This window comes from Parapedobacter sp. SGR-10, from assembly GCF_011030405.1.
Taxonomy (GTDB): domain Bacteria; phylum Bacteroidota; class Bacteroidia; order Sphingobacteriales; family Sphingobacteriaceae; genus Sphingobacterium.
The window spans coordinates 57,672-115,342 of the sequence record NZ_JAAJTJ010000003.1 but is presented as its reverse complement, the minus strand read 5'-3'; the positions used below and the strand labels follow the sequence as shown (position 1 = coordinate 115,342).

Annotated in this window: 41 protein-coding genes (2 of these 41 cut by a window edge); 3 read left to right on the top strand and 38 right to left on the bottom strand. The window is 44.0% G+C overall.

Going from position 1 to position 57,671, the window contains the following annotated elements:
* From G5B00_RS04525 to nadC, 4 genes are all read right to left on the bottom strand, one after another.
* Nucleotides 1-155, bottom strand: partial view of a four helix bundle protein gene (locus G5B00_RS04525; RefSeq protein ID WP_205966302.1) — the beginning only. 202 nt of this gene lie to the left of the window's left edge; 155 of the gene's 357 nt are visible here — the first part of the coding sequence; the start codon lies at nucleotides 153-155; its stop codon lies off the left edge, out of view.
* Between the two features lie 153 nt (nucleotides 156-308).
* A complete protein-coding gene (locus G5B00_RS04520; RefSeq protein WP_163872066.1) occupies nucleotides 309-1,175 on the bottom strand; it encodes a M48 family metallopeptidase in 867 nt (288 codons plus the stop codon).
* A 136-nt stretch (nucleotides 1,176-1,311) separates the two neighbouring features.
* Entirely contained in the window at nucleotides 1,312-1,962 is a 651-nt protein-coding gene (gene plsY / locus G5B00_RS04515) for a glycerol-3-phosphate 1-O-acyltransferase PlsY (protein ID WP_163872065.1), read from the bottom strand.
* A gap of 12 nt (nucleotides 1,963-1,974) precedes the next feature.
* Complete coding sequence (nadC, locus tag G5B00_RS04510; protein ID WP_163872064.1) at nucleotides 1,975-2,832, bottom strand: carboxylating nicotinate-nucleotide diphosphorylase; 858 nt, start codon at nucleotides 2,830-2,832, stop codon at nucleotides 1,975-1,977.
* Nucleotides 2,833-3,030: 198 nt separating this feature from the next.
* Between nadC and gpmI the strand changes: the two genes are divergently transcribed.
* Both gpmI and G5B00_RS04500 read left to right on the top strand, forming a co-directional pair.
* The gene (gene gpmI, locus G5B00_RS04505) at nucleotides 3,031-4,569 is read left to right on the top strand and encodes a 2,3-bisphosphoglycerate-independent phosphoglycerate mutase (RefSeq protein ID WP_163872063.1); all 1,539 of its coding nucleotides are present in this window, start codon (nucleotides 3,031-3,033) and stop codon (nucleotides 4,567-4,569) included.
* On the top strand, nucleotides 4,553-5,119 hold the full coding sequence (locus G5B00_RS04500) for a hypothetical protein (protein WP_163872062.1): 567 nt from the start codon (nucleotides 4,553-4,555) through the stop codon (nucleotides 5,117-5,119). Before gpmI ends, G5B00_RS04500 begins: the two co-directional genes overlap by 17 nt.
* Nucleotides 5,120-5,205: 86 nt before the next feature.
* Here the strand turns inward: G5B00_RS04500 and G5B00_RS04495 are convergent, their stop codons facing one another.
* The 25 genes from G5B00_RS04495 to G5B00_RS04375 all read right to left on the bottom strand — a co-directional run bounded on the left by G5B00_RS04495 (nucleotide 5,206) and on the right by G5B00_RS04375 (nucleotide 41,525).
* Nucleotides 5,206-7,470, bottom strand: a complete 2,265-nt coding sequence (locus G5B00_RS04495; protein WP_163872061.1) for an aconitate hydratase — start codon at nucleotides 7,468-7,470, stop codon at nucleotides 5,206-5,208.
* Between the two features lie 172 nt (nucleotides 7,471-7,642).
* On the bottom strand, nucleotides 7,643-10,414 hold the full coding sequence (locus G5B00_RS04490; protein ID WP_163872060.1) for a bifunctional aconitate hydratase 2/2-methylisocitrate dehydratase: 2,772 nt from the start codon (nucleotides 10,412-10,414) through the stop codon (nucleotides 7,643-7,645).
* Between the two features lie 182 nt (nucleotides 10,415-10,596).
* Complete coding sequence (locus G5B00_RS04485) at nucleotides 10,597-11,058, bottom strand: RES family NAD+ phosphorylase (protein ID WP_163872059.1); 462 nt, start codon at nucleotides 11,056-11,058, stop codon at nucleotides 10,597-10,599.
* Nucleotides 11,059-11,061: 3 nt separating this feature from the next.
* Nucleotides 11,062-11,568 carry an antitoxin Xre/MbcA/ParS toxin-binding domain-containing protein gene (locus G5B00_RS04480; protein WP_163872058.1) on the bottom strand — a complete coding sequence of 169 codons (507 nt, stop codon included), beginning with the start codon at nucleotides 11,566-11,568 and terminating at the stop codon, nucleotides 11,062-11,064.
* 146 nt (nucleotides 11,569-11,714) lie between these two features.
* Entirely contained in the window at nucleotides 11,715-12,395 is a 681-nt protein-coding gene (gene rpe / locus G5B00_RS04475) for a ribulose-phosphate 3-epimerase (RefSeq protein ID WP_163872057.1), read from the bottom strand.
* Nucleotides 12,396-12,486: 91 nt separating this feature from the next.
* On the bottom strand, nucleotides 12,487-14,076 hold the full coding sequence (locus G5B00_RS04470; protein WP_240894385.1) for a sodium:solute symporter family protein: 1,590 nt from the start codon (nucleotides 14,074-14,076) through the stop codon (nucleotides 12,487-12,489).
* 95 nt (nucleotides 14,077-14,171) lie between these two features.
* Nucleotides 14,172-16,586, bottom strand: a complete 2,415-nt coding sequence (locus G5B00_RS04465; RefSeq protein WP_163872055.1) for an FAD-dependent oxidoreductase — start codon at nucleotides 16,584-16,586, stop codon at nucleotides 14,172-14,174.
* A gap of 136 nt (nucleotides 16,587-16,722) precedes the next feature.
* Nucleotides 16,723-17,889 (bottom strand): aldose epimerase family protein, encoded by a 1,167-nt coding sequence (locus G5B00_RS04460; protein ID WP_163872054.1) that lies wholly within the window; start codon nucleotides 17,887-17,889, stop codon nucleotides 16,723-16,725.
* Between the two features lie 23 nt (nucleotides 17,890-17,912).
* The gene (locus tag G5B00_RS04455; protein ID WP_163872053.1) at nucleotides 17,913-19,412 is read right to left on the bottom strand and encodes a sialate O-acetylesterase; all 1,500 of its coding nucleotides are present in this window, start codon (nucleotides 19,410-19,412) and stop codon (nucleotides 17,913-17,915) included.
* A 65-nt stretch (nucleotides 19,413-19,477) separates the two neighbouring features.
* On the bottom strand, nucleotides 19,478-19,816 hold the full coding sequence (locus tag G5B00_RS04450) for a hypothetical protein (protein ID WP_163872052.1): 339 nt from the start codon (nucleotides 19,814-19,816) through the stop codon (nucleotides 19,478-19,480).
* A 38-nt stretch (nucleotides 19,817-19,854) separates the two neighbouring features.
* Nucleotides 19,855-20,169: a hypothetical protein gene (locus G5B00_RS04445; RefSeq protein ID WP_163872051.1), complete on the bottom strand. Its 315-nt coding sequence runs from the start codon at nucleotides 20,167-20,169 to the stop codon at nucleotides 19,855-19,857.
* A 32-nt stretch (nucleotides 20,170-20,201) separates the two neighbouring features.
* The gene (locus tag G5B00_RS04440) at nucleotides 20,202-21,659 is read right to left on the bottom strand and encodes a sulfatase (protein ID WP_163872050.1); all 1,458 of its coding nucleotides are present in this window, start codon (nucleotides 21,657-21,659) and stop codon (nucleotides 20,202-20,204) included.
* Between the two features lie 50 nt (nucleotides 21,660-21,709).
* Entirely contained in the window at nucleotides 21,710-23,128 is a 1,419-nt protein-coding gene (locus G5B00_RS04435; RefSeq protein WP_163872049.1) for a sulfatase, read from the bottom strand.
* Nucleotides 23,129-23,149: 21 nt separating this feature from the next.
* Nucleotides 23,150-24,400 carry a glycoside hydrolase family 43 protein gene (locus G5B00_RS04430; RefSeq protein ID WP_163872048.1) on the bottom strand — a complete coding sequence of 417 codons (1,251 nt, stop codon included), beginning with the start codon at nucleotides 24,398-24,400 and terminating at the stop codon, nucleotides 23,150-23,152.
* Nucleotides 24,397-24,717, bottom strand: a complete 321-nt coding sequence (locus tag G5B00_RS04425; protein ID WP_163872047.1) for a hypothetical protein — start codon at nucleotides 24,715-24,717, stop codon at nucleotides 24,397-24,399. Before G5B00_RS04425 ends, G5B00_RS04430 begins: the two co-directional genes overlap by 4 nt.
* A 26-nt stretch (nucleotides 24,718-24,743) precedes the next feature.
* Nucleotides 24,744-25,898, bottom strand: coding sequence for a glycoside hydrolase family 43 protein (locus G5B00_RS04420; protein ID WP_163872046.1), 1,155 nt, complete (start codon nucleotides 25,896-25,898; stop codon nucleotides 24,744-24,746).
* Nucleotides 25,899-25,913: 15 nt separating this feature from the next.
* Nucleotides 25,914-27,419: a sulfatase gene (locus G5B00_RS04415; protein ID WP_163872045.1), complete on the bottom strand. Its 1,506-nt coding sequence runs from the start codon at nucleotides 27,417-27,419 to the stop codon at nucleotides 25,914-25,916.
* A gap of 44 nt (nucleotides 27,420-27,463) precedes the next feature.
* Nucleotides 27,464-29,080 (bottom strand): arylsulfatase, encoded by a 1,617-nt coding sequence (locus tag G5B00_RS04410; protein WP_163872044.1) that lies wholly within the window; start codon nucleotides 29,078-29,080, stop codon nucleotides 27,464-27,466.
* A gap of 104 nt (nucleotides 29,081-29,184) precedes the next feature.
* The gene (locus tag G5B00_RS04405) at nucleotides 29,185-30,252 is read right to left on the bottom strand and encodes a family 43 glycosylhydrolase (RefSeq protein WP_163872043.1); all 1,068 of its coding nucleotides are present in this window, start codon (nucleotides 30,250-30,252) and stop codon (nucleotides 29,185-29,187) included.
* Nucleotides 30,253-30,273: 21 nt separating this feature from the next.
* Complete coding sequence (locus G5B00_RS04400; RefSeq protein ID WP_163872042.1) at nucleotides 30,274-31,743, bottom strand: sulfatase; 1,470 nt, start codon at nucleotides 31,741-31,743, stop codon at nucleotides 30,274-30,276.
* On the bottom strand, nucleotides 31,736-33,052 hold the full coding sequence (locus G5B00_RS04395) for a DUF5689 domain-containing protein (RefSeq protein WP_163872041.1): 1,317 nt from the start codon (nucleotides 33,050-33,052) through the stop codon (nucleotides 31,736-31,738). Before G5B00_RS04395 ends, G5B00_RS04400 begins: the two co-directional genes overlap by 8 nt.
* Before the next feature lie 41 nt (nucleotides 33,053-33,093).
* Nucleotides 33,094-34,587, bottom strand: a complete 1,494-nt coding sequence (locus G5B00_RS04390; RefSeq protein ID WP_163872040.1) for a RagB/SusD family nutrient uptake outer membrane protein — start codon at nucleotides 34,585-34,587, stop codon at nucleotides 33,094-33,096.
* A gap of 24 nt (nucleotides 34,588-34,611) precedes the next feature.
* Nucleotides 34,612-37,776 carry a SusC/RagA family TonB-linked outer membrane protein gene (locus G5B00_RS04385; protein ID WP_205966300.1) on the bottom strand — a complete coding sequence of 1,055 codons (3,165 nt, stop codon included), beginning with the start codon at nucleotides 37,774-37,776 and terminating at the stop codon, nucleotides 34,612-34,614.
* A gap of 55 nt (nucleotides 37,777-37,831) precedes the next feature.
* The gene (locus G5B00_RS04380; protein ID WP_163872038.1) at nucleotides 37,832-40,420 is read right to left on the bottom strand and encodes a beta-L-arabinofuranosidase domain-containing protein; all 2,589 of its coding nucleotides are present in this window, start codon (nucleotides 40,418-40,420) and stop codon (nucleotides 37,832-37,834) included.
* An 88-nt stretch (nucleotides 40,421-40,508) separates the two neighbouring features.
* Nucleotides 40,509-41,525 (bottom strand): family 43 glycosylhydrolase, encoded by a 1,017-nt coding sequence (locus G5B00_RS04375; protein ID WP_163872037.1) that lies wholly within the window; start codon nucleotides 41,523-41,525, stop codon nucleotides 40,509-40,511.
* A gap of 310 nt (nucleotides 41,526-41,835) precedes the next feature.
* Between G5B00_RS04375 and G5B00_RS04370 the strand changes: the two genes are divergently transcribed.
* A complete protein-coding gene (locus G5B00_RS04370; RefSeq protein WP_240894384.1) occupies nucleotides 41,836-42,855 on the top strand; it encodes a substrate-binding domain-containing protein in 1,020 nt (339 codons plus the stop codon).
* Between the two features lie 196 nt (nucleotides 42,856-43,051).
* Here the strand turns inward: G5B00_RS04370 and G5B00_RS04365 are convergent, their stop codons facing one another.
* The 9 genes from G5B00_RS04365 to G5B00_RS04325 form a co-directional block, all read right to left on the bottom strand.
* Entirely contained in the window at nucleotides 43,052-44,614 is a 1,563-nt protein-coding gene (locus G5B00_RS04365; RefSeq protein ID WP_240894383.1) for a sulfatase family protein, read from the bottom strand.
* Between the two features lie 89 nt (nucleotides 44,615-44,703).
* Entirely contained in the window at nucleotides 44,704-46,203 is a 1,500-nt protein-coding gene (locus G5B00_RS04360) for a sialate O-acetylesterase (protein WP_163872036.1), read from the bottom strand.
* A gap of 23 nt (nucleotides 46,204-46,226) precedes the next feature.
* Nucleotides 46,227-47,447, bottom strand: coding sequence for a glycoside hydrolase family 27 protein (locus G5B00_RS04355; RefSeq protein WP_163872035.1), 1,221 nt, complete (start codon nucleotides 47,445-47,447; stop codon nucleotides 46,227-46,229).
* Between the two features lie 42 nt (nucleotides 47,448-47,489).
* Nucleotides 47,490-49,802, bottom strand: coding sequence for a right-handed parallel beta-helix repeat-containing protein (locus tag G5B00_RS04350; RefSeq protein ID WP_163872034.1), 2,313 nt, complete (start codon nucleotides 49,800-49,802; stop codon nucleotides 47,490-47,492).
* A 10-nt stretch (nucleotides 49,803-49,812) separates the two neighbouring features.
* Complete coding sequence (locus G5B00_RS04345; protein ID WP_163872033.1) at nucleotides 49,813-52,119, bottom strand: right-handed parallel beta-helix repeat-containing protein; 2,307 nt, start codon at nucleotides 52,117-52,119, stop codon at nucleotides 49,813-49,815.
* Between the two features lie 42 nt (nucleotides 52,120-52,161).
* Nucleotides 52,162-54,081, bottom strand: coding sequence for a sulfatase-like hydrolase/transferase (locus G5B00_RS04340; protein WP_205966299.1), 1,920 nt, complete (start codon nucleotides 54,079-54,081; stop codon nucleotides 52,162-52,164).
* 226 nt (nucleotides 54,082-54,307) lie between these two features.
* Entirely contained in the window at nucleotides 54,308-55,975 is a 1,668-nt protein-coding gene (locus G5B00_RS04335) for a right-handed parallel beta-helix repeat-containing protein (RefSeq protein ID WP_163872032.1), read from the bottom strand.
* Nucleotides 55,972-56,838 carry a DUF4886 domain-containing protein gene (locus tag G5B00_RS04330; protein WP_163872031.1) on the bottom strand — a complete coding sequence of 289 codons (867 nt, stop codon included), beginning with the start codon at nucleotides 56,836-56,838 and terminating at the stop codon, nucleotides 55,972-55,974. The genes G5B00_RS04335 and G5B00_RS04330 overlap by 4 nt, the downstream gene beginning before the upstream one ends.
* Nucleotides 56,839-56,920: 82 nt before the next feature.
* Nucleotides 56,921-57,671: the 3' end of a right-handed parallel beta-helix repeat-containing protein gene (locus tag G5B00_RS04325; protein WP_163872030.1), read on the bottom strand. 893 nt of this gene lie beyond the right edge of the window; 751 of the gene's 1,644 nt are visible here — the last part of the coding sequence; the start codon falls outside the window, past its right edge; its stop codon occupies nucleotides 56,921-56,923.

Here is a 57,671-nt window from a genome sequence, read left to right as displayed (position 1 = left end):
CTACATGCCGCCCTATAATTAGCTCCGATCGAAGTAGAGCTCCGAACAATTTGTTTGGCAATCACCCAAGAAGATGTTTTGTTAGGCAATTCGTCAATAAGAATTATTATTTCCAATCCGATTTTCTTGGTTCGTATTTTAATTTGCTCTTTCATAATCTTTTAGATTTACAAATCACAAGCTACAAATTATAATTACAAAACCCAAAATCGTAAATCCACAATCGCAAATCGTCAATAAAAAAGCCAAAATCAAGCTTATCATACTCAATCTTGGCCTTTGTACTTTTTTACTTCTACTTTTTTACTTTATTTAATATGTATAGTCTTCATGTTCTTGGTCGAAGGTGAAGAACTGCTTCCTGTGTTACCAGTATAATATTTCATTGCCTCAGGAATATACTTCTGCAATTCCGTTATACGTCTGGCATCGCTAGGGTGAGTACTCAAAAATTCCGGAGGTGTGCTTCCATTATCTGCTTTAGCACCAGCCATTCTTTCCCAAAATGTAATTGCTGCGTTCGGATCATATCCTGCCATTGCCATGATGATCAAACCCGCCCGATCTGCTGCAAGTTCATCCTTACGAGAGAAGGACAGCATACCTACAGGAGCTCCGATACCATAGGCCTGGTTGAAAATAGATACCCATTGACTATTCGACATTTGGCTTGCCGCTCCCAACATCTGAGCACCCATTTGCAAGGCCATCTGATTGGAAATCTGTGCCACAGAATGTTCCTCAATAGCATGGGCAATTTCGTGTCCCATGACCGTAGCCAACCCCGCATCCGTACCTGTCAAAGGCAATATCCCTGTATAAACTGCCACCTTACCACCTGGCATACACCAAGCATTCACATCACTACTTTGCACTAGATTAAATTCCCAATTGAAATTATACTGATCCGCGACACCCTTTTGTTGCAGATATTTCATGGTCGCAGCTGCGATATTATTGCCTACACGCTTGACAGCGGTAGCTTCAGCAGTACCTGTGATAACCTTTGTATTGGCGTCACTCAGAAATTCTTTATAAGCCAAAGAAGCCTGATCGTTGATCGTTTGGCTATCCACAAGTTTCAAATACTTCCGCCCTGTGATAGCAGAGGTAGCACAGCCTGCCAACACAGCAGCTACGAGTGCAAAAACTGTATATTTAAAATACTTTTTCATAATTATTAAATCTCTTATTTCTATTTTATTTACCAGAATCCAAAATCCCCAATCGTAAATCATCAATCGTAAATCCACAATTGTAAATCGTAAATCCCCAATCTACATTACTTGTACAATTCTAATGCCTAAAGGTTTAATCCTTACTCTTTTTTTTGAATAAATAAATTTTGGATTCATGCCCCTTGAGCAATCGCTCTATATTCTTTTGATGCGTGATCAATATCAATGTACATATAGCAATTGCATAAAGCATGATGGACGGCACGGAAGTTTTGAATACTAAGGCTAGACTAAGTGGAAATGTAAAACCAGCAGAGATAGAGCTCAATGAAACATAGTGTGTAATCAACAGGCACAAAAGGAATACAGATACACAGCACAAAGCCGCAGGCCAATGTATGGCCAGCACCATACCAAACAGAGTAGCTACCCCTTTTCCTCCTCTAAATCCGGCAAAAACAGGAAATAAATGCCCCAATACGGCAATAACACCCAGAGCCAGCTGAAAGTTTACAAAATGAGGTGAACGCGGATCTCCCACAATGGACGAATCCAGCAAAAAAGGCAGATTGGTCGCTGTCCAACCTTTCAATATATCTATTATCATCACCACAGATCCTGCTTTCTTCCCCAGTACGCGAAAGGTATTGGTCGCACCCGCATTTCCACTTCCATATTCCCGTACATCCACACCATAAAATGCTTGCCCAAACCATACCGCTGTCGGAATGGAGCCAAACAGGTATGCCAATATCACTATGCCTACTAAATAAATAGATATCATCAAACTATATGCTTACACCAACTTTGCTTTCAAACTCAGATCCATGTTGTACACAGAATGCGTCAATGCACCGACCGAAACATAATCTACACCGGCCAATGCATAATCGCGAACCGTTTCCAAATTAATTCCTCCTGATGCTTCCGTCACCATTTTTCCATCAACCAAGGCAACAGCTTTGCGCACATCCTCAGGCGTAAAGTTATCAAACATCACCCGATCCACCCCATCACAGGACAGCAATTCCTTCAATTCTTCGAAATTACGAACCTCTACCTCAATGGGAATAGCCATTCCTTTTTCTTTTTTATAGTGCAGTGCGTTTTGTACAGCTTGAGCTATACCACCGGCATAATCCACATGGTTATCCTTGATCAGTATCATATCGTACAAGCCAAAGCGATGATTTACCCCTCCTCCTATAGAAACTGCCTTTTTCTCCAGAAAACGCAATAGAGGAGTCGTCTTGCGGGTATCCAATACCTGGGTGGACGTTCCGGACAAAGCCTTTACATACAAGGAAGTTTTTGTGGCAATGGCCGACATGCGCTGCATGACATTCAACACCAAACGCTCCGCTTTGAGTATACTATGGATATTTCCTTTCACAAACAGTACAATATCTCCCACAGTAACCTTATTTCCATCGGAAATAAAAACTTGCACATCTAGGTCGGCATCTACAATTTTAAAAATTTCTGCCCCAACATCTACCCCCGCAATGACACCATCCTCTTTGACCAACAACTTTGCTTCACCCAGTTTATCGATTGGCAATGAAGACAACGAGGTATGATCTCCATCTCCAACATCTTCTTTTAGAGACAATTGAACAAAATCTACTAATTTTGTTTTAAAAGCTTCATCCATATTAACCCTCAAAATATTAAGCTAAGATGAAGAAAATTATATTATTCTAAAAGTAGAATATGAAAAAAACATCACTCCGATCCCCAATCGTAAATCTAAAATCACAAATCCAAAATCGTAAATCTCTACAATCTACAACAAAAATATACACCCCGTACCCTACCTTGCATATAAGTAGAAAAACACGTAATTTTGTGTGTGGATAATCTCAATCAAAATAAAGTCGCCCTACTGATCCTGGATGGACTAGGGTATGGTAAAAATGACGAATCAAATGCGGTAATGGCCGCCAAAACGCCTTTCTTGGATCATTTACTCGCCACATATCCAAATTCGAAACTGGAAGCTTCGGGCGAAGCCGTAGGCCTACCCGAAGGGCAAATGGGCAATTCGGAAGTAGGGCACATGAACCTAGGAGCCGGCAGAGTGGTGTACCAAGAATTAGGGCGTATTCATAAAGCCGCACGTGAAGGGCTGTTCGAAACACACCAAGTCATTCAGGATGCATTCAAGTATGCATTGGACCACAATAAAAAGATACATTTTATAGGTCTGCTATCCGACGGTGGAGTGCATGCCCATATCGATCACCTCAAAGCATTATGCGACGCCGCAAAAGTTGCCGGATTGGGAAGTGGGCAAGTGTTTGTCCACGCTTTTTTGGATGGCCGCGACACCGACCCGAATGGCGGCAAACAATATGTCCAGTCTTTGGCCAATCATTTAACCCACTCGGTGGGCACAATAGCATCTGCCGTAGGAAGATATTATGCGATGGACCGGGACAATCGTTGGGAAAGAGTCAAGGTAGCCTATGATCTGCTGACCAAAGGTGTAGGAACACCTTCTGTCGATCTGGTCGAATCCATTCAGCAGTCTTACGACAGCGGTATCACTGACGAATTTCTAAAACCGATCGTAATGGTCGATACCGATGGACAGCCTTTGGCTACCATAGAAGAAGGAGACGTCGTGTTCTGTTTCAATTTCCGTACCGACAGAGGTCGGGAAATTACCATTGCATTGACCCAACAGGATTTCCCCGAGTACGACATGAAAGCACTCGACCTCTACTATGTCACCATGACCTCATACGATGACACATTCAAGAATGTGAAAGTTGTTTTCCAAAAAGACAATCTTTCCAATACATTGGGTGAAGTCCTGGCAGCTCAAGGAAAAAGCCAGACACGTATAGCCGAAACCGAAAAATATCCACATGTCACATTTTTCTTTTCCGGAGGTCGGGAGACTGAATTTGAAAAGGAAGGTCGTATACTGATCCCTTCGCCCAAAGTGGCTACCTACGATCTGCAACCCGAAATGAGCGCACAAGGTATAACTGAAGCCATCTGTAGCGATATGGAGACAAACAAACCGGACTTTATCTGCCTCAATTTTGCCAACCCTGATATGGTCGGACATACCGGCGTATTTGAAGCCGTTGTAAAGGCCGTAGAAACCGTGGATCGGTGCACACAAAAAGTTGTGGAAACAGGTTTGGCAAATGGGTATTCCTTTATCATATTGGCCGATCACGGCAATTCGGAATACATGATCAATGAGGATGGCAGTATCAATACGGCCCACACCACCAACTTGGTTCCTTGTATTTTGATCGACAAAAAATTCAAACACATAAAGGATGGAAAATTGGGCGATGTGGCTCCTACCGTATTGAGCCTACTAGGCTTGAATATTCCTGCCGAAATGACCGGAAATGTATTGGTGGATTAAAAAAATATCTAGACTACAGAGGATAGCAGTAGGAATATTTGTTTCTACTGCATCTTTTTTTGCCTGTACGGCAACAAACCCTATCAAACAGGCACATACCGAAGAAAAGCAATTTGACATACCTGCATTTTTCCAGCAGGAGATCCAACATCTCTCCGAAACTAAAAAAGAAATCAGCAAAACGGTAGCGAAGGATTCTTCTGCGGAAACAAAAAAGATACTTATCCAAGATTGGGAGAAAGAATTATCTGCGTTTTCTTCCATCGATCTCAACAAAACCGCTTACATAGGCCATATCAACAAGGATTCTTCAGATCATCTCGTCAAACTCACGTTAGACGATCCCACAGCCGATATATCGGCTGTTCATATCCGTTACGATGAACACAACAATCCTTCCGGGATCCTTATCTTCAAAAAAATCAACAATCTGCTTTATCAAACGACAGAAAGCCTATCCTACCAAAAGGACAAAGGGTACAAAATCGAGAAACAGCAGGATGTGTGGTTGTTGGGATCCAATCATTACACCATCGAAGGGAAGTTTTAATAAAATCAAACCCATAGGGCTTTTTGCAAACAAGACTGCCTAAAAATCATAGACAGCCTTGTTCTATAGCAATAATCTTTACCTTACTAGGCTTGATTGCGACGAATGATATTCAATGCGCCACCGGCCTTGAACCACTCGATCTGTTGTGCATTGTATGTATGGTTTACCAAGATTTGCTCTTGCGAACCATCGGCATGGTGTAACACCAATGTCAACGGTTTTCCAGGAGCAAACTCAGTCAAACCGATAATATCGATGGTGTCGTCTTCTTGAATCTTATCATAATCATCCTTATCTTCAAACGTCAACGCCAACATACCTTGTTTTTTCAAATTCGTTTCGTGGATACGGGCAAAGGATTTGACCAATACAGCACGTACGCCCAAGTGACGGGGCTCCATTGCCGCATGTTCGCGGGAAGAACCTTCACCATAGTTTTCATCACCGACAACGATAGAGCCAATACCCGCTGCTTTGTAAGCACGTTGCGTAGCCGGTACCGGTCCGTATTCTCCAGTCAATTGATTTTTGACCGAATCCGTTTTGTCGTTGAAAAAATTGACCGCACCGATCAATAGGTTATTGGAAATATTGTCCAAGTGTCCACGGTATTTTAACCAAGGTCCTGCCATCGAAATGTGGTCTGTGGTACATTTACCTTTGGCTTTGATCAATAGTTTCAAACCTGTCAAGTCCGTACCTTCCCAAGCAGCAAAAGGTGCCAACAATTGGAGACGATCCGAAGTAGGTGATACATCTACCGTTACCGAAGAACCGTCTGCGGCCGGAGCTTGGTATCCCGGATCCTCTACATCAAATCCTTTTGCCGGTAATTCGTCACCGGTAGGTGGATCCAATTTTACCTGTTCACCATTCTTGTTGGTCAACGTATCTGTAACGGGGTTGAAGCCCAAATCTCCGGAGATCGCAATAGCGGCTACCATTTCTGGAGAAGTAACAAATGCATACGTATTAGGGTTACCATCAGCACGTTTCGCAAAGTTACGGTTGAACGAGTGTACAATGGTATTTTTCTCTTGTTTGTCCGCTCCGGCACGATCCCACATACCGATACATGGACCACATGCATTGGTAAAGATCGTCGCGTTGAGATCCTCGAAAGTTTTCAGCAAACCGTCACGATCAGCGGTATAGCGTACTTGCTCCGAACCTGGGTTGATACCAAATTCTGCTTTGGTCTCCAATCCCTTCTCTACAGCTTGACGAGCGATAGAAGCCGCACGGGACAAATCTTCATAAGAAGAGTTTGTACACGACCCGATCAATCCCCACTCTACTCGTGTAGGCCAACCGTTTTTCACCGCTTCTTCACGCATACGTGAAATAGGTGTGTACAGATCCGGGGTGAAAGGCCCGTTCAATGACGGCTCCAATTCGGACAGGTTGATCTCAATGACTTGATCAAAATATCTTTCCGGATCAGCATATACTTCTGGATCTGCTGTCAAGTGTGATTTGATCGCATTCGCGGCATCAGCCACTGCTGCACGTCCGGTAGCGCGTAGATAACGTTCCATCGATTCATCGTAGCCAAATGTAGAAGTTGTCGCTCCGATTTCTGCTCCCATGTTACAGATCGTACCTTTACCGGTACAAGACAAAGATTCAGCACCTTCACCAAAATATTCGACAATAGCGCCCGTACCACCTTTTACGGTAAGAATACCCGCTACTTTAAGAATTACATCTTTTGGTGCGGCCCATCCCGACAATCTACCGGTCAATTTAATACCGATCAGTTTGGGGAATTTAAGTTCCCAAGGAAGACCTGCCATCACATCACAGGCATCTGCACCACCGACACCGATAGCCACCATACCCAAGCCTCCCGCATTGACCGTATGTGAGTCCGTACCGATCATCATCCCTCCGGGGAAAGCATAATTTTCCAATACAACCTGGTGGATAATACCCGCACCTGGTCTCCAGAAACCTATACCGTACTTATTTGAAACCGAGCTCAAAAAATTGAACACTTCTGAACTTTCCTGCTTCGCACGGGACAAATCCTGTTCGGCACCATCACGGGCCTGGATCAAGTGGTCACAGTGTACCGTGGAAGGTACAGCAACCTTGGGACGTCCGGCTTGCATGAATTGCAATAAAGCCATTTGTGCCGTTGCGTCCTGCATAGCTACACGGTCTGGTGCAAAATCCACGTAAGATTTACCACGCTCGTAGGCCTCAGTCGCGTTTCCGTCCCAAAGGTGAGCATATAAAATTTTCTCTGAAAGTGTCAGTGGTTTATGCACAACCCGACGAGCAGCAGTTATACGCTCCTCGTATTGCGAATAAACTTTCTTAATCATGTCTAAATCAAATGCCATATCTCTCTAAATAATTCATTTATAAATAAATCAACTTAGCGAAAGTTACGAAAAAATGTGGTAAATATCAAATTGCTTTACAAGAGTACTTAGTATGTTAAGCAACAAAAAAACACCCGAAATTCGTATGAATTTCGGGTGCAGGCATAATGAAGACCGAAACTATTTACAACTAATGAACCAATTGCTTGTTTGACGGTGTAAATTTAGTCAGGTCAATATCGGCTACTGCCGCTTTATATTCTTCGATGGTTGGGATTCTTCCCAAAATTGCGGACAAGACGACAACCGGAGTAGAAGCTAACAAAGATTCACCTTTTTTGCGTTCGGAATCTTCTACTACACGGCCTTGGAAAAGACGGGTTGAAGTAGCCATGACCGTATCCCCTTTCTCCGCTTTTTCCTGATTACCCATACACAGGTTACAGCCCGGACGTTCCAGATACATCATATTTTCGTATTCGGTACGAGCCACAGCTTTCGGAACAGCATCGTTAAACTCAAATCCGGAATATTTTTCCAACAATTCCCAGTCACCTTCTTCCTTTAGTTCGTCGATGATATTGTAAGTCGGCGCAGCCACCACAAGTGGCGCATTAAATTTCACTTCACCTTTCAATGCCTCTAAATTACGGAGCATTTTGGAAACGATTTTCAAATCGCCTTTGTGCACCATGCAAGAACCAACGAATCCAAGATCCACTTTTTTATCACCACCATAGTAGGTCAAATCACGAATCGTATCGTGCGTATAGCGTTTAGAAACATCTTCATTGTTGACATCCGGATCCGCAATCATCGGCTCGTCGATAATATCCAGATCAATGACTACTTCCGCATAGTATTTTGCATTGGCATCTGGTTTCAATGCCGGTATCTCACCCGATTTAATTTCTTCAATACGTTTGTTCGCCTTATTAATCAGACCTTGGAGTACCGCATTTTTGTTGTCCATTCCTTTGTCGATCATGATCTGGATTCTGCTTTTTGCGATTTCCAATGATTCGATCAAGGTATCATCCTCCGAAATACAGATAGAAGCTTTCGCTTTCATTTCTGCGGTCCAGTCGGTAAACGTAAAAGCTTGATCAGCTGGAAGCGTTCCGATGTGAACTTCAATGACCCTGCCTTGAAATACGTTTTCACCACCAAATTGTTGAAGCATTTGAGCTTGAGTCGCGTGAACCACATCACGAAAATCCATATAGTCTTTCATTTTTCCTTTGAAAGTTACTTTCACGGATTCCGGGATCGGCATAGATGCCTCGCCTGTTGCCAAAGCAAGTGCAACCGTACCTGAATCCGCTCCGAAAGCTACCCCTTTGGACATCCGTGTATGTGAGTCACCACCGATGATGATGGCCCATTCGTCCACAGTAATATCATTCAATACCTTGTGGATAACGTCGGTCATTGCATGATATTCGTCTTTCGGGTCACGAGCCGTAATCAAACCGAAATCGTTCATAAACTTCATCAGCTTAGGGATGTTAGCCTGTGCTTTTTTGTCCCAAACCGAAGCCGTGTGACAACCTGATTGGTATGCTCCGTCAACGATGGGTGAAATGACAGTCGCCGCCATGGATTCCAATTCCTGAGCAGTCATCAGACCTGTTGTATCTTGCGAACCAACGATGTTGACTTGTACACGAACATCTGAACCAGCATGCAAGATCTTGCCCATTGGTACACCAACGGCATTTTTGTTGAATATTTTTTCAACGGCTGTCAACCCTTGTCCCTCGATGCTGATTTCCTTTGAAGGAGCAAAAACAGTCGGAGCTTCTATGCCCAAAGTTTTTGCTGCAAATGTCTGGATTTTTTTACCAAACACGATTGCATACGAACCTCCGGCTCTGATAAATTCCATTTTCTGTGGAGTCAAAGACTTGGAAAGATCTATCAGCTCTTGATCGCCATTGTATAATTTTTTGGTTTTCGTATTAATAGTCAATATCGTTCCTGTAGCTACCGAATAAGCTTCTTCCAAGATAGGCTCACCTTTTTCGTTCAAGACGGGTTTGCCATCTGCATCGAGTTTTTTAACCCAGTTTTTCAGGTCTATACCGATACCTCCGGTCACATCCACTGTTGTCTGGAAAATAGGCGAAATACCATTTGTTCCGGCTACAATCGGGGCGATATTCACAAACGGCACATAAGGGCTCGCTTGTTTACCTGTCCAAAGTGCCACATTATTGACACCGGACATCCGCGACGAACCTACACCCATCGTTCCTTTTTCGGCAATCAACATCACGCTTGCATCTGGATATTTGGCCTGTAAAGCTTTGATTTCTACTTGCGCATGAAGCGACATCATACATTTACCATGCAATTCACGGTCAGAACGCGAGTGTGCCTGATTTCCCGGAGAAAGCAAATCCGTAGAGATGTCTCCCTCAGCCGCGATATAAGTCACTACGTTGATTTCTTCCGGCACTTCGGGCAATTCTGTGAAAAATTCTGCTTTTGCGTAGCTTACCAAAATTTCCTTGGCAACAGCATTCCCACTTTCGTAAGCAACTTTCAAACGATCGGTATCGGCATCATAAAGAAAAACTTGTGTTTTCAATACCCTTGCTGCTTCTTCGGCGATAACTGCGTCTTCGCCTAATGCCAGATCAAGCAGCACTTCGATGGAAGGCCCGCCCTTCATGTGTGACAACAGCTCAAATGCAAAAACAGGTGTAATTTCTGGTACAACAAACTGACCAAGAATAATTTCCTTCAAAAATTTAGCCTTCGCGCCTGCAGCAGGAGTCGTTCCCGGCAAGGTGTTGTACACAAAAAATCGAATCGAATCTTCTCGATGTGGATGATTCGAATCTTTAATCTGTTCAATGATTTCACTTAACAATTCTGCTCCATCAATAGGTTTAGGATGAAGACCTTGTCCTTCTCTTTCTTCGATTTCCTGAATGTAATCGTTGTATATACTCATAATGATGTCTTATCAAAGCGAGAGCCGTTTTCCAATACAAATGTCGACAGCTCTATTTGTTAGTATTTTCTCTTGTGTTGATGTCTGTAGAAAAGCAATATTTTTTTCGGCACAAAAGTAAGAAAAAACAACCTTTATATAGAATAGAAACAATCGATTACATAATTTGGAATTGTTCTAAACTAAAACTTAAACAATCTATTGTCAAACGGGAACTTTTCTATGCGCTTAATGCTAATCTTGGCAAAGTCCGGATGATTGGGATTGAGAAGAAGATTATAATCCCCTTGTGTCACAACTGAAGGGATCTTCAAAACACAGAATTTATTCTCAGTGACAAATATATCACCAAAACGTTGGGTGGCTATAGGATGCGGGAATATATTCCAATTGGGGGGCAAATCTTTAACTTCTACTTCTTTTAGAGAAACCCCATTAGGAATCTCAATGGTAATCATCATATAATCTTCGGGAAGTGTCGCCAGCGTAAAATGAACAGCTACTTCTGCCATGGCAAGAGATCGGTTAGCTGCTGTGTAGATCAGTTCAACCCCTATTGAATTCCACCTCGCCCCCTTTAACGCCGCACCCTTACCCGAAAGCGAATTCGCAAACCTCTCTCTTGCTAGCCTAAATACCTCCATGAACTAAACAAGAATACCGTGATTAATTCTTGTCAACTCACCGATAACCAGCTCCTTGCCATAAGAATCTCTTAAAAGCTCTATCGGCAGGAGGTTTCCTAAAGCATAATTCGGGGTATTCAGCCACAGCTTGAACTTGTCCATATCACCAAATACATCGAGCCCTTCTCGGGTCACCTCCGCCATCTCGATTATTTTCTCTGACTGTAACGGCCTAAAATAATGCTTTGGCGCCTGTTTATAGCGCTGTAGGGATTTGGTGGAAATATCAAGAATATTTGCCCAATCATTTTCGGTAAAAGGGGTGTAATCTTGAATCAGATTAAATAGTGAATAAGGAATACCCATACGTATAGCTCTGATGATCAACATTTTGTCGGAAAGAAAATCTTCGTATGTTACTTTCTTTTTGGGGGACTCATAAAGAACCTCCGGCTCCCGAGCCTCGTGAATGAATGAGGAAATCTCTTCATTCAGTTTCTCTTCCAGTTTAAATTTTGACCTTACCATAACCTCAGACATTTGTCCTCTAATTTACGACTTTTTTCCTTGAAAATCATTTTTTTTTAAAACTTTCTTTCACAGACAATAAAAAAGTCCGGTTTTTCAGACCGGACCAATTCGTAATCTTCATGTTTTTATGCTTACAAAAAAAATCAAGCTTTCTGCAAGAAAGGATCGACTTCCTTCAAGGCTTTCACGGTTTCTAAAGGGGTATATGAATTGAAAACAAAAGAACCGGCGACTAACACATCAGCACCTGCTTTTAACAGCTGTCCGGCATTATCCAACGACACCCCTCCATCTATTTCGATCAATAGGCTATCATTGATTCCTGCAGCCAAGCCCCTCAATTCTTCGATCTTACGATATGTTTGTCGTATGAATTTCTGCCCTCCAAAACCGGGATTCACGGACATAAGGCATACCAGATCGATATCTTGGATAATATCTTTGAGCAAGTGTACAGGAGTATGTGGATTTAAGGCCACCCCTGCTTTACAACCGAGTTCTTTGATCGCAGCCAATGTACGATGCAGGTGTGTACAGGCTTCGTAATGCACGGTGATGATTGCTGCGCCATTGTCCTTACAAGTCTGCAGATATCGATCCGGATCGACGATCATCAAATGTACGTCCAACGGTTTTTGCGCATGCTTGGCGATCGCCTGCATCACAGGAAAACCAAAGGAAATGTTAGGCACGAACACACCATCCATAATGTCAATATGAAACCAATCTGCCTGACTTTCATTGACCATACGGATGTCCTTGCCCAAATCGGCAAAATCGGCTGCAAGTATAGACGGAGCTATTAAATGTTTTGAATGCGACATCGCTATATTTATTTTTACATATTATCAATATGCAAAGATAAATATTACTTGGTAGACTTCTGAAGTTTTTGAAACTTCAGAAGTCTACCTCCTACTTTGTAGTTTCTTTGCCCAAAGATCTATAAATCAAAAAAGCTGCCAATCCGATCAGCAATCCTATGACCAATGTAATCCATAATCCCTTTTGGGCCAGTAAAGCCAAGACAATAAAGATAAGCGAGGTAATGGCCATCGTACGAGCCAATACCTTCAAGCCATAGCGATTTTGTACCTCACTACTCTCTTCCTCTGCATTATCTTCTTCCGTTTGGGCCGCTATACGCTGTTGCCCTTCTTTATAGCTCACGTAATCCTGCGCAACCTTTCCTTTGCTTCTGGCCCAGATTTCATAACCTGCCAATAGTACAAAAGGAATAATGGCACCTGCCAACATTTCCTCTGCCCGGCTCAGTGAAATTCCAGTCAACAAAGGATGGAAAAATTTAAAATACACATTGATACCTAATCCCAAAATCGTACACCAAAGTATAGATCTCCCCGTATGAAACTTTGAAAATAAAGCCCATATCGGCGGTCCATACAGCGAACATCCAGTCACAGCACCCACACTCAGTACAATCTCGACTATCCCTCCTGCCGATGGCACCCACAACGCGACCAGGATCGTTATTAGACCAAAGACCACGACCGACGTCTTGGCGATCAGCATCAATTGCTTCGGCTTGGTATTGGGTCGTACAGATTTGTACAAATCATTGGTAAATACAGCTGCCGCAAGATTTAAAGTCGTATTGACTGAACTTGCCGTCGCAAATACCATCCCCCCAAGCATGAGGCCTATCAATCCTTTGGGAAGCACCTCCTTACACATCATCAGATAGGCTCCCTCATTTTCCAAGCCGGAAAGCTCAGGATTGACCAACCGATAGATCATCGGCGGCAACATCCAGATAAAAGGACTGACCAGATAGAGGCCAGCAAATAGATACCCTACCTTGCTCGCTGATCTAGGGCTGTCCACTGTGGTGTAACGCTGCACATAGGCCCAGTTTCCACCGATAAATATACCGTTGTAGATAGCAAACGCCAATAGGAAGAGCCAGGAATATTCTTCATTTACGACATTAAAAAAATCGGGTGGTGCTTTGGCAAACAACTCACCTACACCACCTATCCGGTCGAAGGCCAAAGGTACAACAATAATAACCGCAGCCGTAAGTACAATAAACTGAATGACATCGGTGATCATCACCCCCCACAATCCACCAACTACAGTATAAAGGATAATAAGTACCCCTAAGACCAAGATACAAGCCTCAATGGAAAAACCGGTCGATACGTTGATGATCTTGGCTACAGGGTAAAGAAAAGCTCCTGTGTACATCAATGATATCAACAAAATAAGGTAGCTGTAAAATTTCTGTACCGAAATCCCCAAGCGTTTGGACACAAATTCCGCCGCCGTCAACGAATGGGACTTTTGCCAGGCCGGTGCTATAAACATCCCAACCAAAAGCCCTCCCACACACATGGTCATCTGAATAGCAATAGCTACAAAACCGTGTTGATACGCAATAGATCCCCAAACAACGAATGTACCTGCCGAAAAGAAACTCATAAACAGGGACAGACCACTGATCCGCCAAGGCACCGCACCTCCGGCCGCAAAGTACGACTTCATCGAATTACCTGTTTTCCCAAAGGACAGGCCAGCTGCGATTACGATTCCCGTAAAAGCAAGCATTATAATATAATCTAAAACACCCATTTTTTTGCTTAGCTATAACAACGAACAGAAAATAAAGAGGCTGGCACATGGACCGATGGGCGCTCAACCTTAATAGTCAATGCACTGGTTAAAATGGGCTGCTCCAATACGATTTGATTCAAACTTTGATAATTACCTTTTCGTTCAAATACAATATTCCCTTTATCATCCGATATTGTATAATTTCGGACACAGAAAGGCATGGCATCTTCGGGGTGCCCCATGAGTACACTCTCCATTGGATGGTCATAATCTGTATCAAAAAATAAATCTATTTTTTGAATCTGCTTATTTTCATTCCAACTGATCTTGAGTTGAGGAGCCTGATCTTCCAATGAGGCTACCCAAGCATTCGGCTGGGTTGTAGGACGATAGACACCTGTTTTGACCTGCTCAGCACCAAAAGGCTGCAATGCCGGATCAAGACGTAAGGCTAGGTTATGCCCTTCCGGACGGCGTTGCGGACACCAAAACTCAAATGCTTCCATTCCGATATCTTCGGGAGGAGTTTGCTTTCCATAATTGGACACGGCTTTATTGACCAAATTGAAAACGGTAAGAACACCTGTGACACGGGTGTGCGTACGGTATAGCGATACGGCAGGATTTTTATGGAAAACTACAAAAGCATATGCACGTTCGGGCATCGTCGCCGAAAAGGATATGGCTATCGTGGCCTTCCCCTTTTGGAGTGCAATGGACTTGGTCTCCAACGTGACATCGGGGGTATAGTTGCCCGTCTTGTCGCTAATGCGCAATTCTACCTGCAATTCGGCATCTTCTGCGGCATCTACCTCCACAGTTATATTCGGTACTTTTCCTTCTTTCAAAGGCAACATCTGTGCTACGGCAGTTTCTATCGGAAGTGGAAAATCCGCATTAAACTTATCCAACTCAAAACTGCTGGATGCATGGACTTCGGCATATTGCACCAAATCGGCCTCATCACGCAGTTCCAAACCTGGAATATGTTGTCCGCTTTTCAGCAATTCCTGTTGCAAATCTGTGATAAATCCATCCGTTAATATCTCACGTGGAGTTAAGTAGTACGTAGTGGGTATTGTGTATTGCGTATTGTGTATTGCGTATTGCGTATTGCGTATTGCGTACTGCGTATCGCGTACTGCGGATTGCGAGCCAATCTGTCCACTATCGGTTTCGACGAGTTCCGCTAGACTTGCTCCTTTTTCTTTCGCAATATATGCCGCCATACCGATAGCTTGCCCGATATGTGCAGCAGTCGCCATCACACGTGTGGAGGCGAAAGCAACGTGAGTCGCACTGATAAGTCGCCCACCGATAAATAAATTCTTGATATTCCGACTGTACAAACAGCGATACGGAATCTGATAAACACCTTTGGCATGCCATTGGTTACAGCCAGGCTTCTCGCTGAAGACACCGTCTGCAGGATGCAGGTCTATAGACCAACCTCCGTAGGCTACCGCATCTTCATGTGGGCGTTGCTCGACGATATCTTGCTGACGCAACATGTAATCTCCTTCAAAACGGCGACTTTCCCGTTTTCCGGGAATAGTGCCCACCCACTCCAACGTTAGGTTTTCCGCTTCGGGAAAATTGCCTGAATTCTTGACATAATCCCAAGCACCATAGATCACTTTCCACAGATCCCATTTGATCTGCTCCGTATCATGTATGGTATCCATACGTCCGCCATGCTCCAGCCACCACAGTTGACAACCATGTTCTTTGGCATTGAACTTTTTGAACTTCGGTACCTCTTTGGTGACATCCATCGCAAAGGAAGGTGCGGTATATTTGACCGGCCGGCCGGTATCTTTTGTATAAAAATACATGCTATGTCCGAGCAATTCGCCGTATTCCTCGGTAGGCGCAAATTTTTCCCCGAATTCTTCTTGCCTTTCGGCTCCCATTCGGAATGCTGCTCCGGAGAGAAAACCTACGATACCGTCTCCCGACGCATCACAAAACAAAGGTGCATGCACCACATATTCTGTTGAATTTTGGCTACAGAAACCTTTTACCGAGCCAATCGTATCTTCATCTGTTTTCTGTACCTCGTACACAGCAGTATTCAAGAGCAATTTGATATTCGGTTCCGCCGTCACTTTATCCAATAAGATACTATCGAATATCAACGGGTTTCCTTCTTTATTCTTATAGGTGTTCTCTACCAATATTTCATCTATTACACCTCCCTCCCGACTCCATCGGTTATTGTTGCCCATATGCGAAGTGGCACCTAATATCCATAGTCGTACCTCACTGGAAGAGTTCCCCCCCAGCACAGGTCTGTCCTGCACCAATACTACTTTCACACCTTTGCGTGCAGCCGTAATAGCAGTACACACTCCCGACAGTCCACCACCGATGATGGCCAGTTCTGCGTGATAGGTCTCTGTCTTTAATGTTCTTTTCGCTTCGTGTTCTCTTTTTATCATCACTTAGTTTTATATCTTTTCTCTTCAAACTAGATTGGTCTAGTCTGGTCTATTATTCAAATTAAAGTATAATATTTTTGATAAACAAATTTTCTAAACTATTTTTACCTAAAACATTGTTAACCTTCTCATTACACTATTTCATATTGAGTTGACCCACCGTCGAAAACCGATAAACCGATACCGTTCGGTAAAGTTGCCCCGGCTTCAGTACCGTAGACGGAAATGCCGGTTGGTTGGGTGAATCGGGAAAATGCTGGGGTTCCAGACAAAGCCCTGATCTGAACTCATCCCTTCCGCCATTTTTCAATGTATTTTTACCGGACATAAAATTACCGCTGTAAAATTGAATACCCGGCTCATGACTATATATATCCATCACGATACCTGAAAGATCGCCTATTAATCTGGCAGCATGATGGAGGTAGGAAAATTTATGGTCCGCCAGCACAAAATTATGGTCATAGCCTCTGCCATACGTCAGTTGAGTATTATTTTCAGCAGCAATATCCCGACCGATAGCCTTTAACGTGGTAAAATCAAAAGGCTTGTTTTCTTTCACGGGCTGTATTTCTCCGGTAGGGATCAATGATCTATCGACCGGGGTAAAAGCTTCCGCAAACAGTTGCAGCTGATGTCCTAAAATTGATCCTGACCCCTCCCCATTGAGATTAAAGTAAGCGTGATTGCTCAGATTCATAACGGTTGTCTTATCTGTCGTCGCTTCATAAGAGATCGTTAATTCATTACGATGGGTCAAAGCATAAGAGACATATATCACTCTATTGCCCGGGAAGCCCCCATACTTATCCTGCAACACACATTTGAACTTAATCTTCGTTGCACTTAGTGAATCTACGTCCCAGACCGTACGATGCACCCCATGAGGACCACCATGCGCCGCGTAACGTCCATTCACCGTCGTAAGATTATACGTTTCTCCATTCAAATCAAAGCTGGCATTCGCTATCCTATTGGCATAAGGCCCCACTATAGGGCCAAATAGCGATCCTCCGGATGTATTATAGTCGGCCCCTTTAGGCAATCCCAATACGATGTCCGTGGGACTGCCATTTTTATCCGGAACAGATAATCCCACCAGACGAGCACCATGATTAGAAAGATAGACCGTTATATTGCCGTTATGAAGAGTATAGAGATTCACCTTTTTACCTTCTATCACCGTAGCAAAAGAAGAGGAATCCATCCCTTCTTTCGGAAAGATCGGACGATCCTTCGTCTGTCCCCAGTTTTTTCCTGTGAAACAGAAAAAAATAAAAATCAGAAACCCTATTGTTTTCATACGTTCGTCATCAAAAAACGTTATTATTTTCGTGTCGTTGCATCCTTCAGTTCATCTGTACGAAAAGGCACAGCCGGAAAGCCCTCTTTGTTATAAAAGTTTATTTTAGCAGGATTGCTTTCAAAAGCATATCTGATATACAGGGGCTCTCCAACCTGCTCACTGTATACGACCACCCTATCTCCCCGGAGTTCTGCACTAGCCCTATAAAATTTATCATCTTTGCCTGCCAGCGCAAAACCATAGAGGTTCTTACCACCCCCTTTTGCTTCTAGTCCGCTTCCTATATTGGCAAAATGAAGTTCAATGGTATCCGATCGGATATCTACCTTGACTACGGTAGGACCTTGCGCTATTCGTTTTGTATCACCATAAGTCTGTTTCAATACTTGTGCGGCGATGCGTTTGCCGACGTCCCGCTTATTCGTCGGGTGAATATCTGACGGATCGCCGACATCCTGCGTCACGATAGTATGGACATGTCTCATACGCTGGCTGACTTTAAATTGCGCTTCCTGCACAAACGTCCATGCGGATGATCTCGGCACATCTACTTGTTCCCCATAATTGGGCAGTTGCACAATATAAAAAGGAAGCTGCTCATCTTTCCATGACCTGCGCCACGAACGTACAAGATGATAAAGTTTGGCTTCATAATCGTAGCATTGCGGAATAAACGTGTTTGTCTCTCCCTGATACCACAATACCCCTTTCACCGGATAGAGAAAGAAAGGAGCAATCATACCGTTGTATATCATGGTCGGATAACGATTCTTGATATTGACAAATCCCTTGGGTTCTTTTATTCCCGGATTCGCGGCTAAAAGGCGGTCATTTTCTTCCTGCGTCTTCCGGATGAATTCGGGTGTAATCTTATCTGCTTTACTATGTGCTTCCGGAAAATCCTTTAAAGCTTCTTTACTCATAAAGGGTTCTATCGGCGAGCCACCATAAGCTGAAAGAATGATGCCGACCGGTATTTTCTTTTCTTTATAAATTTCTTTGGCGAAATAGTACGCTACTGCAGAAAACCGCTTCCTCATTTTTTCATCGGATATCATCCATTCGGCTCTTCCTACATCCTTCTGCGGCCAAGGCTGGGTATTTCGATAGACGTGAAACTGCCGGATCAATGGAAAGTTCTCTTTTTCTTCCACGGAATGTTCCTCTTTATTCATCGTAAATACCATGTTGCTTTGTCCGCTGCAAAAGAATACATCTCCAAAATAGATATCTTTTATGGTTATCTTTTCGGTAGCTCCTTTAATAACAATATCATAGGGTCCTCCGGCAGGTTTTGCCCGAAGTGTTACTCGCCAGATACTATCCCTGTTCGTAGTTGTCGTATGCGTAACATCCGCCATAGTCACCGACAGCTTATCTCCCGGCACTGACCACCCCCATAATACAACGGGTTGATCTCGTTGTAAGACAGCGTGATCTGAAAAATACCGAGGTAGCCTCAATTGGGCGTGAGCAAGAGTAGCCAGCAATAGTGATATCGACAAAAAAACAATCTTCATGATACTGTTTTTAAATTTAATAAAACGTAAAAGGGAGATTTTCACCTTTCCCTTTTACGTGAAAGCTATTGTTGCGCTCTCTTCGCCGCATTTTGCTTTTTTACTTCCTGCCTCCATTTCGTAAAACGTTCATTGCCGAGCGCTTCCTTGATTTCATCCAGATATTGTGTATTATTTTTCTTCAGCTCGGCTTTCATATTATCGCCTCCGGCTTTTCGGATTTGCCGCACATTTTTTTGAAACTTTTCAATGGCAGCGATCAATGCTTGCTTTTCATCGTCATTCACCTCTACCACTTCCAATATCGGATTTAACCTGCTCTGAACCATCTTTGATACTTCTTGTCCGGATGCACCCATTGCAAAAAAGACAAACACCAACATTACAAATAGATTTCTCATCATTACCTCCTTTTAAATTTGTTAAATTGTAAATTGTTATATTATTTTTTCTGTTTTACACTATCCCTCCATTTTTCATAGCGTTCATCATCCAGCACATACAATACTTCCGACAGATATCGATGCGAATTTTCTCTTAGCTCCAATGCCATATGCTCCCGCTTTGCTGTGCGAATTTCCTTTGCACTGTCGATAAGTTTTTGGATCGCCACAATAAGTTGCTTTTTTTCATTATCCGTAACCCGCACGGCATTGGTAATTGAATTCAAACGTGTCTGAACTTCCTTCGGAACTTTTTGCCCGAAAGACAGCATTATACAAACAACAAATAGGACTGTGAATAAAGACTTCTTCATATGTATCTTATATATTAATCGTTAGCCTAAAATCAGAATTGATAGGGTATAAGAGGATTTGGTTTGTTGTCCGCCGGCAGTTTTTCAAGATCTTTTTTCCAGTTATCTCCTATATCGCCCTGTGCATTCCGAACAACCTCCATCTGTTTGCGGAAACCTTCTATCAGCTTTTTATACTTAGGTAATCCTGCTAGATTCTTCATCTCATAACGGTCTGCTTTCAAATCGTATAATTCTTCGGCAGGCCTTTGATTGAGTCTATCTACCACAACTTTTGCTTTGGCATCAATCTCCGCTTTCTTTATCCAGCTGGGATATGGCTTCTTACCGGCAGAAGCTGGCATTTCGGGTTCAAGGTTTACTATATATTTGTAACTACTCGTGCGTAACATACGAGAGGGAGACTGATCATAAAACTTATCTCCGTTATGGTTAGCAAATACGCTCTCGCGATGAGATTGATTAGGATCTTTCACGGCAGAATAAAAACTCTGCCCATCTATTCCTTCCGGGACCTTACCCCCTACCATCTCCAACAATGTAGGAATAATGTCGACGTGCGATACAAGAGCATCGGTTTTACTTTTTTTCTTAACATGCCCGGGCCAACTTACAATCAAAGGAACCTGTACACCATAATCATACAACGTCCATTTGCCAAAAGGTAGTTGAGGTCCTTGATCAGCTGTAAACAACACAATCGTATTATCTTCCAATTGATGCCGTTCTAACATCTTCATCGTTTCACCTACATTGTAATCCAACTTCGTAATATCTGTATAATATCTTGCCCGAAGCTGTCTGGTATCTTTTGTGTCTACATGAAAGGGGGGAATATTTACATTCTCGGCTGTATACTCGGGATGCAGTGGCCAGCTCATATGCGTAGAATGATCAGACACAATCAATAGAAATGGCTGAGAAGGATCTCTATCAGCAAACCATTTATCCACTGGTTCCAAGTACAGGTCGGGAAACATTCCCTTTTTTCCCTCCGTGCCAGGCTCTCTTCGATTCGTGCCTGGTATGTATTCGAAAGGAAAAACTTGTCGTGGCCCCACATCCAGTTTACCTGCAATAGCTACTCGATACCCTTCGTTTACGAAATATTGTACAATAGATTTCACTGTATCACGCACAGCTACCCGGTTACTATGTGAGCCATTACGTTGCGGATAAAGTCCTGTAAACAATGCACTTCTAGACGGGGCACAGGTCGTCGCTGTAGAAAATGCCTGATTAAACAAAATCGATTTTTGGCTTAATTTATCAAGATTAGGGGTTTTGACATGTTTATTCCCATATGGCCCTATGTCCATCGTCCCCAGATCATCCGCCAGATACAAAACGATATTAGGTCTGTCCATCTTGCTTTGTGCATAGGACATTCCGTGGAACGAATTATAGCTGGCTAATACAACAATGAACATAAATCTTATAAGGAAAATGCCTTCATTAAACATCTTATCCCAATATTTGAAAATCATCATTTTATCTATTTTTTTATATAGGGTTTGGTGAACTTACCATTTAACACGAATTAGTTTTTCTGAAGATGCGCCTTGCGCAATGCCTCTGCATCGGGTTCTTCTGCATTCACCTCTTTCTTCCATTTCTCAATGAGCTCACTTAATTCCCTTACCTTTTCAGGTTTCTCCAAAGAGAGGTCATATGTCTCTGAAGGATCATTCTTCAAATCATACAATTCATCTTTGTTACCCAGATAATGTTTGATTAATTTATAATCGTCTTGCCTGACGACTGTCGCCATTCTATCCGGCCAGCTACGCGTTTCCGAAGGATAATGCCAATATAGTTCCTTTCTTTCTAAACCGGAATCACCTTTAAGCAATGGCATCAGGTTTTCTCCGTCAACCTGATAATTTTCAATATCTCCTCCGCTTGCTGCAACAAGTGTAGGATAAAAATCAATACTGCTAACCGGTTTCTCTACTTCACCCTTCTTTATATGCTTTGGCCAATGAACAATTAGCGGCACTCTGATTCCCCCTTCGTAAAGCCATGTTTTGTACGATCTCAAGTTTCCGTTATTAGCCACTCTTCCTGCGCCGCCATTATCCGAGGTAAAGATGACAATAGTATTCTCGTCCAAACCTAATTCTTCCAAAGTTTTCATAACCGACCCAACTCCACTATCGATACGTTCCAACATAGCTGCCAGGTACGGATTATCTTTACGATTTGTCTCATGACCGGGATTTCTCTCAAAAATATCACTAGCATTTTTCCCGTTTTTTTTATCATACTTTTGTTTGTACTTGTCAACTAAAGTCGAAGGAGCATCCAATCTCGTGTGTACACTATAATAACTCAAATACAAAAAAAACGGCTTATTCTTATTCCTGCGGATAAAGTCGCAGGCATCACTGCTTTGTCTATCTGTCAGATATTCTCCGGGACTACCTTCTTTATAAGTGTTAATCTTTTCATAGGGAAAAAAATAATCTCCCCCAGCTATATATTCTGTTTCACTCCCGATGACCTCGTGAAAACCATGCGCTTCTGGAGTACCGATAGGGTTGTTAAAATGTGTTTCTAAATGCCACTTTCCGATTATGCCTGTATGATAACCTCTATCTGCTAATGCCTCGTTTAATGTGAGGTACAGATCTGGGTCAAGAAAACGATCCGTTTTCCAACCTACAGTCAAATAATCGGTGATACGCACCCGTGCAGGATATTGTCCTGTCATGATACTAGCTCGGGTGGGGGAACACACAGGGGCTGCCGCATAAGCCTGTGTAAACCTCTTGCCCTTACGCGCGAGATCATCTAAATAAGGTGTTTCATTAAAGTTATTCCCATAACAGCCCAATTCTCCCCATCCAAGATCGTCTGCAAGAATAAATACGATGTTGGGTGAAGTTTGTGCTGTTACCGCCGAAGAACCACCTAATATTAAAAAAATGAAAATGAACCAACGATATATAGTTTTCATGTTTTTTTGCTTATATTATAATTACTCAATCGTCCTTATTTTTAATTTACCATTGTCATCATCTAACCAATAAAACTTAGGTCGTGCGTTTTTATTCGGTGCATGATATGCAATTCGCAGTTGATCGTTTAAATCAGTGAATATCATGGCGTGCCCACCTCCATCGACTTCAGTATTTAAAGGTTTTTCATCCTGTATCCATTTCCCATCCAGCTTTCCGTTTGAAGATCTTGCGACTCCGATAACATATCGAGACGGAGCCTTAGCAAAGCTTGACCACAATAACAGCAACTCTCCGTTTCTTGCACGATATATAAAGGGAGAATCAGTCACATATCCTCTAATTCCGTTATGAGTTATAGTTCCTGCCCAAGGCGCCTCGGAAGCTTTAAACAACAGAATCGGTTCTTCAATTGCCGTTTTTAGGTCAGAAGATAATTTTTGCGCATAGATTCTTCCGCTTCCATCCGGAACAGAGTGAAATGCCTGACAAAACAACAACCACGGCTGATCAGTCTCGTCAACGTATAGAAGACCGTCCAGACAACGCCAGTCTTCAGGAGTTATGGGTTTATTTACCAGAGGTTTATATGGCCCTTCCAACCATTTTGAGACCAAAGCGGAAGTTCCTTTCATACCGGTCTCGGGATTACTAAAGGACGCAAACACGTAATACTTATCTTTATAATAGTAAGTATCTGGTGCCCAAAAATCTTTTGTCCCCCAAAAATCATGCGGAGCCTCAAATGTGGTTTCCACACGTACCCAATTTACTAAATCAGGGCTTTTGTAAAGTCCAATTTTTTGCTTATCATTCAAATGCATATAATAATGCCTCGATTTTTTGTCCACATAGACATATGGATCTCTGGCAAACATATCCTCCACAAAAATAGGATATGCCGCATTGGCTGTACGCTTGACTTCTCTTTCCTTACCTCCTACATTATTGGGGGAATTGTGTTTCTCTCGAAGAGACTTCCTCCAGATATCAAAACGTTCCTTCCCCAGAATATTCTGCACTTCTGATAGATAACGTTTTGAATTCAGCTCTTTTTCTCCATTCTCATTGGGATTATCAGAAGTTCTTAACGTTAGCTCATTTTTTTGAAATTTTTCGATCGCTACAATCAACGCTTCCTTCTCCGTGCCACTTACCTCTACCGCATTAAGAATAGGATTTAATCTCCACTGAACAGTTTTAGATATTTCTTGCCCAGATACAATTATTGCGCAACAAGCAAAAACTATCGCAATAAACAGCTTTTTCATGATTTATTTTTTTTTCTAGTGTCCTGTCTCCATTTATTGAAACGCTCATTTCCCAAAATACGTTTCACTTCTGACAGGTACTGTTTTCCATTTAATTTTCTTTCTTCTTGCTTACTTGGATCGTTTGCAGCTCTGAATTCCATTTCATTTTTTTGAAATTTTTCAATGGCCACGATCAATGCTTTCTTCTCGTCCTCATTGACCTCCACCGATTTGAGAATAGGATTTAGTCTCCATTGAACATTTTTTGATATTTCCTGTCCGAATGTAACCATCACAAAAAAGGCAAACACTATTGTAACGAATAGATTTTTCATAACTTTTCAAATCTGCTTTTAATCATTCATAAACTTTTATTACTTTCTCTCTTTATTACTTGTGGCAAATAAGAAGGGGCTACTTGTTGTATATTGCCATTTCCGTCAAAGTTCAATGGATCCATGACCATCAACGGCCCTTTATGGTATTTGCTGACGCCATGACAAGAAAGCCACAAACGTCCATCCGGCCCCTCAAATACCGCATTATGTCCGACGGCAGTAAATGGGGACAATGGATCTTGGTCACAACGGAATCCACGCTCTTCACAGAGTTTTTGGATAGTCCCACCGTAAATAGGGTTATTATCAGCTTTCTTCCATGGTCCTTTGATACTGCTTGCAGTCGCGTAACCTACCTCATACCCTCGTGTCCAACTTGAGTAGAATAGGTAATAAATTCCGTTTCGTTTGATCACATAGGCCCCCTCTATACCCTGAGAATCCCATTCATGATAGGTTTTGATCTTTTGCTCATTGCGCCCCTGCCGAAATATGGTTTGAATATTGCCATTGCTATCCCGTTCATATTCTACACGCCCCGTACCGATGGCCCGCAATGTATCGGACACCAACCGACCTTGCTCCAGATTCACTTCGGCACTTCCCATCCAAAACGTACCGTCCTCCAACACATTGTGCCAGAAGGCATATACTTTCTTGTCGTCGTCCTCAAATAAGGTCAGATCATTGCCCCGTGCCAAAGGCTCATCTTCGGTAACGACGGTATATGGACCTTCGATATGATCACTTACGGCATACCCTATATGCTGCCAGTCGTATCCTTTATCTGCATTTCGACAATTAAAAGTGACGTAGAATTTTCCGCGTATCTTATGGATTTCAGGCGCCCAAAAGCGACGATAGTACCACTTGGATGCATCTGGACGTTCTACGATATACTTGACAAACTCCCATTCCAGCAGGTTTTTTGACTTATACAGTGGAACTCCATTATTCAAATCTCCATCTTTCTCCTCGTGTTCCCAAAATGGGTGGGCTGTTCCGGTCATGTACCACCACGCTCCTTCTTTGATGATCTGGCAGTCCCTCAGCCCTTTGGGGTCTATACCTATAGAAATAGGATTTTGATAAGTGAAGGTCTGGCAATGGGCACGATACATTATCCCCGCCAGAAAAACCAACATCATACACCATTTAACCATTGTTTTCCACTTCATCTTTTATAAATTAATCTATTGATTTGTTGCCCGCTCTTGCATCCACTTCTTGTACTCCTCTATATTACGGGCTACACGTTCTCTTGCCTTCTCTCCAGGCGTTCTTTCCCATTGGTTTTTCATTTCTAACGTATAAATCTCAAAAGATTCCGGGTCGGGATCATGAGTCTCTTTGGACCAGGTGGTCAATTGATTCCTAAATGCCTGCAACACTTTTCCATAACTGTTGTCTTGGGCGAGATTGACCATCTCATATGGATCGTTCAACAGATCGTACAGCTCTTCTTCGGGTCTCCGTTCGGCAAAGAGCAACGCTTCCTGTACCGGAGCCAATTTGCCCTGGTCGTGCAACTCCCTAAGCCTTTGGATGATCTTCTTGCTGTCCTTATAGTTGCTCGGTTGCAGATGAGGTCTGTCCGGATAGAAATTCCGAATATATTTGTACCTATCCGAACGGACAGAGCGAATACGGTCCGCAGTCTCTCCACAACGGTCACGCGCGCCGTATACATATTCTCTTGGTATATACTCTTTGGAAAAAACATCTTTGCCCTGCATCCATTCCGGTATTTGAATACCAACAGCAGCCAAGGATATAGGTGCCATATCGATATGCTCAATCATATCTTCCCGAACCTTGCCTTGCTCAATTCCCGGCCCCCTAGCTACAAATAAAACCTTTATGCCCTCATCGTACAGAAATTGCTTGCCCCGAGCATGGCTAACCCCATTGTCTCCCATCAGAATGATCAATGTATTGTCCAATTCGCCATCTTCTTTGAGTCTGTCCAAAATTTCCCCTATCTGTTTGTCTGTATATCGAATGCAATCCATATAGTCTGCCCAATCCTGTAGTATGACCGAGTCCTTCGGATAATACGGAGGGATAAGCAGGCTATCTAAGCCTGTACTCGAACCCAATTCATGGATTGCATGTTGTAGCTGCGACCGTTTATCACGGTTTTTTCCACCTAGCAACTGTATTTGTGCAAAAAATGGTTGACCGGGTTTTCTCTTACGCCAATCATTCCCATCATATATACTTTCGTCCCACTCAAAATTATAGTCTGCCTTTCCCAAACCATCGCCTACGATCGGATAATCTCCATTGGTTACATAATATCCATTTTCCCTGAAAATCTGTGGCACCATCTTTACATAATCGGGTAGCTGAATATGGTGCTCTCCCCTACTGCTCACGTGATTATGAGCACCGATAGTGGTCTGGTACATTCCTGTAATCATGGCCGACCGTGCGGGCGAGCAGACCGGTGCAGTGACAAAAGCTTGTCGGAAGATCGTGCCTTCCTTGATCAACCTATCGATATTGGGCGTGCTGATCTTATGCCCGAAGAAGGGTACTTCTGTACCCACGTCATCCATGACGATCCAAAGCACATTAGGCTGTTTACTTTTCTGATCCGGTGATCGATCATTACAGGCATAACCGAACATAACTACACTGACAAGCACAAATCCGATGATAGCCTTATGTACATTCTTCATTTCCTTTATTGTCATTTTCTATTCGCTTTTTATGATATGATTAACATGTTATATTGCTTCTAGTCCCCGGAAGGAACAACAGTACCTCTCTGCATAGTTTGCCATGGCTTAGGGGGAAAGTTATACGGTATCACACCAACTTTTTCTGCCCATATATTGTACTTAGCGACCATACTAGACACGATTTCGGGATTTTCCTGTGCCACATTCTTTGTTTCGGTACGGTCTGTTCGAAGATTATACAATTGCCAAGGTTCTTTCACATTGGACACAATTTTCCATTCACCGTTTAACATTGCGCGATTTCCTTCGTGCTCCCAATAAAGTGGTGTTGAACGGTCCATAGACTTACCTAACATCAAAGGTAAAAAGCTCATACCTTCCATCGGAAGGATATCATTGCCTTTATATTGGGTCGGATATCGTCCATTGGCAATATCGATACACGTAGGCATGATATCAATCACGTGTCCTTGAAACGGCAGTATCTTGCCATAAAGTTGATCGGAAATCCCCTTAGGCCAAGATAAGATAAAAGGAGTTGCAATCCCTCCCTCACTCGTATGGTGTTTGTACAACCAAAATGGTGTGTTATTCAACTCTGCCCATCCTTGACTAACCGAGAGATGTGAATTGACAGCTCCCGGTTGTTCTCCAATATAACGTCCATTGATACCCCCCTCGGCATTACCACCATTGTCCGACATAAACATAATGATCGTATTGTCGTATATTCCACGGGCTTTAAGTCCATTGATGAGATCACCGATACTCTTGTCAATACGGCTGACAACCGCGGCATAGACCGCCATCAGATCATCCTGCCGGATTTTTTCTTCTGGGCTTAACGATTCCCATTTAGGAATAAGTGGATTGATATCGGGCAATGCCCAAGATTTGTCAATGATACCCATCTCAACCTGTCTTTTATACCGCTCTTCGCGCAACGCCTCCCACCCTTTCATAAACTTGCCTCTAAACTTGGCAATATCCTCTTCGGGAGCCTGCAGGGGATAATGTGGAGCATTATGCGCCAGATACAGCAGAAAAGGTTTACCAACATTTTTGGCTTCATCGATAAACTGTAATCCATAGGATGTCCATAGATCAGTCGTGTACCAATCTTTCGGCAATTCGGCATTACGTACTTTTCTACCGTTCAGATACAGTTGTGCCCGGGCATCGCGATAGTAAAAATTGCCTGCAATGGTATTGAACGATCGATCAAACCCCCGCCCCCAGGGTGTGACACCTCCATCACCTTTCTGTCCCACATGCCACTTGCCTGTCATGATCGTAAAATAACCATTTTGCTGCATGGCCTCCCCAATCGTGACACATTTGTCGTTGAGATACCCTTGATAGGCCGGGATATCTTTATAGCGATCAGAAGCCATCCATCCCATCCCGGCTTGATGCGGATAGAGTCCGGTCAATAAGCTTGCCCGGCTTGGGCAACATCGGGCTACATTATAGAAATTTGTAAGACGAAGTCCTTGCTGTGCCAACTCATCAATATGGGGAGTGGGAATTTCTCCGCCAAAACATCCTACATCACTGAAACCCATATCATCCACTAGGATGACGATAATGTTAGGACGTTCTTGTGCCTGCAAGGGTCTTCCCATCCATATACTTCCCAGTATCAACCATACTAAACAAAACCTGATTATCATATTTTATATATTACACTTGTACCTTCTTTGTAAAACACTGTTCTTGATTAAGCAAAAAATGACACATGTGTGCTGCGTATGCTTAAATTTAAATAGATTCACGATCAATCAAACTGTTGTACTTCTTCCTTTCCCGGAAATCGGTAGACAGGATCTTTGGGAACGACCTTGATTTCTCCATTCTCCTGTGAAATCTCCAGCGGTACCAATGTCAATCCTTTTTTGTTGATTGTATAGGCGGCATCTGACAAATCCCTCTTGTCTGCTTGTTCAGCATTCAGCGGAGGGTGGTCTGCCCGATAAAATGCCAATGCCCACCAGCGACCGTCTCTGTCCTTAAAAGGGGCTCCGTTGCCTATATACCGACCGGCAAATTTCCGGGGGCTATAAGGACCCAATATCTTATCGGCCGTAGCATAATAGAGATTGTAGGTTCCTTTTCCTTCGATATCCGTACTCCAGGAAGTTCCAAACAGCACATATTTGCCACCAACTTTGACCATTCTTGTACCTTCAAAGCCCAACTGTTTGCTTTTAGGCCCGATCAGCCTATGGTTGCCATCAAATGCCGAAAAATCCTTTTTTATTCTTCGGATCTGTGTACAGTTTGACAGCAACCAAGGTGTCCCGTCATCATCCACGAAGATGCTGGGATCTACATGAAAACCTATATCCAATCCCAACGGTTCTGTATACGGCCCTTTGATAGCCGGGGATGCCGAAAGCATCAGATTGGCTACACGTACATTCGACGAATGCACGATGACCCAACGGCCATTGACATAATGCGCTTCCGATGACCGGATGTCCGGTGTGATGTTTCTTTTTCCGGCAAAATCCCACAGTTCTTTTACAAAAGCTGATCCTGGAGCATGTTTGATTTCACCAAAGGGTTCCCAGGTTCCCAGATCTTTGCTTCGCCACACTCTTACGGAAGTTTCTTTGGATGTCGAAAGATCCATAGGTACCGTACCGGTCAGGTAATAATAACCGTCAGGGCCAATTTCAACAAAAGGATTAGCAATATCGGTATTCAGCACATGTACAGCCTTGTCATGTTTTTGGAGGTCTGCCACGACATCACCTGCCTGCTGTGCCTGCACATGCGCGAAACTACTCAACACACTTATGACCAACATCATCCATCTTGTCATCTTGTTATATTTATTCATTGTTATCTGCATTTATTTTTTTCAATCAACACTGTACGGCACCAATGGATTCGGGCCTGGCGCGACAGGCAATCTTTTCAGGTCCTCTTTCCAACTGTCTCCCACATCTCCCTGAACCTGCCGAATAGCGTTCATCTTCTTCCGAAAATCTTCCAACACCTGCTTATATTTTGGCAAATGCGCCAAGTTTATCATCTCAAAACGATCGTTTTCAAGATCATACAATTCCTCGGAGGATCTTTCATTCAAGCGATCTACGACCTGTTTGGCATGCGCATCGGTCTTCGCTAACTCTATCCAGCTCTTGCGCAGATCCTTACCCTTAGATGCCGGCTCATTAGGTTCTAAATTTACAATGTACTTATATTTACTCGTACGCAACATCCGCACCGGTGATTTGTCATGATCCTTGTCTCCATTGGAAAGGGCAAAAACCATCTCCCGATGAGACTGTCCTGGATCGCGCAGCACCTTGTAAAAACTCGTACCGTCTATATTAGTGGGAATAGGTGCCCCTATAGCATCCAACAGCGTAGGAACAATATCCACGTGTGACACCAATGCTTTCGTATGGCTACCGGCTTTCACCTGTCCCGGCCAGCGTACGAGGAGTGGCACCTGCACACCATAGTCATACAAAGTCCACTTGCCAAAAGGCAACTGAGGTCCTTGATCGGCCGTAAATAGCATGATTGCTTTGTCCGACAGTTTATGCTTGTCCAGGATCTTCATCATGTCTCCGATATTATCATCCATCTTGGTTATATCTGTATAGTAGCGTGTCAGCAACCTGCGCGTGTCACGGGTGTCCACGTGAAAAGGGTGTATCGCCACCGACTCATTGGTATATGCCGGGTTGAGCGGCCAAGTCATGTGTGTACAATGGTCCGCTACGATCAGCACAAAAGGCTTTTCCCCATCATAGCCTCCCAGCCACTGATCAACAGGCTCAAGATAAAGATCAGAAAACATTCCTTTTTTGCCTTCTGTACCAGGTTCGCGACGATTGGACCCGACAATATACTCGAATGGAAAACTTTCTTGTGGCCCCACATGCAGCTTACCTGCGATGGCCACCCGATAGCCCGCATTGTTGAAATAATGCACCATAGATTGAATCCGGTCACGCACAGCCAAACGGTTTACGTGTGCCCCGTTGCGGTGCGGCAACAAGCCAGTAAATAGGGCGCTGCGCGCCGGGCCACAGGTAGGCGATGTCGCAAAGGCCTGATCGAATAGCATGGATTCTTTTCTAAGCCTGTCCAGATTAGGTGTTTTTACTTTATCGTTGCCATAGGCTGGAATATCCCAGGCCCCGAGGTCGTCTGCTATATACAAAATGATATTGGGACGTCGGACCGATTGACCATAAGAGAGAGAGGTGTACGTACCTAGTACGCACACAACACTCCATATAAACCTAAATAAAAAACCATTTTTCTTCATTATATCCACTGCTTCGAAATATTTAGTTGTACCTGACCTATTCATGTGGTTTGACAAAGACATCGTCCACCATGATCCTTGAAGCCGTACCTATAGGTTTTCTGATTCTGAAACGAACAGGACCTTCTATCGCCAGATTTTCATACTCTGCAAAATACAGTCTTTGCCTTCCGGGATTATCGGGGCTATTTGGTGCCGTCATCGCTTCCAAAACCAAAGCGGCAGGATCGTCCACTGGTAGCGTCACTTGAGTCCAAGTCTGTTCTTGATCCAGCGTATACTTCACGCTACTAGGTTCCAGCAATGTCCAAGTTGCCCCTTCATCCTGTGAATACTCCACATACACTTTCGATCCGTTAGAATCATTATTATTTGTTGTCACTTGACCATAATAGAGAGAGAATCGGGACGCACCGAATAAGAGATCAAAGTCCATAGCAATAATCGATTCTGTCGTCGGTGCAGTCCCTTGCGTGATCAATGCGGCTGCCCCCCGTTTGAGGTGTACTGTTGCACCAGCATTCCGAGCTGCGGACGTCAAGACCCACGAACCGGAGAGAAATGGTGGAGCCACCTCAAACCCTTCCGGGAAATTGGTATAGAATTCAGGGGCCATATATTCACCGTCAATATCGGCCGATGTACGAATGGCCAGATACGGTTCTCCAGTGGCTGTATAAGACAATATCCCTGTAAAATCACCCTCAATAGGAACAGGTTCATTGGCAACGACAGCCGTTTCTCTGGTCTTGACAAGAACAGTATTACTGCCATCACTCAGCGTGACATCCCCGTCTCCAAATACCTGATTGCGCACCACACCGGGCACATCAGCAGAGATCAACCGAACTAATGTATTTTGGTAAATATCCACACCGGAGGCCAAAACACTGAAATCATTTGTTTCAAGGTGGACATGTTGTTCGTTATTCTCGGATATTCTTCCTATTTCCAAAGGGCTGAGGCCGGATATCTGAAAAACACCGTCGATCCGCTCCAATACTTTGCCGTCGATCCTGACGATGACGGAGTCTCCTACCTTGTAGCGGTCAAGATAGCTATCGACAGCCAATGCCAGGCCTCTTAGCCGTCCGTTTGCCTGATTTTGTATGATAATCTTCCCCTCCGGATTATTCCCCTGTCCGGCATTTGAGATCACTATTCCTCCTATGAAGAATTCCCGGTCACCTTCACGCCCGATAGTCACAGGCTCACCCTTGTACATGGCCCTAACCTCCTCTATGGAAGCAAAATGCTGCCCGGGTAGGGTCAATTCGTTTCCCGTTTCACAGGAAATCATCCAGAAAGATGCTGTGACAAAAATCAGGAAAGACAGATAATGTATCTTTTTCATGTTAATCTAATTAAGACAATCATATACTCAATTAATATACGCTAATTATATCCTTCGTTATTAGGTTTCAACAAAGGATTGATATCTATTTCTCTTTGCGGTACCGGGAACAATCTATGGTAAGGTTCAACCTTATAGGGAGAATTGCTTCCAAAATAGTCATTCATGACCTCTACATAGGTATTCGTCCTGACCAGATCAAACCAACGATGTCCCTCAAATGCCAACTCCAAACGACGTTCCAGATAAATAGCTTCTCGGAAAGAGTCTGTATCAGCTATCTTCGCGGGAGTCAACTCGTGGCTACCGACCACATTGATCGGCTCTCCAAAAGCACGTCGGCGGATTTGGTTGACATACTCGATTGCCTCTACAGGAGGTGTACCGGATATTTCGTTTAACGCTTCGGCATACATCAGCAATACGTCCGCATACCGTAACAAAGGCCAGTTGTCATCAGACTGATTCTGCATAGTATGATCCATATAGTGCTTTTTCACATGTCTTGCACTCAGTGTAGCTCCTGACGCATTTTGGTATTGCATTGTTCCGATAGTCGCCTGGTACCTCGGACTTGTCCCTTCTCCCTCGGCTGTAAAAAGGTTGATAATACTTCCTGTAGGTACCAATCGATTGCCCGCCGATATCCCCATGACTTCCTGCAATGCATTAGGATGGGAGATAAAACTCCATCGGCTACCTTCTCCCAAGGTTCCTCCTTCATACTGGATTTCAAATATAGACTCGGCATGGTTGGCGTTTTTAGGATCAAAGATATCCGCATAGTTCGGGAGGAGACTGTATGGTCCGTCTTCGACAACTGTCTTCAATGGATCCACAGCCTTATCAAACTCGTGCTTGGTCAGATATACCTTGCCCAATAATGTCAAAGCCGCCCATTTGGTCGCCCGGCCTATACCATTACCGGTATAGGCTCCCGGCAATTGCACAGAAGCCATTTCCAAATCATGTACTATCACTTCATAAATATCCTCTACTTCATTTCTGATCGACTTACGGGCCTGTTCTTGCGTCAACACCAATGTGTCCAACGGTACCTTGCCAAACATGCGTACCAAATTGAAGTAGCTCAACGCCCTTACGAAACGAGCCTCTCCTTCTACTTGTTTTTTCTTATCCTCATCTACAAATTCGACAAGGGGAGTCGATGCCAATATCTTGTTACTCTGCAATATACTCCTGTACGAATCTCTCCACACTGCTGAAAGTATGCTGTTGTTGGGTATAATCGTAAATTTATCAAGCTGTCCTGAAGCGGTAGCTGCACCGCTTCCGTCCGAAGCATTGTCTCCCGGCAACTCGCCAATAGAGGGATAATTAGGATTATAAAAATTCTGCAAGGTTCCGTACAATCCTACTGCCGCGATTTCGATGTTCTTTTGGGAAGTATAAAAATCTTCACTGTCAATATCCGCGAAGGGTTTTCGGTTAAGAAATTTCTTATCACACGATGCGGCTAAAATTAAACAGGTAATAGCCAAGCCCATTACTGTGGTGATTTTAAATGTTTTCATATCTATTTATATTTTAGCGACTTCTTAAAATGTCAGGTTCAACCCTAATGTGTACACACTTGACAAAGGATAGCGCCCCCAGTCCAATCCCGGTGAAAGCGTCGTATCGGTGTACATGCCCCCTTCAGGATTCCAACCGTTATAGTTGGTAAACATATACAGGTTGTTGACAGACAGGTTAGCGGTTAATTTTTCTGCTTTTATCCTGTTGGCAATCCGAGTAGGTATGTTATAACCTAAGGTTACATTCTGCACATTCAAAAAGGAAGCCTTTTCGACAAAGGAAGAGTTGAACGTAGTACTGCCCAATACAGCCCGGGTTTCCGAGGATAGGCGTGGTACCTTGCCGTCTCCCGGTTCAGCCTCCGATTTCCATCTGTTCTTTAATTTGACATGTCCATTGGTCTGTAGACTGTAAGGGATATTACTGAAGTTCAAGTTGATAATATCTGCACCATAGCTTCCCCTCAACATGATGTTCAGTCTAAGATTCTTGTAGGAAAATCCATTTCTGAAACCAAAGACAAACTTAGGATGTGGGTTACCTACAATAGTACGATCCTCCAGCGTAATCTCGTTATCGGATGCATCTGCATTCTCAAAGATAAACTCTCCCGGTCGGGATCTCGCTACTCCGGAGGAGATACCTGGTAAAGCGTCTACCTGCGCCTGATTTTGGTATATGCCCAATACTTTCAACCCATAAAATAATCCCATCGGATCCCCTACCCGTGTGATGTGTGTATTTTCCAAATAAATAGAACTTCCCCACAAAGGATCTCCCTCAGGACCTAGCGCCAGTACTTTTTGCCTGTTGAAGGTGATATTGAAATCACTGTTCCATTTGAATTTACCGACCAGATTACGTGTATTCAACGTAAACTCCCAACCTTTATTTTCCACCTTACCGATATTTGTCATGACCGTGCTGAATCCCATATTGGTAGGTACTTGCAGATTAAGCAACAGATTTTTGGTTTGTTTATTGTAGTAATCTACGGTCAATGCGATACGACGTTTGAAGAACGCCATATCTACCCCAACATCGATCTGCCTGGTCTGTTCCCAAGTGAGATCGGGATTTCCGGCAGAACTCAATCGTATACCGGAGACAATACTCTCCCCCCCACTACCCAAAACAGCACTAGAAGCACCCATCAATGACATAAACTGGTAGTTGCCAATGGAATTATTTCCGGTCACCCCATAGCTCGTCCGCAATTTGAGATCCGACAACCAATCGATCTTCTTTAAAAACTTTTCATTGGAAGCTCTCCATGCCAATGCCGCAGATGGAAAAACTCCCCATTGATTGGCAAACTTTGAGGAACCGTCTGCCCGGACACTTCCGGTTATAAGATACCTGTTGTCATAATTGTAATTCATACGGGCGATGTAGGAACTTATCGCCCATTCAGTGATGGTAGAATATCCCGACCGTAATACATTTTCGAGATTATTGTCTACCACAATCAGCTCATCTGTCCAGGTTGCCGAAGCATTGGCAGTCACATTGCTATATTGATTCATCTGTTTTTCGTGGACAGCTACTCCAGAAAGCCGATGCTTCCCAAACCGCTGATTATAGGAAAGTTGTGCAGAAGCCTGCCAATTGAAGCTGGCATTTTGCATTGAACCGATGGAGTTGTCCCGCGGTGCCCGGATTCCATAGGCTCCAATCGAACTGGGATTAATCCAATTACGACCCGAAGTCCGAGTAGTGACGCCCCCAGTAAGGGAAAACTGAAAGATCTTGCTGATATCATATAGGACAGATGCATTGGAAATCAAGCTAAAATTCCGTCTCCAATCCTTGATCGAATTAATTTTGGCAACTGGATTTTCCATATTTTGCAAGCCAGCCATCAAATTGATGCCTGTAGAATAACCGTTTTCCCTTGTGGGGTCATAGACATCCAAAATAGGGTTCATCAACAGGGCAGATTGCACAATTCCTCCATAGGCTTCGTGAAACCTACCGGTCACTGGCAAAAAATCCTGATTGGTATAGCTCGGACTCAACCGCATCGAGACCTTTAGCTTCTTATTGACGTTGGCATCCACATTAGCCCTGGCCGAATAACGTTGAAAACCTGTATTTTTAAGAATCCCTTTATTGTCAAGAAATCCTCCTGAAACAAGATATTTCACATTTGTATTGCCTCCCGATACCGAAATTTGGTGATCTTGAAAAAACCCTTTCTGGAAGACTTCGCTCTGCCAATCGGTTCCCTGCCTCCCGCTATTCAAAAAATCCTTAAAGTAACCGGTCTGCGTAGATTCGGGCCTCAAAAAATCGGCATCCAATGGGCTACGGTCGCCTACGCCTCTATCGACCCAAGTATTGTTTCGAGCTTCTATGGCTAGTATCGCAAAATCTTGGGGAGAGAGCATTTCTATGGGGTTAAATATTTGCTGAAATCCTCCCTTTACGTTATAATTGACCCTAGGTCTACCTTCCTTACCGCTTTTGGTTGTGATGATCACCACCCCATTCGAACCCCTAGATCCATAAATCGCCGCAGCAGAAGCATCTTTCAAAATATCTATGGATTCAATATCGGCCGGATTGATAAAGTCCAAGGGGTTCGAATCCGCGTCTATCCCTACCTGTATGATGTTGCCATCGACCACATAAAGAGGTGTATTGCTAGATCCTATCGTGCTGATTCCTCTGATTTGTATATCCAAACCGCCACCAGGTGTACCAGAGGTATTCATCACATTGACACCTGCCGCTTGTCCCATCATCGCTTGGTTGACATCGTTGATAGGCTGGTCTTCAAAATCCCTCGCATTGACCGAGCTGATCGCTCCGGTCAGATCCTGTCTTTCCTGCACACCATATCCCACAACGACAATCTCGTCCAATGCCCTAAGCACATCTTTCATCACAATCTGTACGGGCAGATTGTTCGTGATCCTCACGAGTTGGGTTTCTTTACCCATATAGGACACTTCTATTTGATTCGACTTGCTGCGCAAGCGAAGGGAGAACTCCCCCTTTTCGTTGGTCGAAGTCGAATTTTCGGCTCCCAATTCTGTCACTCGTACACCCGAAAGTGGACGGTTGTCCTCATCCAGAACCACACCGTGAGCTGTCTGTACACTTTGTGCGAAGGCAATGGAACATTGCATACAACACACAAAAATGATCATGCCCACAAGCCTCATTTTAAATAAAAACATTTTTGTTGCATTCATAATATGTCATATATTTAGTTAATTGTTCTTGTAATCACCTCTATCGTTGTATTTCAAGCGTAGAGAAGCCAAAAGGCTCCAAACTCACAGATACCTTCTCCTTGGCATCCAACTGGATTCGCTTTCCATTTGCTTTGATCACATTCACACGACGGGAGGCATTGCCTTTCTCTGCTTTCAAGTCCAGATCCACCACAAATGCCTGCGATTTGTCACTGTTATTGAGCAGCATCACAAAGGTTTTATTCCCATCACTGCTTTCAGCTTGTAAGTATTCGATATATGGATTGTCAATTTGAATTGCTCCCTTTTTCATCAAAAGCTTTACGTCTTCCCCATACAGCTTACCACTTTTGAAACCGTATGTGGCATGTGGTCCCACTTTGGGAGCAATGAATCCTCTTGGAAAGGAAATATTTCCTGCAGCCCGCAGTTCTATCTCCGAAATCAGATAATCCGTAATCCAACCTATCTGCCACCAAGCATGATGGGGAAATTTACCGGGCCCATCGTCCAGACCATTCCAATAGTAAGAAGCTACATCATTGCTTTTGTTGACAAAAGCATCCCTGCCCCACACACCTGCCCGCGCCATATCCAGGTACAGACTGTCCCCTGTCATCTTGAACAGTCGTACAAACATCCCGGCATGACTCGCCAACAATATTGGTCCTTGTACACGGGTGGCCGATCCCATCGTACCTCCATGCTCAAAACTAAGTCCAACCTGACTGATTTCCCACTCTTTCATGATTTTGCCTTTTACATTTCTAGTAGCATTGCTAGGGATAGGATGTGTATAGACAGAAGCGGTATAAATACGGCTGGTACGTATGGCAGCATCCAGATATCGATTGTCGGAGGTGATATCATACAGATCGAGAAGTGCCTGCACACTCTGTCCCGTTGCAAAATCGGGGGCAAAACGAAAGTCTCCGCAAACACCTAGAAAATGACCTTCGTCCGTAGCATTTTTAACAAACCAATCAGCTCCTTTTTTTGCAGCATCGAGGTATTCTTTTTTCCCCAGAATCTTATAAGCGACCAACATACCGTAAAAAGTCGGCCTCAAATCTTTGATATCCAGAAATACCTCTTTGCCAGTTTTATGGTCATAGGCTACGGCCCAACTTCCGTCAGGTTTCTGCCATTTCAACAATCTGTCCGCTCCCATTTCCAAACGTTTTCTCAACTCCTGATCCTGTGGTTCAAACAGCAGCATATTGCCCATATCCAACATCACATAGTAGGTCAACGCAATGGGCTCTGCATAATCACCCCATTCTTCTGTAAAACGCTTACTTTTCCACAGATAATATTGTCCTGATGCCGATCCCTTAAAGAACTCTTGTTGATCTTCCTGTTGTGCAATCTTGAAATTCCGCGCATAGGGCAATCTGTCACGCAATAGGATACTATCTTTTGTGAGGTGTGCCAACATCCACATGGCCCCGTAATCAGAATTTTTCACGGCATCCTTCTGCGAGCCAACCACAGGAGCATTGTATTCCTGTGCACCGATTTGCAATCCCTTATAGGAGTAGGTATGCCATAGGGAAGTACTGTCTTTACGCACATAATCAAACATGCCCCATAACCTATCCGTCAGCGATTTCTTCGTTTCTTTTTTTGAAAGGAAATCGGAAAACCGATATATATCGTATATAGCATGCTTGTACACATCATACCAATCACTTTTCTTTAGCGTATAACGAAAGCTAAACTTTCTTTTTTCACCAGCCTGCATAAAGGAACCTTTTTGCCCCAAAACGGGATGGTATGCTACAGGTGATAGTTGATTTTTTCGAGTAATGAGGGAGAGCCCTAACTTCCAGTCCCAGTGTGTGGAAATACTATCCGCCCAAGGATCGCGACCAGTACCTGGAGAGGGGATGACAGCTAAAGTGATCCCACTTTGGGTATACACCAAAGGAGATAACGTGGTCGCTGTACGCTCTCTGACCACTATTGGTCTATTGGGTATCCCTTGTCCATAAGCAAAACTTAGCACCAAATTGTCATTCAGCTTGCGCCCTTGAAAATGCCCCGGAATCATCCCCCACGCCATTTCCTCTTTGTCAAACGTCGTCAAAACCGGCGTCGTGATCGAATAAAAACCCGATTTTTGGGCTTCAAATTCTATATCGACGAGAATATCATTATGGTATTGCTTGTCCAGTTGCCATGAGGCTTTGACTATACCTTCGTCATTGGTGTGTTCAAATACCAACACATCACCCTGTTTACGTGCCTTGCGTGGAAAAAACTCTGTATCCTTGCCTGCGGTATTCATGGCGACAGGACTGAGACTTTCATGCCATTTATCGTAAATTAGAAAATAGGATTTATCCGGAAAGTTTCGGACGCTTTCATCAAATTGGGAATAGTCGGGTTTCATCGAAACATCCTTATCCGAATACAGTATCATATAGGACGCCGAAGTATTCTGAAGCGAAACGGCCTGTTTTTTATTTTTAACAACCGTCCTCGCTAGCTGAAAACCGCTCGACGTATGTTTCCACTCGAGAAGAAGGCTATCATTTTCCAGTACGAGATTGTTCTGAGCGAACAACGATACCGGAAAATACATGACCATGCAAGAAATCAAAAATGTCAAAAATCCATTCATACGAAATTGTTTTAAAGTTATTTAAGTGAAGTAAGTTATGATCGTGACGCTTGGATCGAACTTCATCACCTTCATAACTTTTATCCCTCTATTTTATATCAAACTTTTGCACTTCATCTTTACCAGGGTACCGATAGGCTTCATCCTTGGCCCGAACGACAACCTGCCCATTTTCTTCATAAACCTCCATAGGTACAAGTGTGAGCCCACCCTTGTTGATGGTATATGCCGAGTTGCTCATGTCTGTTGTCGCAGCCTCCTCCGGCGTCAGCGTGGGATGGTCGGCATTGTAGAAGGCCGTACACCACCAGCGACCTTTCTTGTCCTGAAACAGATTGCCATGCCCCAGATACCTTCCTGCAAATTGCCTTGGGCCATAAGGGCCTGTCACTTGATCGGCCACACAATAGTATAGATTATAAGTACCCCGGCGCATATTGTCCGTACTCCATCCCGTACCAAACATCACGTATTTACTGCCTATCTTGGTTACAAATACACCTTCGTGCCCAAGAATCCGATCCGAGGGACCGATCAGCTTCCGAAAACCGTCAAAGTCTGAAAAATCCGGCTTTAGCTTATGTATCTCCACCGCATCGGTAAGCATCCATTTGGTACCGTCATCGTCCACAAAAATGGTAGGATCACGGTGAAAACCGACATTCAGCCCCATGGGCTCAGTGTATGGTCCTGTCAAGTCTGTTCCTTTTGTGACCAATATATTTGCCATCCGCATATTCGAGGTATTCACAACGACCCATTTCCCATCGATAAAATGTACTTCAGGGGCCCATATCCCCGCATGTGTGTTCCGCTTTGCTGCCGCATCCATCAACTCCCTGCCATATTCCGAATCCTTCGCTTCCCATATCGGGCTCAGCTTTTGCCAGCTTACCAGATCTTTGCTCCGGAAAAACTGCATGCCGGGCAGGCTGTTCGGAAATGTCTTTAAGGGACGTGTACAGGCCAGGTAATAATATCCGTCCGGTGCTAGCGTGACAAACGGATCTCGCATCGTACCACCAAATACCCGAACAGCCTTGTCATGACGTTCGAGAGCCCTTTGGAGATTGGTATCAGATTCTTTTTGAGCTAAAGAAATCATCGGCAACATTGAAAGACAAAGAAGCAACTTAAAAAGAGGTAGTTTACGGTTTAACAACATAACGTTTATACTAATTTTCTATCGGAAACCAAACAAAACAATCTGGTGTAGTCTGGTGTAGTTTATAATTATGAACCAAATGTAGGATATAAAAAATTAAACACCAAACTTTTTTCCAAAAAATATACAATAAGGCCCCTTTGTAACGCTAGAAAAACCTTAAACTTTGGTCTAATCTGTTGTCTTACTTGCTTTAACCAACCAAAGCTATTAGCTTTGTAAGGGTTTTTACACTTAATACATCTCCAAATTGAAAGAAGTAACGGATTCTATTTCTGAAAGTAGCACACAACGGCTAAAATATATGCAACTGGTGGATTATGTCATGGTGCAGATAGAACAAAAGAAACTGGCCATCAATGACAGGTTATCTTCTCTCAACCAATTGACGGCCGATCTTCGTATCAGCAAGAAAACTGCGCTGAAAGGCTTGCAATATCTTTTAGAAAAAGGCATTATCGAATCAGAGTACCGCAAGGGATATTACGTCAAACGCCTAAAACTAGACCAACCTTATCGGGTGTGTTTGATATTGGACAAAATGAATATCCTGCGTGATCGGGTTTATCAAGGTTTTTTGGAAACGATAAACAATCAAGCAGAAGTAGACGTATTTTTTCATCATCATAACTTTAAGGTATTCGAGAAGCTGGTGGAAGAGAACCTGAATAGCTATACCCATTTTGTAGTGACTACTTTCTTCCGCGAAAATCCTGTATCCATCCTGAACAAAATCCCGCCCCATAAACGGATTATCATTGACCGCCATGAACATGGTCTGGAAGGAACATACAGCAGTATCTATCAAGATCATAAATCTGCTCTTGTGGATTCGCTAGTCACCTTGTTACCTCAATTGGAAAAATACAAACGTTTGGTCCTTGTCGCTCCTTTAGAGGCTTTTCACGCCCAAGACCTGATCGATGGATTTGAAGCATTCGCCAAGGAACACAAGAAGAACCATATCATCTTCCACAGTGTGGAGAGGCCTTCATTCAAAAAAGGCGATGCATACATCACGTTTAACCGGTACGACCAAGACGATGCGAATGTTATCAAATTTTGCCGGGAGAAGGACTGGAAACTCGGCGAAGATATTGGCCTGATCTCTTATAACGACACCGCTATAAAAGAGGTGTTGGAAGGAGGCATCACAGTCATCAGTCCTGATTTCTATAAAATGGGTGAAGAAGCTGCAAATGCTATTTTAAATGAAAAAGCTGTCACATTACGTGATCCGGTAAAGGTTGTTATCAGAAAGTCATTGTAAAAACTAAAATCCCGACAAGAACATTGGTATAGCCGACAACATTCATACAGTCCAAATATGTCCCATTTATTCGATCCGCCAGCTGGCGGATCGAATACTAAAAAGACAAATCATTCTTATAACATTAGACCTCTTCGAGGTCTTAAAAACAAGACCATCCCTTATCCCGAATTCACGTTAATTATTAAAGCATCGATTATTTCAACTCCAACTCCCCCACTTCCGTTTGGCTATTTCCCCGCAATTGTTTATAATGTTTTTTCATTTCCTCCAACTTCTCCGGGTTGCTTTCCGCCAAGTTTGTTTGCTCACCGATGTCCTCTTTCAGGTTGTACAACTGATATTTGTCCGAATTACCCAATTCTATGTTCACCTGCTTGTTGACAGCAACTCCTCGGTAGGGAGGAATCATAACCCAATCTCCTTCACGCAACAGTGTCCTTGAATTGGCTTCCAGCACCAACTCATCCCGTCCCTGCTGGCTCTTGCCCAGCAAAACATCCATATAATCACGACTGTCTGTACCTTCGATCTGCTGACCAGTCAGTTTCGCAAACGATGCCAGGAAATCCAATTGGCAGACGACTGCATCTGATACCTGCGGTTGGATTTTTCCTTTCCAGTACACCAGGAAAGGCACACGGAATCCAGCCTCATAAAGACTGTATTTTCCTCCACGCAGCGGTCCTGTAGGGCGATGGTTGCCGACTTTTTCTACAGCATCATCATAATATCCGTCATTCAGCACAGGACCGTTGTCACTTGTAAAGATGATCAGCGTGTTTTCAAGCAAACCTTCTTCTTCCAATGTCTTCAGGAAAGCACCGACACAATAATCGGCCTCCGCGATCACATCTCCACGAGGTCCCATCGAGGTCGCTCCTACAAATCGCGGATGTGGCGTACGGGGCACGTGTGGCTGATGCAAGGCGAAGTATAAAAAGAACGGCGAGGATTTGTGTTCTTTCACAAAGGATTGTGCCCTTGCCAAAAACGTATCTGCCATGTCCTCATCTACCCATTTCGCTTTTTCTCCACCTTTCATGTAGCCGATACGTGGAATACCATTTACAATACTGTTGTTGTGTCCGTGGTGCCATTTCATCCGCAGCAGTTCGGGGTTGTCCTTGCCTGTAGGCTGTCCTTCGAAATTTTTCTCATAACTTACTTCAATGGGATCGTCGGCTTCCAATCCTACCACACGGCCGTTTTCAATATATACGGTAGGCACACGATCCTGTGTAGCGGCCATGATAAACGATTCATCGAATCCGACTTCATTCGGGCCTGGCGAGATATGCTGATTCCAGTCCACATGGCCTGAGCCAAGACCTAAATGCCATTTGCCGACTATTCCCGTACGATATCCGGCCTTCCTAAGCATCTTTGGCAATGTCTGCTGTGCCGTATCGATCAGCAAAGGCGCCGTACCCGGCAAGATTTTGGCATCGCTGTTGCGCCAGGGATATACACCTGTCAGCATGCCAAAACGGCTGGGTGTACAGGTCGAAGATGTGGCATAGCCGTTCGTGAAACGGATACCTTCATTGGCCAATCTGTCCATATGGGGTGTCGATACACCTTCTGCTCCATATGCTCCCACATCACCGTAGCCCAGATCATCCATATTGATGATGACGATATTGGGCAAATCTGACTTGCCCTGGCTTTTTTTTGTTGAATTGCAACTGGCAAAAAATGCTACCAATAGCCCCATACCTATGCTTAATATAGGTTTGTGATACTGTCTTTTGTTCATTGTTTTTTTGTTTTGTGTCATATATTTATTATAGTAATCATACGTATTTCACTGTTCATTGTCAGTTATCCTCTGTCCTCTCTTCTCTCTCAAACCCGCTTGACGGCATCTTTCAACCGATCTGTACGGAAAGGGGCGGCAGGGAATCCTTCTTTATTGTAAAAATTGATTTTCTCCGGATTATTTTCAAAAGCATATCGCACATATACGGGCTTCGCCACATGTTCACTGTACACGATGACCTTATTTCCTTTGATTTCTGCTTTCGCCCGATAAAACTGATTGTCTTCGCCTGCGAGTGCAAAGCCATAGAGTTCCTGAGCTCCGTCCTTTGCCACAAGCCCACTACCGACATATTCAAACGAAAGCTCAAATACATGGCCATTGCGTGTAGCTTTTTTCAGTACAGGGCCTTGTGTTACCTTCCCTTTGTGTCCATACATCAGTTCCAAGGCCTGTGCGGCAAGACGTCTGCCTACATCTCTTTTATTCCTAGGGTGAATGTCTTTCGCCTCGCCGATATCATTCGTAATCGCAGTCCTTACATTGTGCATATTCTGACTCACTTTAAATTGGGCCTCCTGTACCACAGCCCAGGCCGAGGCTTCGGGTTTTTCGACAACTTTGCCATAATTGGCAAGTTGGGCAATGAAGAAGGGCAGATCTTTGTTTTTCCAAGATGCACGCCACGAAGTGATCATGTTACTGAGCATACCTTCGTATTCATAGCATATAGGCACAAAGGCATTGCCTTCTCCTTGATACCATACCACACCTTTGATCGGATAGACAAAAAACGGAGCGACCATATTGTTGTATACCATAGTGGGATAGCGATTATCTATATTGACAAAGCCTTTAGGAGTTTTGACACCCGGATTTTCCCGCAATAAGCGTTCGTTAGCCTTGCGCGTGTTTTCCACAAACTCTGGAGTGATTTTTTCTACCTGGTTTTTTGCTTCGGAAAAATCCATCAATGATGCAGGAGACATGAATGTCTCGATGGTAGAAGCTCCCCAGGAGGCATGAATGATACCTATAGGTATTTTTTCTGATTCGTGGATTTCTTTGGCAAAGTAGTAGGCTACGGCCGAGTGACGGTTGAGGTTTTTGTTGGTCGCGATGATCCACTCGGCTTTGTAAGTGTCCTTTAATGGGGATATGGCGGTCTTCCGAGCGACATGCAGAGAGCGAATCAAGGGATAATCTTGTTTTTCGTCCGATCGGTAGGCTTCCCTTCCCATCAGAAATTGCATGTTGCTCTGTCCGCTACAAAAGAAGACATCACCAAAATAAATGTCATTGATAGCGATCTTTTCCACATCGGCCTCTATAGATATCTTATAGGGACCGCCAGCGGCTCTCGCCGGAAAGGTCACCCTCCAGATACTGTCCCTGCCCGTGGTAGCTTTGTAATGTTTACCGTCCAAGGAGACCGATACCTCTTTGTCCGGGCTAGACCATCCCCAGAATACGATGGGCTGTTCGCGCTGAAGTATCGCATGGTCAGCAAAATAGTGTGGCAACCTCAATTGTGCATGGCACATTAGCGTGGCCATCACGAAAAATATAATACTAAAAATTTTCATTTTTTGTTCTCTTTTTAATCTTATCATGGCTGTACTACTATAAATAGGCTACTCCGAGGAGCTATTGTCCGGGAAAACTTTCCGGAAAATGTCCCTATATGTTTTTGGGTAAACACATCCTGTATGCGGACTTTGCCTGTGATACCTATATCGGATAGGGGAAGTGACACGGTGGCCATCTTTTGCGGATTTCTGTTAAGCAGCAGAAAGGCAGTTTTTCCGTTGTTCAGTTTTTTTGCCCAAATCTCTGTATCGTCCTGTTGTCGGATCCGTGTACCCTGTCCGGTCGGATCCTGGTTGATGGCAATGGCTGTTTTGTTAAGAATAATCTCTTTTTCTGCATCGCTCATATTTCGGGGGTCATTACCCAAAAACAACGGAGAAGACATGATACACCATAGGGCAAAATGTGCTTTTTGCTCTTCAATCGTCAGTCCCTGCTCTCCGGTCACCATCATATCCGGGTCGTTCCAATAGCCGGGACGGGCATGTTCCGCGACTGCATTGTTCTGCTCGGCGATTGTCATGACACTTAGAAAGTTCTTCACAGGTTTCTCGTCTATAAAGTTAGCACCTCCGGTCACTTTAGCGGCGATATCGAGCGTGGTACGAGACATCTGGCTGACCTCCGGATTCCAATCCCTGTACGCGTACGCACTGATGTTGAGGATCATATCCCGGCCACTTTCCTGCATAAGTTTACTCCATTTGCTGTACAGCTCTTTGACAAGGCCTTCGTTCCAGCCTCCTTTCCGAAATTGACATTTGTCCAGCTTGATGAAATCAAGTCCCCAGTCTACAAATTGCCGGACATGTACCTCCTCATGACCATAGCCTCCTACCGGATCTCCTCCACAGTCATGTGTACCGGGTACAGTATGTACACCGATCTTCAACCCCTTGCTGTGTGCATAGTCCGCAAGAGGTTTGATGCCATTCGGAAATTTGACGGGGTGACACAACAGTTCACCATTTGGTCCCAATTTTCTGTCACGCCAACCTCCATCTATGACGACATAGTCGTATCCAGCATCCCGAAGGCCGCTAGATACCATAGCGTCAATTACCTCTCGTATCATTTGTTCGTTGATATCATGCTTACCGAACCAATTCCAGCTATTCCATCCCATAGGTGGTGTAGCAGCCAGATCCTTGAAACGCTGAGACTGCGAAAAAAGTGTCCCTACCGTCAGCCCCTGTAGTAGCAAGAGGACTACTGTTATTTTAATCCATGTTTTATGCATATTATTCTCCGCAACTACTTGTTTTTATATTCCGTCAATAGATTATTTGGGATAAACCTCACCCTTTACATGTTCGGCATTTTCCGTAAAACGAACCAAATGAGCCTTATCGGCATACTTACCGATATTTTGGTACACATTAGCATCTTTTCCTGCTCCAAGGGTTACTCCATCGACATAGTCCATCCAGATCAGCGCACTGTTATCTACCCCAACATTTTTTCCGGCAAGGCTTTCCTCGTGGTGTGAACGGATAAAAACATTGCGGTCAACCTTAACATCAGTGGCATTGCTAACCTGTATATTCACACCGGGAATATTAATAAACTGATTGCCCTCAATACGAATACGGTGATGCCCTTTAATAGTCTGGTTGGCAAAGACAACGACAAGTCCTCCTGCCTGTATTTTCCCTTCCGGATTAAGCGCGCTCTCTTTTACGGATTCAATAATATTGTTGCGTACGACCACATCGGATACCATGTCCGATTCGATAAATGCGGTTGCTTCCGCAGCGAGTATAATACCCGGCAAAGCCAGATGGCTGATATGATTTCCCTCTACCACACCGTCAGAGGCTTTGATCAAAATTCCTCTGGCCCGACCGTTTTTTATCCTGCTGTTGCGCACGGTAAACCCATTTCCGTTGCGGTCCATATTGGCCAGCAGATTACCCTCAGAAACATGCGTTACGGAATCAAGTTCAAGTGATGTCACATATTTATAACCTCCGGGGAATTTTAATCTGGGGTAATGCTTGACAACAAATGCTCTCATAGCCGCGGGATCTTCTACTCGAACCGACGTTGCGCCGATAATTTTACGATACTGTATCTCGCCCGAACTCGTATAAAAGCGAATCCTGTCTCCTACACGCAAAGATTCTTCATGGGCGGCCACTTTAACTGTGTTTCCTCCCGAATTTTCCATAACAATACTGAAACTTCCATTGATGGCCACTGCATCATCCCCCAATGCTTCAAAATGGCAATCTTCGATCCGAGGACCGATAGTGGCGTATTTGCTATGAATTCCGTCCGAGTGTGTACTGCGTAAACGGTTTATGGAAGCTAGCAACGGACGCGGACCGGGCTTTATCGCTACATTCCGATATACATTTTCTGACGCGTATTTCTCAAAGATACTGAAATGTCTTGCACAGGAATATAACGTGACATCTTCCAGCTTAAAGCGCGTGCTTTCATAAATAAAACAGCTACCACCCGCTCCCGGATTGGTCAAGCTCACGTAGTCTCCCAGTGCCCAACCATGATCTCTCAGGTTCCGTGCTCCTATAGAAACCCGGTATATCGTAGAGTCGAGCTGTTCAACAGATGTCGGATTGAGGTCTTTGGCCAACTTCTTTCTATAAAGGGTTGCCGGGTCATGCACCATAGCGCGGCCGGCAGCTTTGCCGGTAGGTACCGGATACCCCTCGTGAAGTTCTATATCTATCCATGTACCGTTTTCCGCAACAGCCACTACCGTTCCCTGTGGAAAAAGCAGGGGATCGTTGTCGGCAACAAATCCTTTCACAGCCACATTCGTACAACGTTGCACATCCAATATCCGTTGGGATGTCCTCCGTAGAATCATCTCCACTCCATAGGCATGGACAGTAAGATCAGAAAGGTCATGCAAAAATATGCCGGCCTTTCGATCTGGTCGCACATAGTAACGACCGGGATATATGTAAGCTATCGGTTCTTTGCGGGAAACGGCTTGTTCAATCTGGGTTTGGATATCGGTCTGTGCCAGAAAAAGGACATCATATGCCAATATTGCATTTGCACTACCCTCTCCTACCACCTCTAGCTCGATGACATCGCCCGGTTGCAACCAACCGATCTCCGTATCCAGGGAAATTGTCTTTCCAGCTTGTACCTGCTGCCGCAAGAGCGGAGACTGTTTTCTGACCAACACGCGTACATCCAACCCGCTACCGTTTTTTTTACCGGAAAATGCCGCGTTTGCCAGACCATAGAAGCCTACCTGCTTCACTTCGTGAAGTACAGTTGTACCCGTTTTCACGTCGATCCTGGCAGATTTTACCGTTTCGACCTCTTTTTGAACAATTGACAATGTAGCCGGAGCAACCGTTTTCATATCGACTGCCGCCCCTGCAGGAAGAAACCCCAATGGGATAATCTCGTCCGTCAAGACGCTGCTGTACGTTTTTCGCTGCCCCACCGTCAGCGTAAAATTTTTATCCGTGGAATTTCCATTCGAGACAGCCTTAATCTCATAGAATCCAGATTTTTTAATGACTGTTTTCAAATCGGTGGCATGCCCGGACATAAATATTCCTGTTAATAAAAAAAGTACAGCCGATTTCGCAAAACCCAATTTCATCATATGCTTATATCTATTTGTTATATATTTCACCTCTTATGTTCTGTGTATTGTCCGTAGAGCGGATCAAGTTCGATTTGTCTGCATACTTTCCGCTATTCCGGTAAAAATTGGCGTTTTTTCCATCGCCGAATGTTACTCCGTCGGCATGGTCTATCCAGACCAATGCACTGTTGTCCACACCTGCGTCCTGACCGGCTACACTTTCCCTCTGATGAGAGTTAATAAAAAAATTACGGTCGATGTGAACATCGGTTGCATTACTAATCTGCATATTTACGCCCGGTATATTGATTAACCGATTGTTCTCAATTCGAATATTGCGGTGTCTGACACGGTATTTTCCAAAAAACAGGACAACAAGCCCGCCCGCCTGAATCTGTCTGTCCGGACTAAGGTTCCCCTCATTGACAGATTCAATGATATTATCACGCACCACTACATTGGATACCACGTCCGCTTCTATAAAATCATTCACTTCCGCGGCGAGGATAATGCCCGGCAAAGCCAGATGACTGATCTTGTTTCCTTCGATAACACCATCAGAGGCTTTAATCAAAAAACCTCTTGCCCGCCCGATCCTGACCTCATTGTTGCGAACAGCAAACCCTTTTCCGTTGCGATCCAGATTTGCGATCAGGTTTCCTTCTGAAACCTTCGTCACTGAATCGAGCCGGATAGTGTATGCGTGTTGGTACAACCTTACGTACTTCAAGTTGGGATAATGCTTGTGAATAAGGCTTTGCATCTGGCCGGCATCTTGCTCCTTTGGCGATGCACTGATCACCTTGCGATGGACAATCTCTCCCGAATCGGTATAAAACCGGATACGGTCTCCCGGACGAAGAAAGTTGTCCTGAACACCCACCTCAATCACATCTCCCGAAGTATCGCCCAGCACCACACCGAAACCGCCATGAATGGCAACCGCATCATCACCCAATCCTTCAAAATAACAGTTCTCGATCAGAGGGCCTACAGCGGCATATTTGCTATGGATTCCATCAGAATGCGTACTGCGCAACCTCTCCACGGAGGCCAGCAACGGACGCGGGCCGGGTTTCATCACTACATTGCGGTAAAGGCATTCCGAAGAGAATTTCTCATAAACACTCCATTGCCTCGCACAGGAATAAAGTGTCACATCGACCAACCGGAAACGCGTACTTTCATTAATAAAACAACTGTAGCTCGTGCCTGGATTGGTCAGACTGACATAGTCTTCTGCTTCCCAACCATGTCCGGTTTTATCCTGACCCGTAAATATCCGATAAGTGTCTACGCTTAGTGTTTCTACTCCTATGCTGACAAAATCCCGGGAATTCTTTTTACGGTGACGGGTGTTAGGGTCATGTACCATAGCACGGCCACTTTTTTTAGCCATGGGTGCCGGATAGCCCTCATGTAGTTTCATATCTATCCATGCACCATTTTCTGCAACAGCCACAATCGTTCCCTGTGGAAAAAGCAGCGGATCGTTGTCTGCTACAAATCCTTTCACGGCCACGTTCGTACAACGTTGGACATCCAATATCCGTTGGGATGTCCTTCGTAGAATCATCTCTACACCATAGGCATGGATCGTAAGATCAGATAGGTCATGCAAAAACATGCCGGCCTTTCGATCTGGTCGCACATAGTAACGGCCGGGATATATGTAAGCTGTTGGTTCTTTGCGGGAAACAGCCTGTTCAATCTGGTTTTGGATATCGGTCTGTGCCAAATAAAGGACATCATATGCCAATATTGCATTTGCACTACCCTCTCCTACCACCTCTAGCTCGATGATATCGCCCGGTTGCAACCAACCGATCTCCGTATCCAGGGAAATTGTCTTTCCAGCTTGTACCTGCTGCCGCAAGAGCGGAGACTGTTTTCTGACCAACACGCGTACATCCAACCCGCTACCGTTTTTTTTACCGGAAAATGCCGCGTTTGCCAGACCATAGAAGCCTACCTGCTTCACTTCGTGAAGTACAGTTGTACCCGTTTTCACGTCGATCCTGGCAGATTTTACCGTTTCGACCTCTTTTTGAACAATTGACAATGTAGCCGGAGCAACCGTTTTCATATCAACAACCGACCCTGCCGGAAGAAACCCCAATGGAATGACTTCTCTGGTTAAAATATCGGTGTAGGTTTTCCTGTTTCCCACGGTAAGGGTAAAACTTTTGTCTGTGGACTGTCCATCTGGAACGGCCTTTATTTCGTAAAACCCGGATTTCTCTATCACCGTTTTTAAATCGGTGGCATATCCGGACGTAAATATCCCTGTCAATAAAAACAGGACAATCATTTTCTCAAAACCTGATTTTGTCATATTCTCGTTTCTAATTATTCTTCTCTTGCTATCCTATCAATATCAACCTTTACTTTTCTTTACCGATTCTAGAAAATCTTCGATTGCCCAGCGAATATTTTTATCCTGTATATCCTGCTGATTCATCTTTTCCAATGCCTGAACAAACGCCTCCCGGTTTTTGACATAAAGCATATAGTTGAGACTTAATAATGCTAATTGGCCGTTATCTGCATGGGCATAACGTATTAATGTGGTTGCCGCCGATTTATCTGAAAAACAATTCCAACCAATTGCTGCCGCGGTAATGGCAACAGGCGGATAAGTGTCTTGCAGCGCCTGAGACAAAACTTTACGGTAAGATGCCAGTGATTGCTGAGACTGACACATCAACCCTAATGCAGCCCAGTACCGTACTACATTGTTTGAATCTGTCAGCATTTTAATCTGTTGTTTGACCACTTCGGGACTTCGCTTGCCGGACAGTGCTGCCGCTTCATAAATAGACTTCAATGGAAACTTCTTCTCGTCCGTTCTGAACAAAAAGGGAGATTGACCGGATTCGGCCAGTTTAGCTATCTCAAACTCGGGCAACAACATCACATCCCGGCCTTCTATCATACGTCGTTCCAGTTCCGCAGACATCCTTTGCAATCGTATCGAATGCCCCACATCACCGGCTAAATTCCGCATCTCCCAAGGATCATTTTTCGTATCAAACAAAAACTCGGCAGGACGCGGCTCAAAGAAACTTTCTTGCAATCTGTTTAATTTGCCCAATCGAAAATCATTACGTATCTGTTGTTTGATTTCCCCAATTTCCATATAATTGATATAGCGCAATTCCGGCATATAAGCCATATAGTTACGACTGTACACATAGCGGCCATCGGTGATCGTTCTGACCATATCGGGCCCGTTGTCCGACCGATCGGAAGCCAGCATCAGATATTCCACAGGTTTGTCTCTGTTTTTCCCGATAAGCACCCGGCCTTTCATATATTCCGGCACTTTTCCTCCGCACATACTGATGAGTGTAGGAGCTAAATCCTCAAAGCTCACTAATTCATCTGTTACTACTCCATCACCCCAGGGCGAGAGATGACGGTACATGGGTGGAAACCAGACAACAAAAGGCACACGGTATCCCAAATCAATTCCATTTGTTTTTCCTCTGGGCATCCCCTCCCCATGATCGGCAAAGAAGAAAATAATTGTGCTGTCAGTCAGTTCGTCTGCCTCTAAACGTTCTAACAGTTTGCCGATTTTCTTGTCGGTCAGGTTCAACGAGTTGTAAACGCGAGCCAGCTGTTTCCGCATTTCCGGACTGTCGCGGTATATGGGCGGGACTTCGAAAGCATTATCCAAAACATGCTCCTCTGAGCTAAGCTGTTTCAACACCTCTTGTTGATATTGGTCGTAGGGCCATGTCATTGTACGTGATTGATGGCTGTCATCAAAATTGAACACGGCAAAAAATGGCTGCCCAGGCGATCGATTCCACCAACCCGCATGACCCGAACTCTCATCCCAAGCTTCTTGGATATACGCTTTCTCGTTGGCCACATTGTAATCTGTTTTGGCTGTATTTGTCGTATAATAACCTACTTGCTGTAGGTAATAGGGAAAACCTTTCATAAAATCAGGAACCGGGTATTTACTCCGGTGGTTTCCTGTACCTGCTTTCCACGTTGGCACTCCTGTAATAATGCTTGTACGGCTGGGAGAACAAACGGTATTCGTTGAAAATGCTTGGGTAAAACGAACTCCTTCCCGGGCAAGCCGATCGATATTCGGCGTACTTACTACTTTATTGCCATAACATCCGACAAATTGCGGCGAAGTGTCTTCTATGGTAATCCACAGGATATTGGGGCGCTCGGTTGCTTGTGTCTGAAAAGCACCTGCACCTACACATAAATTGGCCATCAGCATATACCGAAACCACCAACGGATATAAATAGTTCCCAAAAATTGCTTCATGAGTGATATTTCGTTTACGATGACACTATTGACATTTCGCACATTCCCATATTGACATCTTTATTTTAGTTGTGTGTATTTAAAGTTTATAAATAAGGTTTCAAGTATGGCTTTCTTTCCGAATACGACAAGGAAGGATAACCAATCAGTACAAAAATACCTCCGAGAGGAAAGACTTTTCTGCTCTAATTGGCCATTTTATAACACTAATTGGTATTAAAGCCCCCTATTTTACTTCCAATGCACCCAGACCCGGCATCGTACCGATGGGCTCTCCCATGATATCGTGGATCACATCCAACATCAATCCGTCGGCATCTCCCTCAAGACGCGTTATAGGAATTCCTTTACCTTTCACCAATGCCTTGTTGCGCGGTAGGTAATGTTGTATCTGCCAACCTCCTATCGTTTCGAAATCGACATTTCCGAATATAGGCTGACTATCTTCTATCGGAAATATGGATGGCCAATTTTCAGCTTTCAGAAAGAGGTTATTGCTAAAGAAAAGACGGTCTAATCTTTTTTTTATCATTCGGTTATTTTCCGATGTTCCGGACTCACCGACTATATGGAATATATTATTAGCGATCAGCAATCCGTCCGTTCCGTCCTCGATCGCGAATCTGGCCACGATGTCGGGTCTTACGTATATGGTATTGTTGTAAATATAGGTATTCATGGGAGGTTTCCTACTGCTACCGCTTCCTATGTGACCACTCAGCCAAATGATCTTCCCATCCTGAAAAGCCCCACCCTGCCCATTCACGCGGTGACCATCGTTTACGCTGATATTGTACCGATAAGCACAGTTGTAGGTATTGCCCAATATTTCGCAAAATCCGCCTGCATTATGCGCGCTGAAATTGTACTGCATAATGACGTTGTCGCAATTGAAATCGATATGTGCGCCGGCAGAATCTCCCGGGCCATTGGCATACAAAAAACGATTCTTCTCGATCAATATACGCGAGGCCGACCAGGTCCACAGTCCGCTACCACGTCCCCACTTCCGACCATCATCCGTACTGCCGGAATAGGAAACTTCGTTGGATACAATGTGTGCGTCCCGGGTATTTGACATCTGAATGCCCGGCCCTCCCGTACGCTGAACCTGATTTTCTGTCATCACTATATCACTGATGTTTTGGGCGGTTCCCGTTAATCTGATTCCCGTATGCTCTATATTTACGATATGACAATCTTCTATTCGGACATCTTTTATACCGGCTGTCGCCCGGTTGCTGATCATACGTATACCATAACCATAAGCCCCGGTACCGTTAGCGCTGTTCACATCATCAGGATCACGCACAAATCCGGGATTCTCAAAAAATATATCCCTTATCGTCATATCCGACAAAACGACATCCTCTATGTGCCCCTGTGCTGAGGTCGTAACCAACACTCCACATCGCATGTCAAGATCTTCATTTTCTGTATTATAACCATTTGCAGTGATGTACAGTTCACGCAGGTGTATATGCTGACAATCCCGGATCAGCACACCCTGGGCCTCTCCTTTTGCATCTATGTGAGCTTGCTCGCCTTTTTTGTCCGCTGTCGGTGCAAAGGCCGACACGGTAATCACGCTGTCCGGCTTGCCACGAATGCCGATAAGCTCCAACGTACCGATATGCCGCTCTCCTGCTGCCAACAACAGCCTATCTCCCGGTTTCAAAGCTATCTGGCTTGCTTTTTCAAGGGTGCGAATAGCCCGATCGGCAGAGGTGCCACTATTCGTATCATTCCCCATGGTAGGATGGACATAGTAATCTGTTCCCATAGTCTCGGGAAGCATTTCTTCGTCTATAGAGTCTGTTTCAGATTTTGTGCAACTGCTCAGTATATGTGCAACCGCTATTAGAACGAGTACCGGTCTTATGTATTTCATCATTTATTTTGTTTTTCATTCTTAGACGGATCCATGACGGCCTTATGGGCGATCTCCTGCGCAAGACGGCATTTTCCAGCATCTAATGTCGTTGGACAGAAAGAATTACCCGGAGAGGGCTTACCCAATATTTTCTCATACCAAGTACAGGCAGCCACATACCGCCCTATAGGCGACAAATGAAAACCATCCCTGCAAAAATCAGTTTCCGGCGCTACATATCTGCCATTTTGTATCGCTACTCCGGCAGGAATAATCATGTTGACACCGATTTCTTTGGCCACTTTATCCACCGTACCGATGATAGCGTTGTACATTTCCATCTGGTTGTTATTATAATTAGCAAATCCGAAGTGTGTAGACTCTTTGTTGTATGCCCAGGTCTGATGTATCGCAAATTCTACCTTGGGATTCAAAGCCTCCTTCTTTGTAAATGCTATAAGATCAGTGATATAAGGAAAGTAACTTGCGTAAATCCCCGATTGATGACTGACTTGCTGAAAAGTAATGTAATCCCATTCTTCATCTTTTATACCGTCTGTCAGCCGGGTGTTTTTCCGAACCGTTCTGGAATTTTCCATCCAGTTTATCTTGGTGTACCTATACGAAGAATCTGCGTTTAACACATTTTTCCAATGCTGTTCCAAAGTGGAACCGCCCACAACCAAACTGCCGATAATCACCTCAAGGCTATCAGCTTTTGCCAGACGGCTCAGATGATATTCAACAGCATCCTCCGAAAAACTATTTCCTATTGCCAATATCTTAACCGGCTTCTTGCCTGCCGAACTTACAGACTGTGCGTTTGCCTCAAAAAAGAAAACAGCAAACACAATTATCAAAAGGTCAACGCCTCGCTTCAACATGGTCAAACACCTTATTTTTATATCATTTAGTCTCATTGCACCTTGATTGCTTAGTTACTGATCAAATACCGATAAATCCCATTTACTTCACCTCTACAGCGCCGATATCCGGAAGCCCATCAATCGTATTGTCGGCCATATCTTTGTCAAGATTCAATCCCTGTACCAGACCGAATACATCCCCTGGAATAAAAGGTATCTCGATACCTTTATCTTTTACGAGTTCCTTATTGTGAGGTATGTAGTCAGCGATATTCAATCCACCCTTGCCTGCAAAATCAGGGTCTCCGATCAAGGGGCTTTCATCCTGAATCGGGATCACCTCCGGCCAATTTCCAGTCTTTAGATACAGGTTATTGCGAAAAACAAGGCGCTCCAACGGTTTGTCAAGTGGTTTTTCCCAACTGCTCTGATCATCGTTTACCCGCTTGGAATCTCCTTCTATACAGAAAATATTATTTGCGATCAACAATCCCTCTGTTCCTTTTTCGATAGCAAATTTTGATTCAATCCCTTTCCCTACATAAATAGTATTGTTATAGAAATATGTATTGACAGGCGGCTTTCTCGATGCTTTGCCTTGATACCCACTCAACCAGAATATCTTTCCTTCCTGAAAGGCCCCGTTTTCTCCTTTGACACGTGCCCCATCGTTCACACTGATATTGTAGCGATAGGTACAATTATTGGTATTACCCAGTACTTCAAAAAAACCTCCGGCATTGTGTGCACTGAAATTATATTGTACAACGATATTGTCACAATGAAAATCAATATGTATGCCTGCCGAATCGCCCGGTCCATTGGCGTACAAAAAACGGTTCTTTTCGATC

Coding starts and splice junctions, on each gene's coding strand:
- G5B00_RS04520 (WP_163872066.1), bottom strand. CDS start 1,175: ATGAAAAAGTATTTTAAATATACAGTTTTTGCACTCGTAGCTGCTGTG.
- plsY (WP_163872065.1), bottom strand. CDS start 1,962: ATGATATCTATTTATTTAGTAGGCATAGTGATATTGGCATACCTGTTT.
- nadC (WP_163872064.1), bottom strand. CDS start 2,832: ATGGATGAAGCTTTTAAAACAAAATTAGTAGATTTTGTTCAATTGTCT.
- G5B00_RS04500 (WP_163872062.1), top strand. CDS start 4,553: ATGTATTGGTGGATTAAAAAAATATCTAGACTACAGAGGATAGCAGTA.
- G5B00_RS04495 (WP_163872061.1), bottom strand. CDS start 7,470: ATGGCATTTGATTTAGACATGATTAAGAAAGTTTATTCGCAATACGAG.
- G5B00_RS04490 (WP_163872060.1), bottom strand. CDS start 10,414: ATGAGTATATACAACGATTACATTCAGGAAATCGAAGAAAGAGAAGGA.
- G5B00_RS04485 (WP_163872059.1), bottom strand. CDS start 11,058: ATGGAGGTATTTAGGCTAGCAAGAGAGAGGTTTGCGAATTCGCTTTCG.
- G5B00_RS04480 (WP_163872058.1), bottom strand. CDS start 11,568: ATGGTAAGGTCAAAATTTAAACTGGAAGAGAAACTGAATGAAGAGATT.
- rpe (WP_163872057.1), bottom strand. CDS start 12,395: ATGTCGCATTCAAAACATTTAATAGCTCCGTCTATACTTGCAGCCGAT.
- G5B00_RS04470 (WP_240894385.1), bottom strand. CDS start 14,076: ATGAAGTCGTACTTTGCGGCCGGAGGTGCGGTGCCTTGGCGGATCAGT.
- G5B00_RS04465 (WP_163872055.1), bottom strand. CDS start 16,586: ATGATAAAAAGAGAACACGAAGCGAAAAGAACATTAAAGACAGAGACC.
- G5B00_RS04460 (WP_163872054.1), bottom strand. CDS start 17,889: ATGAAAACAATAGGGTTTCTGATTTTTATTTTTTTCTGTTTCACAGGA.
- G5B00_RS04455 (WP_163872053.1), bottom strand. CDS start 19,412: ATGAAGATTGTTTTTTTGTCGATATCACTATTGCTGGCTACTCTTGCT.
- G5B00_RS04450 (WP_163872052.1), bottom strand. CDS start 19,816: ATGATGAGAAATCTATTTGTAATGTTGGTGTTTGTCTTTTTTGCAATG.
- G5B00_RS04445 (WP_163872051.1), bottom strand. CDS start 20,169: ATGAAGAAGTCTTTATTCACAGTCCTATTTGTTGTTTGTATAATGCTG.
- G5B00_RS04440 (WP_163872050.1), bottom strand. CDS start 21,659: ATGATGATTTTCAAATATTGGGATAAGATGTTTAATGAAGGCATTTTC.
- G5B00_RS04435 (WP_163872049.1), bottom strand. CDS start 23,128: ATGAAAACTATATATCGTTGGTTCATTTTCATTTTTTTAATATTAGGT.
- G5B00_RS04430 (WP_163872048.1), bottom strand. CDS start 24,400: ATGAAAAAGCTGTTTATTGCGATAGTTTTTGCTTGTTGCGCAATAATT.
- G5B00_RS04425 (WP_163872047.1), bottom strand. CDS start 24,717: ATGAAAAATCTATTCGTTACAATAGTGTTTGCCTTTTTTGTGATGGTT.
- G5B00_RS04420 (WP_163872046.1), bottom strand. CDS start 25,898: ATGAAGTGGAAAACAATGGTTAAATGGTGTATGATGTTGGTTTTTCTG.
- G5B00_RS04415 (WP_163872045.1), bottom strand. CDS start 27,419: ATGACAATAAAGGAAATGAAGAATGTACATAAGGCTATCATCGGATTT.
- G5B00_RS04410 (WP_163872044.1), bottom strand. CDS start 29,080: ATGATAATCAGGTTTTGTTTAGTATGGTTGATACTGGGAAGTATATGG.
- G5B00_RS04405 (WP_163872043.1), bottom strand. CDS start 30,252: ATGAATAAATATAACAAGATGACAAGATGGATGATGTTGGTCATAAGT.
- G5B00_RS04400 (WP_163872042.1), bottom strand. CDS start 31,743: ATGAATAGGTCAGGTACAACTAAATATTTCGAAGCAGTGGATATAATG.
- G5B00_RS04395 (WP_163872041.1), bottom strand. CDS start 33,052: ATGAAAAAGATACATTATCTGTCTTTCCTGATTTTTGTCACAGCATCT.
- G5B00_RS04390 (WP_163872040.1), bottom strand. CDS start 34,587: ATGAAAACATTTAAAATCACCACAGTAATGGGCTTGGCTATTACCTGT.
- G5B00_RS04385 (WP_205966300.1), bottom strand. CDS start 37,776: ATGTTTTTATTTAAAATGAGGCTTGTGGGCATGATCATTTTTGTGTGT.
- G5B00_RS04380 (WP_163872038.1), bottom strand. CDS start 40,420: ATGAATGGATTTTTGACATTTTTGATTTCTTGCATGGTCATGTATTTT.
- G5B00_RS04375 (WP_163872037.1), bottom strand. CDS start 41,525: ATGATTTCTTTAGCTCAAAAAGAATCTGATACCAATCTCCAAAGGGCT.
- G5B00_RS04365 (WP_240894383.1), bottom strand. CDS start 44,614: ATGAACAAAAGACAGTATCACAAACCTATATTAAGCATAGGTATGGGG.
- G5B00_RS04360 (WP_163872036.1), bottom strand. CDS start 46,203: ATGAAAATTTTTAGTATTATATTTTTCGTGATGGCCACGCTAATGTGC.
- G5B00_RS04355 (WP_163872035.1), bottom strand. CDS start 47,447: ATGCATAAAACATGGATTAAAATAACAGTAGTCCTCTTGCTACTACAG.
- G5B00_RS04350 (WP_163872034.1), bottom strand. CDS start 49,802: ATGATGAAATTGGGTTTTGCGAAATCGGCTGTACTTTTTTTATTAACA.
- G5B00_RS04345 (WP_163872033.1), bottom strand. CDS start 52,119: ATGACAAAATCAGGTTTTGAGAAAATGATTGTCCTGTTTTTATTGACA.
- G5B00_RS04340 (WP_205966299.1), bottom strand. CDS start 54,081: ATGAAGCAATTTTTGGGAACTATTTATATCCGTTGGTGGTTTCGGTAT.
- G5B00_RS04335 (WP_163872032.1), bottom strand. CDS start 55,975: ATGATGAAATACATAAGACCGGTACTCGTTCTAATAGCGGTTGCACAT.
- G5B00_RS04330 (WP_163872031.1), bottom strand. CDS start 56,838: ATGTTGAAGCGAGGCGTTGACCTTTTGATAATTGTGTTTGCTGTTTTC.